44 protein-coding genes and 4 pseudogenes (1 of these 48 cut by a window edge) are annotated in these 57,671 nt (G+C 70.1%); 36 read left to right on the top strand and 12 right to left on the bottom strand.

Annotation, left to right across the window (positions count from 1 at the left end; translation table 11 throughout):
• Nucleotides 1–163: 163 nt before the first annotated feature.
• A complete protein-coding gene (locus ACFYWY_RS14265; protein ID WP_389184900.1) occupies nucleotides 164–1,000 on the bottom strand; it encodes an aldo/keto reductase in 837 nt (278 codons plus the stop codon).
• Nucleotides 1,001–1,275: 275 nt separating this feature from the next.
• On the opposite strand from ACFYWY_RS14265, the gene pqqA reads away from it, so the two are divergent.
• From pqqA to ACFYWY_RS14300, 7 genes are read left to right on the top strand one after another with little or no spacing between them, the layout of a single operon-like run.
• Complete coding sequence (pqqA, locus tag ACFYWY_RS14270; RefSeq protein ID WP_389184902.1) at nucleotides 1,276–1,386, top strand: pyrroloquinoline quinone precursor peptide PqqA; 111 nt, start codon at nucleotides 1,276–1,278, stop codon at nucleotides 1,384–1,386.
• A gap of 11 nt (nucleotides 1,387–1,397) precedes the next feature.
• A complete protein-coding gene (gene pqqB, locus ACFYWY_RS14275) occupies nucleotides 1,398–2,294 on the top strand; it encodes a pyrroloquinoline quinone biosynthesis protein PqqB (protein ID WP_389184905.1) in 897 nt (298 codons plus the stop codon).
• The gene (pqqC, locus tag ACFYWY_RS14280) at nucleotides 2,291–2,989 is read left to right on the top strand and encodes a pyrroloquinoline-quinone synthase PqqC (RefSeq protein WP_389184908.1); all 699 of its coding nucleotides are present in this window, start codon (nucleotides 2,291–2,293) and stop codon (nucleotides 2,987–2,989) included. Before pqqB ends, pqqC begins: the two co-directional genes overlap by 4 nt.
• A complete protein-coding gene (gene pqqD / locus ACFYWY_RS14285; protein ID WP_389184910.1) occupies nucleotides 2,986–3,240 on the top strand; it encodes a pyrroloquinoline quinone biosynthesis peptide chaperone PqqD in 255 nt (84 codons plus the stop codon). The genes pqqC and pqqD overlap by 4 nt, the downstream gene beginning before the upstream one ends.
• A complete protein-coding gene (pqqE, locus tag ACFYWY_RS14290) occupies nucleotides 3,237–4,385 on the top strand; it encodes a pyrroloquinoline quinone biosynthesis protein PqqE (protein WP_389184913.1) in 1,149 nt (382 codons plus the stop codon). The genes pqqD and pqqE overlap by 4 nt, the downstream gene beginning before the upstream one ends.
• Nucleotides 4,382–5,926 carry a glycoside hydrolase family 88 protein gene (locus ACFYWY_RS14295; protein WP_389184915.1) on the top strand — a complete coding sequence of 515 codons (1,545 nt, stop codon included), beginning with the start codon at nucleotides 4,382–4,384 and terminating at the stop codon, nucleotides 5,924–5,926. The genes pqqE and ACFYWY_RS14295 overlap by 4 nt, the downstream gene beginning before the upstream one ends.
• Before the next feature lie 6 nt (nucleotides 5,927–5,932).
• Nucleotides 5,933–6,715, top strand: coding sequence for a Tat pathway signal sequence domain protein (locus ACFYWY_RS14300; protein WP_389184918.1), 783 nt, complete (start codon nucleotides 5,933–5,935; stop codon nucleotides 6,713–6,715).
• Nucleotides 6,716–6,856: 141 nt separating this feature from the next.
• On the opposite strand, the gene ACFYWY_RS14305 is transcribed toward ACFYWY_RS14300, so the two are convergent.
• Both ACFYWY_RS14305 and ACFYWY_RS14310 read right to left on the bottom strand, forming a co-directional pair.
• Nucleotides 6,857–8,656: an AMP-dependent synthetase/ligase gene (locus ACFYWY_RS14305; protein ID WP_389184921.1), complete on the bottom strand. Its 1,800-nt coding sequence runs from the start codon at nucleotides 8,654–8,656 to the stop codon at nucleotides 6,857–6,859.
• 307 nt (nucleotides 8,657–8,963) lie between these two features.
• Nucleotides 8,964–9,836 (bottom strand): LysR substrate-binding domain-containing protein, encoded by an 873-nt coding sequence (locus ACFYWY_RS14310; RefSeq protein ID WP_389184924.1) that lies wholly within the window; start codon nucleotides 9,834–9,836, stop codon nucleotides 8,964–8,966.
• A 124-nt stretch (nucleotides 9,837–9,960) separates the two neighbouring features.
• On the opposite strand from ACFYWY_RS14310, the gene ACFYWY_RS14315 reads away from it, so the two are divergent.
• The 4 genes from ACFYWY_RS14315 (at nucleotide 9,961) to ACFYWY_RS14330 (ending at nucleotide 15,444) form a co-directional block, all read left to right on the top strand.
• Nucleotides 9,961–11,055: a bile acid:sodium symporter family protein gene (locus ACFYWY_RS14315; protein ID WP_389184927.1), complete on the top strand. Its 1,095-nt coding sequence runs from the start codon at nucleotides 9,961–9,963 to the stop codon at nucleotides 11,053–11,055.
• Nucleotides 11,056–11,180: 125 nt separating this feature from the next.
• Nucleotides 11,181–11,588 (top strand): (2Fe-2S) ferredoxin domain-containing protein, encoded by a 408-nt coding sequence (locus ACFYWY_RS14320; RefSeq protein WP_389184930.1) that lies wholly within the window; start codon nucleotides 11,181–11,183, stop codon nucleotides 11,586–11,588.
• Between the two features lie 233 nt (nucleotides 11,589–11,821).
• Entirely contained in the window at nucleotides 11,822–13,729 is a 1,908-nt protein-coding gene (locus ACFYWY_RS14325) for a LamG-like jellyroll fold domain-containing protein (RefSeq protein ID WP_389184933.1), read from the top strand.
• Between the two features lie 35 nt (nucleotides 13,730–13,764).
• Entirely contained in the window at nucleotides 13,765–15,444 is a 1,680-nt protein-coding gene (locus ACFYWY_RS14330; protein ID WP_389184936.1) for a PHP domain-containing protein, read from the top strand.
• A gap of 96 nt (nucleotides 15,445–15,540) precedes the next feature.
• Here the strand turns inward: ACFYWY_RS14330 and fdhD are convergent, their stop codons facing one another.
• Nucleotides 15,541–16,380, bottom strand: a complete 840-nt coding sequence (gene fdhD, locus ACFYWY_RS14335; RefSeq protein WP_389185111.1) for a formate dehydrogenase accessory sulfurtransferase FdhD — start codon at nucleotides 16,378–16,380, stop codon at nucleotides 15,541–15,543.
• Between the two features lie 76 nt (nucleotides 16,381–16,456).
• Nucleotides 16,457–17,707 (bottom strand): 2-dehydropantoate 2-reductase, encoded by a 1,251-nt coding sequence (locus ACFYWY_RS14340; RefSeq protein ID WP_389184939.1) that lies wholly within the window; start codon nucleotides 17,705–17,707, stop codon nucleotides 16,457–16,459.
• On the opposite strand from ACFYWY_RS14340, the gene ACFYWY_RS14345 reads away from it, so the two are divergent.
• The 3 genes from ACFYWY_RS14345 to ACFYWY_RS14355 all read left to right on the top strand — a co-directional run bounded on the left by ACFYWY_RS14345 (nucleotide 17,691) and on the right by ACFYWY_RS14355 (nucleotide 19,931).
• Complete coding sequence (locus ACFYWY_RS14345) at nucleotides 17,691–18,638, top strand: beta-ketoacyl-ACP synthase III (protein ID WP_389184942.1); 948 nt, start codon at nucleotides 17,691–17,693, stop codon at nucleotides 18,636–18,638. The two genes, ACFYWY_RS14340 and ACFYWY_RS14345, sit on opposite strands and share 17 nt — an antisense overlap.
• Nucleotides 18,639–18,690: 52 nt before the next feature.
• Nucleotides 18,691–19,167 (top strand): NUDIX domain-containing protein, encoded by a 477-nt coding sequence (locus ACFYWY_RS14350; RefSeq protein ID WP_389184945.1) that lies wholly within the window; start codon nucleotides 18,691–18,693, stop codon nucleotides 19,165–19,167.
• Between the two features lie 89 nt (nucleotides 19,168–19,256).
• Nucleotides 19,257–19,931, top strand: coding sequence for a GntR family transcriptional regulator (locus tag ACFYWY_RS14355; protein WP_389184948.1), 675 nt, complete (start codon nucleotides 19,257–19,259; stop codon nucleotides 19,929–19,931).
• Between the two features lie 19 nt (nucleotides 19,932–19,950).
• Here ACFYWY_RS14355 and ACFYWY_RS14360 read toward each other — a convergent pair whose 3' ends face one another.
• Nucleotides 19,951–22,704 (bottom strand): LuxR C-terminal-related transcriptional regulator, encoded by a 2,754-nt coding sequence (locus ACFYWY_RS14360; protein WP_389184951.1) that lies wholly within the window; start codon nucleotides 22,702–22,704, stop codon nucleotides 19,951–19,953.
• Nucleotides 22,705–22,792: 88 nt separating this feature from the next.
• On the bottom strand, nucleotides 22,793–23,341 hold the full coding sequence (locus ACFYWY_RS14365; protein WP_389184954.1) for a TetR/AcrR family transcriptional regulator: 549 nt from the start codon (nucleotides 23,339–23,341) through the stop codon (nucleotides 22,793–22,795).
• Nucleotides 23,342–23,765: 424 nt separating this feature from the next.
• Here ACFYWY_RS14365 and ACFYWY_RS14370 point away from each other — a divergent pair, with 424 nt between their 5' ends.
• The 3 genes from ACFYWY_RS14370 to ACFYWY_RS14380 are packed head-to-tail and all read left to right on the top strand — an operon-like array spanning nucleotide 23,766 to nucleotide 28,536.
• Nucleotides 23,766–26,351, top strand: coding sequence for a molybdopterin-dependent oxidoreductase (locus ACFYWY_RS14370; RefSeq protein WP_389184957.1), 2,586 nt, complete (start codon nucleotides 23,766–23,768; stop codon nucleotides 26,349–26,351).
• Nucleotides 26,348–27,304 carry an FAD binding domain-containing protein gene (locus tag ACFYWY_RS14375; RefSeq protein ID WP_389184960.1) on the top strand — a complete coding sequence of 319 codons (957 nt, stop codon included), beginning with the start codon at nucleotides 26,348–26,350 and terminating at the stop codon, nucleotides 27,302–27,304. Before ACFYWY_RS14370 ends, ACFYWY_RS14375 begins: the two co-directional genes overlap by 4 nt.
• A gap of 53 nt (nucleotides 27,305–27,357) precedes the next feature.
• The gene (locus ACFYWY_RS14380) at nucleotides 27,358–28,536 is read left to right on the top strand and encodes an XdhC family protein (protein WP_389184963.1); all 1,179 of its coding nucleotides are present in this window, start codon (nucleotides 27,358–27,360) and stop codon (nucleotides 28,534–28,536) included.
• An 86-nt stretch (nucleotides 28,537–28,622) separates the two neighbouring features.
• Here ACFYWY_RS14380 and ACFYWY_RS14385 read toward each other — a convergent pair whose 3' ends face one another.
• Entirely contained in the window at nucleotides 28,623–29,453 is an 831-nt protein-coding gene (locus tag ACFYWY_RS14385) for an NAD(P)H-binding protein (protein WP_389184966.1), read from the bottom strand.
• Between the two features lie 209 nt (nucleotides 29,454–29,662).
• Between ACFYWY_RS14385 and ACFYWY_RS14390 the strand changes: the two genes are divergently transcribed.
• The 16 genes from ACFYWY_RS14390 to ACFYWY_RS14465 all read left to right on the top strand — a co-directional run bounded on the left by ACFYWY_RS14390 (nucleotide 29,663) and on the right by ACFYWY_RS14465 (nucleotide 50,691).
• Nucleotides 29,663–30,844, top strand: a complete 1,182-nt coding sequence (locus tag ACFYWY_RS14390) for an ROK family protein (protein ID WP_389184969.1) — start codon at nucleotides 29,663–29,665, stop codon at nucleotides 30,842–30,844.
• A 249-nt stretch (nucleotides 30,845–31,093) separates the two neighbouring features.
• The gene (locus ACFYWY_RS14395; RefSeq protein ID WP_389184972.1) at nucleotides 31,094–32,617 is read left to right on the top strand and encodes a sugar ABC transporter ATP-binding protein; all 1,524 of its coding nucleotides are present in this window, start codon (nucleotides 31,094–31,096) and stop codon (nucleotides 32,615–32,617) included.
• Complete coding sequence (locus tag ACFYWY_RS14400; RefSeq protein WP_389184975.1) at nucleotides 32,614–33,648, top strand: ABC transporter permease; 1,035 nt, start codon at nucleotides 32,614–32,616, stop codon at nucleotides 33,646–33,648. The genes ACFYWY_RS14395 and ACFYWY_RS14400 overlap by 4 nt, the downstream gene beginning before the upstream one ends.
• A gap of 81 nt (nucleotides 33,649–33,729) precedes the next feature.
• The gene (locus tag ACFYWY_RS14405) at nucleotides 33,730–34,776 is read left to right on the top strand and encodes a substrate-binding domain-containing protein (RefSeq protein WP_389184978.1); all 1,047 of its coding nucleotides are present in this window, start codon (nucleotides 33,730–33,732) and stop codon (nucleotides 34,774–34,776) included.
• 236 nt (nucleotides 34,777–35,012) lie between these two features.
• Nucleotides 35,013–36,299 carry a Gfo/Idh/MocA family protein gene (locus tag ACFYWY_RS14410; protein WP_389184981.1) on the top strand — a complete coding sequence of 429 codons (1,287 nt, stop codon included), beginning with the start codon at nucleotides 35,013–35,015 and terminating at the stop codon, nucleotides 36,297–36,299.
• A gap of 9 nt (nucleotides 36,300–36,308) precedes the next feature.
• Nucleotides 36,309–37,313: a sugar phosphate isomerase/epimerase family protein gene (locus tag ACFYWY_RS14415; RefSeq protein WP_389184984.1), complete on the top strand. Its 1,005-nt coding sequence runs from the start codon at nucleotides 36,309–36,311 to the stop codon at nucleotides 37,311–37,313.
• A 342-nt stretch (nucleotides 37,314–37,655) separates the two neighbouring features.
• Nucleotides 37,656–41,354 carry a ThuA domain-containing protein gene (locus ACFYWY_RS14420; protein WP_389184987.1) on the top strand — a complete coding sequence of 1,233 codons (3,699 nt, stop codon included), beginning with the start codon at nucleotides 37,656–37,658 and terminating at the stop codon, nucleotides 41,352–41,354.
• 69 nt (nucleotides 41,355–41,423) lie between these two features.
• On the top strand, nucleotides 41,424–42,593 hold the full coding sequence (locus ACFYWY_RS14425; RefSeq protein WP_389184990.1) for an inositol-3-phosphate synthase: 1,170 nt from the start codon (nucleotides 41,424–41,426) through the stop codon (nucleotides 42,591–42,593).
• 29 nt (nucleotides 42,594–42,622) lie between these two features.
• Complete coding sequence (locus ACFYWY_RS14430; protein ID WP_389185114.1) at nucleotides 42,623–43,837, top strand: SCO3242 family prenyltransferase; 1,215 nt, start codon at nucleotides 42,623–42,625, stop codon at nucleotides 43,835–43,837.
• Nucleotides 43,834–44,703, top strand: coding sequence for a sugar phosphate isomerase/epimerase family protein (locus ACFYWY_RS14435; protein WP_389184993.1), 870 nt, complete (start codon nucleotides 43,834–43,836; stop codon nucleotides 44,701–44,703). The genes ACFYWY_RS14430 and ACFYWY_RS14435 overlap by 4 nt, the downstream gene beginning before the upstream one ends.
• Entirely contained in the window at nucleotides 44,700–45,329 is a 630-nt protein-coding gene (locus ACFYWY_RS14440) for an EboA domain-containing protein (protein ID WP_389184996.1), read from the top strand. The genes ACFYWY_RS14435 and ACFYWY_RS14440 overlap by 4 nt, the downstream gene beginning before the upstream one ends.
• Complete coding sequence (locus tag ACFYWY_RS14445; protein ID WP_389184999.1) at nucleotides 45,329–46,177, top strand: TatD family hydrolase; 849 nt, start codon at nucleotides 45,329–45,331, stop codon at nucleotides 46,175–46,177. The genes ACFYWY_RS14440 and ACFYWY_RS14445 overlap by 1 nt, the downstream gene beginning before the upstream one ends.
• 12 nt (nucleotides 46,178–46,189) lie before the next feature.
• Nucleotides 46,190–47,407 carry a metabolite traffic protein EboE gene (gene eboE / locus ACFYWY_RS14450; protein ID WP_389185002.1) on the top strand — a complete coding sequence of 406 codons (1,218 nt, stop codon included), beginning with the start codon at nucleotides 46,190–46,192 and terminating at the stop codon, nucleotides 47,405–47,407.
• On the top strand, nucleotides 47,404–48,804 hold the full coding sequence (locus ACFYWY_RS14455) for an alkaline phosphatase family protein (RefSeq protein ID WP_389185005.1): 1,401 nt from the start codon (nucleotides 47,404–47,406) through the stop codon (nucleotides 48,802–48,804). The genes eboE and ACFYWY_RS14455 overlap by 4 nt, the downstream gene beginning before the upstream one ends.
• Before the next feature lie 33 nt (nucleotides 48,805–48,837).
• Nucleotides 48,838–49,884 carry a sugar phosphate isomerase/epimerase family protein gene (locus ACFYWY_RS14460; protein WP_389185008.1) on the top strand — a complete coding sequence of 349 codons (1,047 nt, stop codon included), beginning with the start codon at nucleotides 48,838–48,840 and terminating at the stop codon, nucleotides 49,882–49,884.
• Between the two features lie 144 nt (nucleotides 49,885–50,028).
• Nucleotides 50,029–50,691, top strand: coding sequence for an HAD family acid phosphatase (locus ACFYWY_RS14465; protein ID WP_389185011.1), 663 nt, complete (start codon nucleotides 50,029–50,031; stop codon nucleotides 50,689–50,691).
• An 84-nt stretch (nucleotides 50,692–50,775) separates the two neighbouring features.
• Here the strand turns inward: ACFYWY_RS14465 and ACFYWY_RS14470 are convergent.
• The 4 genes and pseudogenes from ACFYWY_RS14470 to ACFYWY_RS14485 all read right to left on the bottom strand — a co-directional run.
• Nucleotides 50,776–51,882, bottom strand: a pseudogene (locus ACFYWY_RS14470) (OFA family MFS transporter); the annotation flags it as partial.
• A 4-nt stretch (nucleotides 51,883–51,886) separates the two neighbouring features.
• Nucleotides 51,887–52,438 (bottom strand): annotated as a pseudogene (locus ACFYWY_RS14475) (acetate--CoA ligase family protein); the annotation flags it as partial.
• Nucleotides 52,438–53,667 carry a formyl-CoA transferase gene (frc, locus tag ACFYWY_RS14480; RefSeq protein WP_389185014.1) on the bottom strand — a complete coding sequence of 410 codons (1,230 nt, stop codon included), beginning with the start codon at nucleotides 53,665–53,667 and terminating at the stop codon, nucleotides 52,438–52,440. The pseudogene ACFYWY_RS14475 and the gene frc, both read right to left, overlap by 1 nt.
• 12 nt (nucleotides 53,668–53,679) lie before the next feature.
• Nucleotides 53,680–54,682: pseudogene (locus ACFYWY_RS14485) on the bottom strand (thiamine pyrophosphate-binding protein); the annotation flags it as partial.
• Nucleotides 54,683–54,684: 2 nt separating this feature from the next.
• On the opposite strand from ACFYWY_RS14485, the pseudogene ACFYWY_RS14490 reads away from it, so the two are divergent.
• From ACFYWY_RS14490 to ACFYWY_RS14500, 3 genes and pseudogenes are all read left to right on the top strand, one after another.
• Nucleotides 54,685–55,425: pseudogene (locus ACFYWY_RS14490) on the top strand (ATP-grasp domain-containing protein); the annotation flags it as partial.
• 14 nt (nucleotides 55,426–55,439) lie between these two features.
• Nucleotides 55,440–56,366, top strand: coding sequence for a succinate--CoA ligase subunit alpha (gene sucD, locus ACFYWY_RS14495; RefSeq protein ID WP_389185017.1), 927 nt, complete (start codon nucleotides 55,440–55,442; stop codon nucleotides 56,364–56,366).
• Nucleotides 56,367–56,439: 73 nt separating this feature from the next.
• Nucleotides 56,440–57,671, top strand: the 5' portion of a protein-coding gene (locus tag ACFYWY_RS14500; RefSeq protein WP_389185020.1) for an aldehyde dehydrogenase family protein. Its footprint extends 325 nt past the window's final position; the window shows 1,232 of its 1,557 coding nt (coding positions 1–1,232); the start codon lies at nucleotides 56,440–56,442; the stop codon falls past the right edge of the window.

The raw sequence follows: 57,671 nt of genomic DNA on the forward strand, positions 1-57,671 counted from the left end.
AATGTGACGAATCGACGCGCTCGGCTCGAAACGGCCTTTGGTTCGACGAGCCCTACCGTCTGGTTTCGCCACCGGCACGCAGGAGTGTGCCCGCGAGAACGACATCGCCGCCCGGCGTGAACCGGGCGGCGACGGGGTCGTTCAGGCAGCGATCAGGCGTCGATCAGGCGTCGTAGGCGAACGTCGCCGGGTCGGGGCCAAGACGCTTGCCCTCGTCCAGCGCGGCGAACGCCGCCAGATCGTCGGCGTCCAGCTCGAAGCCGAACACGTCGAGGTTCTCCTTGATCCGGGACGGGGTCACGGACTTGGGAATCACGACATTGCCGATCTGCAGATGCCAGCGCAGCACCACCTGGGCGGGGGTGCGGCCGTGCTTCTGCGCGACGGCGACGACCGTCGGGACCTCCAGGAGGCCCCTGCCCTGGCCCAGCGGGGACCAGGCCTCGGTCTTGATGCCGTGCCTGTCGTGGAACGCGCGCGGCTCGCCCTGCTGGAGCTGTGGGTGCAGCTCGATCTGGTTCACGGCCGGGACGACCGAGGTCTCGGCGATCAGCCGCTCAAGGTGCTCCGGAAGGAAGTTGGAGACGCCGATGGCCGTGGCGCGGCCGTCCGCATGGATCTTCTCGAAGGCCTTGTACGTGTCCACGTAGGCGTCCTTGGAGGGCAGCGGCCAGTGGATCAGGTACAGGTCGATGTAGTCGAGGCCCAGCTTGTCCAGCGAGGCGTCGAAGGCGCGCATGGTCGAGTCGTAACCCTGGTCGCTGTTCCAGAGCTTCGTGGTGATGAAGAGTTCCTCGCGGGGGACGCCGGAGGCGGCCACGCCGCGGCCGGTGCCCTCTTCGTTCGCGTAGATGGCCGCAGTGTCGATGCTGCGGTAGCCGGACTCCAGGGCCGTGGCAACCGCCTTCGCCGCCTCGTCATCCGCTACCTGCCAGACACCGAAGCCGAGCTGCGGCATGGCGACGCCATTGTTGAGGGAGATGGAGGGGACCTTGCTCACGAGCGGTCGATCCTTACGTTGTCGATTGGTGCTGCTCCCAGGATCAACGATCATCCCTGCGGACGCATTCCCGACTCCGAAGTTGGCCTGATACAGCTCCGACCTTATCGGTCCGGACCATTGACCGCGTCTCATCAAGACGCAACTCTATGGCACATAACTGAACGCCGGACACTCATGTGAACAGGCGTACAGTCCTGCTCGACCATGCGTCACAGAGCAATGACTCCTGAATCACTCCTGACCCCCACATCTCAGGAAGGCAGGTACAGCTCATGCAGGACAGCAAGGAAACATCGGAGGAGACCATCAACTGGCAGACTCCCGAGTTCGAGGTCGTCGAGACCGCGCTCGAAGTCACCGCCTACGCGCTCACCGACCGGTAGACCCCGCCGCCATGCTGCTGCAGGTGCTCGGCACCGCGGCGGGCGGCGGGCTGCCCCAGTGGAACTGCGCGTGTCCCGGCTGTGCCGGGGCACGCGCACACCCGCACCGGCGCCGTCGTCATGCCTCACTCGCCCTGCGCGCGGACGAGGGCCGCTGGTATCTCGTCAACGCCACCCCCGACATCGGCGACCAGATCGAGGACAGCCACGCGCTACGGCCCGGGCCCGGGCCGCGCGAATCCCCCGTGGCAGGAGTGATCCTCACCGACGCCGAGCTCGACCACACCCTCGGCATCGCCCGGCTGCGTGAGGCCGACGGCTTCGACATCCTCGCCACCCTGCCGGTACGGGACGCCCTGCTCGGCCGGCTGCGGCTGGGCGAGGTGCTCGCCCCGTACACCCGTATCGAATGGCGCGAGTTGGGCCGCGAAGCGGAACCGCTCGTCAAGAACGGCACCGTGGAAATAGATGCCGTACCCGTCTCGGCCAAAAGGCCGCGGTACGCCGTCGGCACCGGAGCCGACGAGCGCACCTGGGTGGTCGCGCTGCGGCTGCGCGAGACCACGACGGGCCGCAGCCTGCTCTACGCGCCCGCCCTCGCCCGCTGGACCGACGAGTTCGAGGAAGCGGCAGAGGAAGCCGACTGCGTCATCCTCGACGGCACCTTCTGGGACGACGACGAGCCGGTACGGACGTCGATCTCGGCCAAGTCCGCGACCGGAATGGGACATCTGCCGATCGCAGGTCCGAACGGCACCGCACGACGGCTGTCCGGGCTGAACGCCCGCTGCCTCTATACGCACCTGAACAACACCAACCCCCTCGCCTACCCGGACGCCCCGCAGCACGCGCTGCTGGGCGAATGGGGACTCGAGGTCGCCGCCGACCGAATGGTGATCGAGCTGTGAGCACCACGATCTGGAGCCGGGAGGAGTTCACGGCGCGGCTGCGCGCCGTGGCCGCCGAGCGCTACCACGACCGTCACCCCTTCAACGTACGGATGCACGAAGGCGCCCTGACCCCAGCCGAGTTGCGCCGCTGGATTCTCAACCGCTTCCACTACCAGCGTCACATCCCCATCAAGGACGCCCTGATCCTCGCCAAGTTCGACGACTCCGAGCTGCGCCGCTCCTGGCTGCGCAGGATCCAGGACCACGACGGGGAGAAGGACGGCGACGGCGGTATCGAGCGCTGGCTGCGGCTCGGCGAGGCCGCCGGAATCGAGCGCGCGCGGCTCGAATCGGGAGACGAAGTACTGCCCGGCGTACGGCTCGCGGTCGATGGCTACGTCAACTTCTGCCGGCTCCACGGCCCGCTGGAGGCCGTCGCCGCCTCGCTCACCGAGCTTTCCGCGCCCGGCATCATGCGTACGAGGATCGCCGCGTTCGAGGAGCACTACCGCTGGATCGACGCCGACGGCCTCACCTACTTCCGCAACCGGATCGGGCAGGGCAGTCGGGACAGCGAAGAGGCGCTCGCGCTGGTCCTTCGGTGGGCTCGCACCCCGGATCAGCAGGAGGCGGCCGTCGCGGCGCTCGCCTTCAAGTGCGACGTGCTGTGGTCGCTGCTCGACGCCGTCGAGTGCGCCCGGGAGCTGTCATGACCTGGAAGCCCGTGCTCTCGCGGTCGGTGGTGTTCCGGCACGACCGGGTACGCGGCGCCGATCTGCTCGTACTGCCGGAGCGGGTGGTCGTGCTCCAGGGCAACGCCGGATCCATTGTTCGGCTCTGCGACGGCGTACGCGACGTCGACGCGATTGTCGCGGAGCTCGCCGAACAGCATCCGGGAGCGCCCGTGGCCGAGGAAGTCCCGTTGTTTCTGGGGCAGTTGCGCAAGGAGGGCTGGCTGAAATGACCGAGGCCACCGGAGCCACGGGAGTCACCAGAGCCACGGGAGTCACCAGAGCTACCGGAGTCCAGCCGCCGTGGGCGCTGCTCGCCGAACTCAGCCACGGCTGTCCCTTGCACTGCGCCTACTGCTCCAACCCCGTCGAACTGGTCGGTCGGTCAGAGGAGTTGACCACGGCACAGTGGGGCGAGGTGTTCCGGCAGGCCGCTGACCTGGGCGTCGTACAGTCCCATCTGTCCGGCGGAGAGCCACTGTTGCGCCGCGATCTGACCGAGATCGTCGCAGCCGCTGACGGCGCGGGCATCCACACCCAGCTCGTCACCAGCGGTGTCGGGCTGCACGAGAAGCGGCTCGCGGCCTTGACGGCGGCCGGTCTGCGCAGCGTGCAGCTCTCCGTCCAGCACGCCGACCCCGGCGCCTCGGAGCTCATCGCCGGAGCCCGCTCCTTCACCGCGAAGGAGCGAGCGGCCCGGCTCGTGCGGGAGGCGGACCTGCCGCTGGGCCTCAACGTCGTACTCCACCGGGCCAATCTCGACGCGCTCGACGAACTGGTCGAACTCGGGCTCGCCTGGGGCGCGGAACGGATCGAGCTGGCCAACACGCAGTTCTACGGCTGGGCCCTGCGCAACCGGGACGCCCTGCTGCCGGACCGCGAACAGATCGCGCGGGCACGCGAAGCCGTCGAGCGGTGGCGGGGACGGCTGGCCGGCCGGATGGAGCTGGTGTGGGTCGTGCCCGACTACGTCGACGGCACCGCCAAACCCTGCATGGGCGGCTGGGGCGCGCTCTCGCTCACCGTCGCGCCCGACGGCACGGTCTACCCCTGCCCGGCAGCCGCCGCGCTGCCCGGACTGGACGCGCCGAACGTCAAGATCCACTCCCTGGAGTGGATCTGGCGCGCGTCGAAGACCTTCAACCTCTACCGCGGCGAGGAGTGGATGCGGGACCCGTGCCGCGGCTGCGAGCTGCGCGCCAAGGACTTCGGCGGCTGCCGCTGCCAGGCGTACGCCCTCACCGGCGACGCCACCCGCACGGACCCGGCCTGCCGCCTCTCGCCGGACCACGCTCTCGTACGCGACCTCGTCGACCGCCCGCGGCTCCCCGAGCCGGTGGCCGCGCCCGCGTACGCCTACCGGAAGGAAGGACCATGAAGCGATTAGCCACCCTGCTGCTGGCGGCCGCGCTCGCCGGCAGCACGCTGCCCGCCGTGCCCGCGGCGGCGGAGCCCGCCGCCTCGGCAGCCGTACGCTACGAAGCCGAGGACGCCGTCGTCCACCAGGGCGTCGTGGAGAGCAACCACACCGGCTTCACCGGATCCGGATTCGTCAACTACGCGAACACGGCCGGGAGTCACGTCGAATTCACCGTCGAATCCGACCGGGCCGGCTCGACCGCGCTGGGCCTGAGATTCGCCAACGGAACGTCGGCGGACCGCCCCCTCGACATCACGGTCAACGGCCAACTGGTCGCAGCCGGCGTGGCCTTCGGCTCCACCGGCAGCTGGACCGGCTGGCAGACCAGGAACGTCACCGCCACTCTGAAGGCCGGGACCAATACCGTACGAGCAACCTCCGCCGGTGCGACCGGCGGCCCCAACCTCGACTCGCTCACCGTCGGCGACGGGGCGTCCGTCACCGACTGGTCGGTCGCGATGGTCGAGTCCACGATGGCGCGCTACTCACCCAGCTCCATCGGCGGCTGGTCCTATCCGGTCGGGCTGTATCTCTACGGCCAGTACCTCGTCTATCAGCGCACCCACGACGCCCGCCATCTCGCCTACATCAAGAGCTATGTCGACCGCTTCGTCGACAGCGGCGGAAACATCGGGCAGAGCTTCAACGATCTCGACAGCATGCAGGCGGGACGGCTGCTGAACATCCTCCACCACGAGACGGGCCAGTCGCGCTACCAGAAAGCGGCGAAGAAGATCCGGGACCGGCTCAGCAGCTATCCGCGCACCTCGGAAGGCGGCTTCTGGCATTCGACGTCGGATTCCCGGCGCAGCCAGCTGTGGGCCGACGGCGTCTACATGGTGAATCCGTTCCTCGTCGAGTACGGAAGGGAATTCGGCGACTCCGCCTACGCGAGCAATGAGGCGACCAAGCAACTCGCCGTCTATGGAAGCCGTCTGCAGGTCGCGAACGGGCTGCTGAAGCACGCCTGGGACGAGTCGCGCGACGCGAGCTGGTCCGACCCGAAGACGGGTCTCGCGCCCGAGCACTGGTGCCGCGCCATCGGCTGGTACTCCATGGCGATCGTCAACGTTCTGGACGCCGTGCCTGCCGACAATCCGCGCCGCGCCCAGCTCCTCACCCTGCTGCGGAATCTCGCAGCCGGCATCGAGAAGTACCAGGACCCGGCCACCGGCCGCTGGTTCCAGGTCGTCGACAAAGGCTCGCAGGCCGACAACTGGACCGAGACCTCCTGCTCCTCCATGTTCACCTTCGCCCTGTCCCGCTCGGTGCAGCAGGGATATGTCGACGCGCACTACGCACAGGTGGCGCAGCGCGGATATCAGGGAGTGCTGGGAAAGATCTCGGTCGGCGGCGACGGCCGCACCAATCTCACCGACATCTCCATCGGAACGAATGTCGGGAGTTACAGCTACTACATCGAGCGCGACCGGAAGACCAATGATTTCCACGGTCTCGGGGCCTTTCTCATCATGAACGAACAACTCCGGGCGAAGTGAGGGAAAATGACCGCATCACGCAGAGCCGTGCTGGGCGCAGCCATCGGCGGCGCAGTCGCGGCGGGACTGCCGCAGTCGGCGACCCCGGCGAGTGCCGCCTCCTGGCAGCTGCGCTGGTCGCCGACCGCGAGCGGTGACAAGCTCAGGGCCTTCGAGACCATCGAGGACGACCGGGCCGACTCCCACCCTGCCGCGTCGCCGCACATCTTCGCCGAGGGCGACAACTTCCGGTTCAACATGCACACCCAGGACCGGGACACCAGCACCGACCGGCAGCGCCACGAGGTCACCGGCTGCCGCACCGGCAGCTCCTACCTCAAGTGGCTGTCCGGCCAGACCTGGCGGATCACGTACTCCATGTACATCCCGAGCACGCTGAAGGCGACCACCAGCTTCACCCACATCATGCAGATGAAGCAGCCGGGCGCCGGCTCGTCGCCGATCGTCGTGCAGTCACTGCGCCGGGTGGACGGGGCCCAGACCATCGAGCTGAAGCTGTTCGACTCGAACATCCTCGTCGGGCGTACGGCCCTGGAACCGCTGCACAACAAGTGGACCGACGTCGACTTCCAGATCAAGATCGGCAACGGCACGTCCGGCTCCGTCCGCTGGATCCTCAAGAGCGGCGGCACCACGGTGATCGACAAGTCCAGGTCGGGCGTCGACACCTTCCTCGCGGACCGGGTGCGCCCCAAGTGGGGCATCTACCGCTCCCTCGGCGACAGTTCGGGCTCCCTGCAGAACTGCCACCTGCTCCTCACCAATCTGCGCGGCTACCAGCTCGTCTGAGGAGGACGACATGACCAGCTCACGGAGAACAGCCGCTACCGCCGGCAGCGCCGTCCAGGCCGGGGTACGCGTCGAGGACCCTCGGGTCGGCGTCGCGTGCCCCGGCCGCCGCGCCCTTGATGAGCAGCCTGTCAGACATGCTCAGTGGTAGAGCGCGTCCACCTCGACCGCGTACGCCGTTTCGATCGCCTTCCGCTTGAGCTTCAGGGACGGGGTGAGCAGTCCGAGCTCCTCGCTGAAGGGGTGCGCCAGTATCCGGAACGTACGGATCGACTCGGTCTTCGACACCAGGGTGTTGGCGGCCACCACCGCCCGGCGGATCTCCATCTCCAGATCCGGGTCCCGCACCAGCTCGGCCGGTGGAAGCGGCGGCTTGTTCTGCATGGCCAGCCAGTGCTCGACGGCCTCCTGGTCCACGGTGACCAGAGCCGCGATGTACGGACGGTCATTGCCCACGACGATGCACTGGGCGACCAGCGGATGGTTGCGCACCCGCTCCTCCAGGCCCACGGGCGAGACGCTCTTGCCGCCCGAGGTCACCAGGATCTCCTTCTTGCGCCCGGTGATGGTCAGATAGCCGTCCTCGTCGAGCGCCCCGAGATCGCCGGTGGCCAGCCAGCCGTCGTGCAGGACGGCGTCGGTGGACTTCGGGTCGCCCAGATATCCGGAGAAGATGTTGGCGCCGTGCAGCCACACCTCGCCGTCCGCCGCGATGTGCACCGTGGTGCCGGGGATCGGCTGGCCGACCGTGCCGTACCGCGTGCGCTCGGGCGGGTTGGCCGTCGCCGCCGCGGTCGACTCGGTGAGTCCGTATCCCTCGAAGACGGTGACGCCCGCACCCTCGAAGAAGAGGCCGAGCTGCCGGTTCATGCCGGAGCCGCCGGACATCGCGTGCCGGACGCGGCCGCCCATCGCGTCGCGGACCTTGCCGTACACGAGCTTCTCGAAGAGCTGGTGCTGCATCCGCAGTGCGGCGGACGGTCCGGGGCCGAGCCCGAAGGCCCGGTGCTCCATCGCCTCCGCGTACTTCACCGCCACATCGACGGCCTTGTCGAAGGGGCCCGTCTTGCCCGCGGCCTCGGCCTTGCGGCGGGCGGCGTTGAAGACCTTCTCGAAGATGTACGGGACGGCCAGGATGAACGTCGGCCGGAAGGCCGCCAGATCCGGCAGCAGCGCGCTCGCCTGGAGCACCGGCTGATGGCCGAGCTTGACCCGGCCGCGCAGGGCCGCGACCTCGACCATCCGCCCGAAGACATGCGCGAGCGGCAGAAAGAGCAGCGTGGACGCCTCGTCGCCGGGCTTGGAGTGGAAGACCGGCTCCCAGCGGTCGATCAGGGTGTCGGTCTCGAACATGAAGTTGGCGTGGGTGATCACACAGCCCTTGGGGCGGCCGGTGGTGCCGGAGGTGTAGATCACGGTGGCGATCGAGTCGGGGGTCACGGCCCGCCGGTGCCGGTGCACCACCTCGTCGTCGATGTGGACGCCCGCCTGGAACAGTTCCTCGATGGCCCCGGCGTCCAGCTGCCAGAGCCGCTTCAACTGCGGCAGCCGGTCTATCACCGAGCCGATGGTCATGGCGTGGTCCTCGTGCTCCACCATGCACGCGGACACCTCGGCGTCGTGCAGCATCCAGAAGACCTGCTCGGCGGACGATGTGGGGTAGACCGGGATGGACTGGGCGCCGACCGTCCAGAGCGCGAAGTCGAAGAGCGTCCACTCGTAGCGCGTAGGGCACATCAGCGCGACGCGGTCCCCGAACCGCACGCCGTGCGCGAGTAGACCCTTGGCCAGCGCCAGCACTTCGTCGCGGAACTGCGCGGAGCTCACGGTCTGCCAGTTGCCCGCCGCGTCCTTGCGGCCGAGCGCGACCCGGTCCGGATCGTCCGCGGCGTGGTCGAAGACCACGTCCGCAAGTCCGCCGACCTGAGGCGCCGCGGCCATGGGTGGGACAGTGAACTCGCGCAATGGCTGCTCCTTGTGGCGCTCCCCGCACAGCGCCGTGACGCTACCCCACCCGGCGGCCGGGCGGGAGAGCCTTCCAGAACTGTGGACGAATGGCATCACCACAGGTCAGGGGCGCATATCCGGCCACATGGGGAAGGCTCGGGCCAGGTTCTGACCGTAGGGTAAGTAAGCTGCGCCAGAATCTCCACCGAATCTGTACGGTGCGATCACCGTCGCTCTACCGGGGGCCGGGTCCTGGTCCGTACCTGCATGGGGCAACTGGGGCAAGTGGGGCGGACGGTGGTCAGCGGCCGACCGGTCCGTGCAGCCGGTCGCCGCTCGCCAGGATCACGGAGGCCAGCGCGTCCGCGGCCTCCTGCGCCGCGTTCCGGCGGCGGCCGTGCAGCAGTACGAAGTCCACCGTGCCCAACTCCGGCAGCCCGGCGCGGTCGGGGACCGGCACCAGGCCCGGCGGGACCAGTCCGCGGGTGTGGGCCATCACGCCGAGACCCGCGCGCGCCGCGGCGACCAGGCCGCTGAGGCTGCCACTCGTACACGCGATGCGCCACGGCCGGCCGTGCCGCTCCAGGACGTCGAGCGCACGGGCCCGGGTCACGGCCGGCGGCGGGAAGAGGATCAGCGGGACCGGGCGATCCGGATCGATGCGTACGCCGTCGGCCGCGATCCAGATCATGCGATCGCGCCAGACCAGCTCGCCGTGCGATTCGCCCGCCCGGCGCTTGGCGAGCACCAGATCCAGCCGGCCTGCCGCCAACCGCTCGTGCAGGGTGCCGGACAGCTCGACGGTGAGCTCCAGATCGACCTCGGGGTGATCGCGCCGGAACGACTCCAGGATCTCCGGGAGCCGGGTCAGCACGAAGTCCTCGGACGCCCCGAAACGCAGCCGTCCGCGCAGCCGCGTACCCGTGAAGAACGCGGCCGCGCGCTCGTGTGCCTGCAGGATCGTCCGGGCGAAGCCGAGCATCGCCTCGCCGTCCTCGGTGAGCTCCACGCTGTGCGTGTCCCGGGTGAACAACTGCCGCCCCGTCGCGTCCTCCAGCCGCCGCACATGCTGGCTCACCGTCGACTGCCGCAGCCCGAGCCGGCGGGCGGCCTGGGTGAAGCTCAGGGTCTGGGCGACCGCGAGGAAGGTACGGAGCTGGACCGGGTCGTACATACTCCGAGGTTAACGCGCCATCGCGATTAGTGATGACAGTCAGAGTGGTATGCGGGATTCCCGATCGCTGTCACCCGGAGGAGCATGGGGAGGGCATGATCTGAACCGAGAGCAAGTGGAGCGCATGAGCCGCCGCACGTTGCAGTTCCCGTCCTGGCTGCCGATCGATCCGTACATCACGGCGCTGCTCGGGACCGTGGTCCTCGCGGCTCTCCTCCCGGCGTCGGGCGTGGCGGCCGACGTGGCGGGCGGGGCGTCGACCGGCGCGGTGTCGCTGCTGTTCTTCCTGTACGGGGCGCGGCTGTCGACGCGAGCGGCGCTCGACGGGCTCAGGCACTGGCGGCTCCATCTGACGGTGCTGGCGGCGACGTTCCTGCTCTTCCCGCTGCTGGGCCTCGCGGCGCGGGGCCTCGAACCGCTGGTGCTCACCCCGCAGCTCTACAGCGGTCTGCTGTTCCTCTGTCTGGTCCCGTCGACCATCCAGTCGTCGATCGCCTTCACTTCGATGGCTCGCGGCAACGTCCCGGCGGCGATCTGCGCGGGCTCCTTCTCCAGTCTCGCCGGCATCGTGGTGACACCGCTGCTCGCGGCCCTGCTGCTGGGCGGCGGCGCGGGCGGCTTCTCGGCGGACTCGCTGCTGAAGATCGTGCTTCAGCTGCTGGTGCCGTTCCTGGCGGGGCAGTTGGTGAGGCGGTGGATCGGCGGCTTCCTGACCCGCCACAGGAAGGCGCTCGGGTATGTCGACCGCGGCTCGATCCTGCTGGTCGTCTACACGGCCTTCAGCGAAGGCATGATCGCGGGCGTCTGGCACCAGGTGACGCCGCTGCGGCTGGGGGCGCTGCTGCTGGTCGAGGCGGTTCTGCTGGCGGCGATGCTGGGGCTGACGTGGTACGGCTCGAAGCGGCTCGGCTTCGGTCGGGCGGACCGGATCGCGATCCAGTTCGCGGGCTCGAAGAAGAGCCTGGCGGCGGGGCTGCCGATGGCGAGCGTGCTGTTCGGGGCGCAGGCGAGCCTGGCCGTGCTGCCGTTGATGCTGTTTCACCAGATGCAGCTGATGGTGTGCGCGGTGATTGCGAAACGGCGGGCGCGGGATACGGAGGCAGCGTCGCTCCCCTCCGCTGCACCCTCGTCGCCACTTCACGCTGTGCCGGCTGTACGGCTGAGCCGCGTGGTGGGCGAGGCCCCGGACCCCGAGAGGCACGCGGACCCTGAGAAGTAGGCGGGTGCCGAGAGGCACGCGGACTCCGAGAGGTACGCGGACGCGGACGCCCCTGTGTGCCGGTGAGCGCCGCCGCCCGCACACCCGTGCAGCCCGGGCGGCCCCTCGTCTGACAAGATCGTTCGGTGACGACGACGTACGCCATACGCCCCTTCCATGCCCGCCCCTGCACTCTGGTCGTCTGCCGCGGATGCTGCTGCGGCGACGGCCGCAAGAACCCCGGCACCGACCACGAAGGGCAGTTGGCCAGGCTGCGCGCCGCCGCCGCGGGCTCCGGCGGGCGGCTTGCCGTCCGGACCAGTGACTGCCTCGGACCCTGCGGGCAGGCCAATGTGATCGTGGTCCAGCCATCGAGCGAGGGCCGGCGCCGAGGGGCCCGCGCGGCCTGGGTCGGCTGGGCGCTCGACGACGACGCGACGGACGACGTCCTCGCGTGGGCCATCGCCGGCGGCCCCGGACTCGCCGCCCCCCCGGCCACCCTGGCGCTCCAGCTGATCCCGCCGCCCTCCGACGCGCGCCGTCGGGCCCGCTGAGCCACCGTCACCCGGCCCCGCCCGGCCCCGCCCGGCCCCGCCCGGCCCCGCCCGGCCCCGCCCCGCCCAGCCCCGTCGCCGCATGAGTCATGCCTGGACCGCCCTCGCCCCCGTCGCCGCCTGAGTCATTCATGGACTCTTCGCCGGGGCGTCGCCGACCTGGCCCCGTCGGGCCCCGGACCTTCGCCTACCTTGCAGACGTTCACCCCGACGAACGCACCGCGGAGACGTCCATGTGCAGTCCGCTCCACCAGCCCGACGGCCCCATCCCGCCCGCCGCCAGCCGTCGTACGTTCCTGCGTGCCACCGGACTCACTGGTGCCGCCACCGCTGCCGCGGCCGCCGCCGGGGGGCTGGCCGCCGCAGCGCCCGCCGCTGCCCTGCCGCAGCAGAAGTCCGCTGACAACGTTGCCAGTTGGCGTCCCGACACCGACAGCCCCAGATTCACGCTCGTCGTCATGCCGGACACCCAGTACCTCTTCGACGGCGCAAGCATCAACTCCGCCCCCGTCGAGGCATCCCTGCGCTACATACTCGACCACGGCCGCGACGAGAACATCGTCTTCCTGTCCCATCTGGGCGATCTCACCGAGAACGGCCAGCCGCGCGAATTCGGACCGCTGAGCGAGGCCTTCGAGCTCCTGGACCGGCGGCGCGTCGGCTACAGCGTCGTCGCGGGCAACCACGACATCAAGTCCTCGACCGACGACCAGCGCGGCCGCACCCCCTACCTGGACGCCTTCGGCCCGCAGCGGATGCGCCGGCTGCCCACCTTCGGCGGGGCCACGCCCGACGGCTACAACACGTACCACCTCTTCCGCGCGGCCGGCCGCGAATGGCTGGTCCTCGCCCTCGACTGGCGGCCGTCGGCGGCCTCTCTCGCCTGGGCCCGAGACGTCATCGCCAAGCACCCGAAGACGCCGGTCGTCCTGACCACGCACGAACTCGTGTACGCGGACCGGTACGGCGACGAGGCCGAATTCTCCGCCCACGGCAAGCACCTGTGGGACGAGCTGATAGCCGACCACGACCAGATCTTCCTCACGCTCAACGGCCACTACTGGCCCGCGGCCCGCACCAACCGCACGAACGCCGCCGGCCACGACGTGCATCTGCACATCACCAACTACCAGAACCGCTACTACGGCGGCAGCGCGATGATCCGCCTCTACCGTTTCGACCTCGCCCGGAACACCATCGACGTGGAAACGATCTCCCCGTGGATCCTCGGCCGCGCGGGAGAAGGGCTCAACGAACTGGAGCGCCGCGAGATCGAAATGACCGGCCCCCAGGACAGCTTCTCCGTCCCCATCGACTTCGAGAAGCGGTTCGCCGGCTTCGCACCCGTCCCCGCCCGGGGGCCCCGCCCCGCGGCGAAGATGCTCCTTCCCGGCACCGTCGCCTACTGGCGCTTCGACGGCCCGCACCCAAGCGGCTCCCCGGCCGACGCCGCGCTCCGCGTCCCCGACCTGTCGGGCAACCGCAACGACCTGACGCGGGAGACCGTCCCCGGCACCCCGGGCGACGCCCTGCGCTGGTCGAGAAGCCACCACCCCGACCAGCCGGGCCACGGCAGCCTCTACTTCGACGGCGGCAAGCCCCCGCTGCGCGGCTCGTATCTGCGTACGGCGGGCAACGCCCCGCTCAACGCCAAGACGTTCCGCTCCGGCTACACCATCGAGGCGTTCATCAAGCTCCCCGCCGACTGGGACGCAGGCCACCACGCCTGGGGTTCGATCCTCAGCCGCCGCGGCACACTCGGCGCCGCCGGAAAGACCGAAGGCGACCCGGAAGAGCCCGTCGCCACCCTCTCCCTGTCCGACGGACCCGGCCCGCAGTGGGCGGCCGCGCCGCTCGACCAGCCCGGAGCCGTCACCAACTGGGGCCACGAGCTGGAGCGCGAGGTCTGGTGGCATCTCGCCGTCGTCAACGACTCGAAGCACACCACGATGTACGTCGACGGCTGCCCTGTCGCCCGTAACCCCGCCACCCGCACCAGCGGCCTCGCCACCCTCGGCCTGCCCTGGCTGGTGGGCGGCTACGAGTACGGCGGCATCCTCGACCAGCTGCTGCACGGCTGGCTCGGCGATGTGCGGATCGTCGAACGCGCCCTGCCCGTACGCGACTTCATGATCGCCTGACCTGCCGAGCAGCGCCACCGAAGGAGAAGCACCTCATGCCGAGTCAGAGACCCATTCAGCCCCTGCCCCGCTGGGCGGACCCCGACGTACCCGCCGACTCGCTCGACCCGCAGGGACTCTCGCGCCGCGGACTGCTGCGCAGCGCGGGCCTGTTCGGGGCCGCGTTCGCAGGCGGTGCCCTGCTCGCGCCGACCGCCGCCGAGGCGCACACCCCGGCCCTGGGCGACCCCGCCCTCTCCTATCTCGTCGGCGACCACCATGTGCACTCCGTCTACAGCCATGACGCGAAGTACACCTTCTCCCAGCTCGCGGCCGCGGCTTCCCAGTACGGCCTGGACTGGATGGTCCTCACCGAGCACAGCAACATAGGCCACCACAAGGCGGGCGGCGCCCAGGCCGAGCACGAGGAGATCCTCAAGGCCCGCGCCGACAACCGGCGCATGCTGATCTTCCAGGGCCTGGAGTGGTACATCCCCGGCGCTGAGCACGCCACCGTCTTCTCCCCGCCCGGCCGCCACGAGGTCGAGCTGCTCACCCGCTTCGAGCAGGCCTACGACGGCAAGCTCCTCGGCTACACCGCCGGCAGCCCCGGCCACCCGGACACCCCGCGCAACGAGGCCCACGCCGTCAAGGCGCTCCAGTGGCTCGACCAGCAGCGCCGCTGCGGCTACGTCGACGACGTCCTGGTCCTCGCCAACCACCCGCTGCGCCTCGGCATCGACTCCCCGCACGAGATGCGCGCCTGGCGCGACGCCGCCCCCGGCATCATGATCGGCATGGAGGGCGCGCCCGGCGCCCAGGCCGCGGCATCGCCCGGCCGCAACGCCCCGAACAGTATCCGCGGCGACTACGAGAACTCTCCCTCCGAGAACTCCTTTCCCGGCTATCCGCGTGAGGCCTATCTGACTCACGGCGGTTTCGACTGGGCGACCGCGACCGTCGGCGGACTGTGGGACGCCATGCTCGCCGAGGGCAGGCTCTTCTCGGTCACGTCCAACTCGGACGTACACCGGGTCACCTTCGACACCTGGAAGAACGGCGACTGGCTGCCGGGCCAGAACTTCGACAACACCGGCCGCCTCCCGGACCCCGTCAACACCACCGAGCCGCAGCCCGGCAGCGACTTCTGGCCGGGCCAGTTCAGCCGTACGCATGTGGGTGTGACCCGCTACGGCTATCGCCATGTGATGGCCGGCCTCAGGGCGGGCCGGGTCTGGGTCGACCACGGTCAGCTGATCGACGGCCTCGACGTACGCGTGAACAGGGAGCACGGCATCGGCCGTGGCGTGACGCTGGGCGGCCGACTGCGCGTACGCCGCGGCGAGAAGATCGTCCTCAACGTCACCGTCACCACCGCGTCCCGCCCCAACCATCACGGTGAAGTGCCGCGCCTCGCCCACCTCGACGTGATCCGCGGCGCGGTGTGCGGCCCGGCCGCCGACCGTGACGAGTGGCGGGCACCCGACACCAAGGTCGTGCACACGGCCGACGTCGAGGGTCGCACGGGCCGGTACACGCTGCGCATCCCGCTCGGGAAGGCCGAGGAGTCCTGCTACGTCCGGCTGCGTGGCAGCGACGGCAGGCGCAACGGCCCGGGCTTCCTGGGCGAGGCGATCGACCCGCACGGGCCGATTCCGCACGAGCCGGGCAACGGCGACGCGTGGCTGGACACCTGGTGCTACACCAACCCGGTCTTCGTCGATGTCGTGAACTGACCTCTCGTACGAACCGACCTCTCACACGGAGAGGCCCGGCCGGCGCAGGGGGCGCTCCCCGCCGGCCGGGCCCGTATCCCGTGCAGCGGGGGCGCTTCAGACCCCGGTGCCCAGGGCGATGCGCTCGTCGCCCGCGTACACGTTCATGTTGGCGCCGCGCAGAAAGCCGACCAGGGTCAGACCCGTCTCGGCAGCCAGGTCCACGGCGAGCGAGGACGGCGCGGAAACCGCGGCCAGCACCGGGATCCCGGCCATCACCGCCTTCTGTGCCAGCTCGAACGACGCCCGTCCCGAGACCAGCAGGATCATCCGGGACAGCGGCAGCCGGCCGTCCTGCAGCGCCCGGCCGACCAGCTTGTCGACCGCGTTGTGCCGGCCGACGTCCTCCCGGATGTCGAGCAGTTCACCCTCCTCGGAGAACAGCGCGGCCGCGTGCAGACCCCCGGTCCGGTCGAAGACCCGCTGTGCCGCCCGCAGCCGGTCGGGGAGGCAGGCGAGCAGCGCGGGCTCGACGCGGACCGGGGGAGTGTCGGCGATCGGGAAGCGGGTGTTGGTGCGTACGGCGTCGAGGCTGGCCTTGCCGCACAGTCCGCACGAGGACGTGGTGTAGACGTTGCGCTCGAGGGTGATGTCGGGGACGGGCACGCCGGGCGCCAGCTGCACGTCCACCACGTTGTAGGTGTTCGCCCCGTCGTCCGTGGCCCCGGCGCAGTACACGATGTTCCGCACCTCGGCGGCCGCCCCGATCACCCCCTCGCTGACCAGGAAGCCCGCCGCGAGCGCGAAGTCGTCGCCCGGGGTGCGCATGGTGATGGCGAGCGGCTTGCCGTTGAGGCGGATCTCGAGCGGTTCCTCGGCCACAAGGGTGTCGGGACGGGTCGACACCGCCCCGTCCCTGATGCGGATGGTGCGGCGGCGCTCGGTGACCCGTCCCATGGCGATCAATTCCGATTCTGTACGTGTTGGAAGCCGAAGCGACCCTTGACGACTTCATTCTCCTGCACAGACACACTCATGCCGCGGTCCCCGGCGAGGAGGCCGGGGCGGTGGTCGTCGCGAGCAGATCGGCGAGCGCGTGCACGGCGCACAGCTTGGGGACGGGAGTCCTGGTCAGAGCGGCCAGTTCGACGACGGCCGCGAGCAGCACGTCCAGTTCGAGCGGCTTGCCCTTCTCCAGGTCCTGGAGGGTGGAGGTCTTGTGGTCGCCGACGCGCTCGGCGCCGGCGATGCGCCGCTCCACGGAGATCTTGGGGTGAGCGCCGACCGCGGCCGCGACCGCGAGCGTCTCGCGCATCATCGTCTCGACCAGCGCCTTGGTGTCCGGGTGGCGGCAGATCTGCGCCATCGTGGCCCGAGAGAGCGCGCTGATCGGGTTGAAGGAGATATTGCCGAGCAGCTTGATCCAGATGTCGTTGCGCAGATCGGGCTCGACGGGGCACTTGAGCCCGCCCGCCACCATTGCCTCGCTGAAGTCGAGACACCGCCGCGAGACGGTCAGATCCGGCTCGCCGATGGAGAACCGGGTGCCTTCCAAGTGGCGTACGACGCCTGGGGATTCGAGCTCGGTGGCGGCGTAGACGACACACCCGACGGCGCGCTCGGGCGGCAGTGTCGCGCTGACCGCGCCGCCCGGGTCGACGCTCTCGATGCGGCGTCCGGTGTACGGCCCGGGCAGGCCGTGGAAGTACCACCAGGGGATGCCGTTCTGCGCGGCGATGACGGCCGTACGTGCGTGCAGCAGCGGATGCACCAACGGGCCCGACGCCGCATAGGAATTGGCCTTGAGGCCGAGGAAGACATAGTCGACGGGCCCGACCGAGGCCGGGTCGTCGGTGGCGGCCGGACGCGCGGTGAAGTCGCCGCGCGGGCTGAGCACCCGCACGCCGTCACGGCGCATGGCCGCCAGGTGCGGGCCGCGGGCGATGAGATGGACCTCGGCGCCGGCGCGGTGGAGCGCGGCGCCGACATATGCGCCGATGGCACCGGCGCCGACAACTGCGACTTTCACGGGGCTCTCCGTTCGGTTGAGCGACCGAGCGAGGGCGGAAGCGGTGGTAGTTTGACACCGGGGTTGAGTCGACAGAATATTGTCTACAGTATGCCTTTCGGGGCGGTCAAGAGTCGTCACATCCTTCGGGAAGCTCCAAAGTCCGGGCCCTGAACCTGTGGGATCACATGCCGTCGTACCGGGTGGTAGCAGCCAAGACTGGGTAATTCCACTGTCCGCATCGAGGGGGACCCCGCATATGACCGGCTCACGCATCGTCGCGCTCGGGCACTACCAGCCCGCCAGGGTGCTCACCAATGACGACCTGGCCGCCATGGTGGACACCAGCGACGAGTGGATTCGCAGCCGCGTCGGGATCGAGACCCGGCATGTGGCCGGACCCGACGAGCCGGTCGACGAGCTGGCCGCGCACGCCGGCGCGAAGGCGCTCGCCTCCGCCGGACTCGCGCCCGACGACATCGATCTCGTCCTGGTCGCGACCTCCACCGCGATCGACCGTTCGCCCAACATGGCGGCGCGCGTCGCGGCCCGTCTCGGCATGGGCTCGCCCGCCGTGATGGACCTCAATGTCGTCTGCGCGGGCTTCACGCACGCGCTCGCCACGGCGGACCACGCCGTACGGGCCGGAGCCGCGGCCCGTGCCCTGGTCATCGGCGCCGACAAGATGGCCGAGGTCGCCGACTGGACCGACCGCACCACCTGTGTGCTCGTCGGCGACGGGGCGGGAGCCGCGGTCATCGAGGCGACCGGCCCCGGCACGGACGGAGAGATCGGCCCCGTCCTGTGGGGCTCGGTCCCGGAGATGGGCCATGCCGTGCGGATCGAAGGCACCCCGCCCCGCTTCGCGCAGGAGGGCCAGTCCGTCTACCGGTGGGCCACCACCCAGCTGCCGCCCATCGCCCGCAAGGTCTGCGAGCGCGCGGGCGTCACCCCCGAGGAACTCGCCGCGGTCGTCCTGCACCAGGCGAATCTGCGGATCATCGAGCCCGTGGCCCAGAAGATCGGCGCGGTGAACGCCGTGATCGCCCGCGATGTGGTGCAGTCCGGCAACACCTCGGCCGCCTCGATTCCGATGGCGCTCTCCAAGCTGGTCGAGCGCGGCGAGATCGAGTCGGGCGACCCGGTGCTGCTCTTCGGCTTCGGCGGCAATCTCTCGTACGCGGGTCAGGTCGTCCGCTGCCCCTGAGGCTGTCCCTGAGTACGGGCGGCGGGGCCGCCCGCGGGGCAGACTGAACCGCATGGCAGCCAAGCGAAGCGCGGGCCTGTTGCTGTTCCGCAGGCGTGGCGCGGACACCGAGGTGCTCATCGGGCACATGGGAGGGCCGTTCTGGCAGTCCCGCGACGACGGGTCCTGGTCCGTGCCGAAGGGTGAGTACACCCCGGACGAGGAGCCGGTGGCCGCCGCCCGGCGGGAGTTCGTGGAGGAGCTCGGCGTCCCGCCGCCCGACGGGGAGTGGCTGCCGCTCGGCGAGGCACGGCAGGCCGGCGGCAAGGTCGTCACAGTCTGGGCAGTCGACGGCGACCTCGACACGGGCCTGGTGGTGCCGGGCACCTTCACCATGGAGTGGCCGAGGGGCTCGGGCCGGATGCAGGAGTTCCCCGAGATCGACCGGGCCGAGTGGATCTCCGTGGCGGGGGCGAGGGAGAAGCTGGTGACGGGGCAGCGGATCTTCCTCGACCGGCTGGAGGAGCTGCTCGATTCCGGCCGAAGGTGACGCGGATCTCGGCCCGCCAGGGATTGCGCTCGGTAGACTGTAGACGATAGCCAATTGTTGCTCACCGTTGCCGGCCGAGGGGGACCGTGATGTTGTCCGCAGGACTGCCGCAGGGAACCGTGCCCAAGCTGGAACGCCCCGGTCCGCTGCGTGAGCGGGTCTACGAGGCGCTGCTCGAACTGATCACGACCCGCGCACTGCGCCCCGGCCAGCACCTGGTCGAGAGCGAACTCGCCGGCCATCTCGGGGTTTCCCGCCAGCCCGTGCGCGAGGCGCTGCAGCGGCTGAACACCGAGGGATGGGTCGACCTGCGCCCGGCGCAGGGCGCGTTCGTCCATGAGCCGACCGAGGCGGAGGCGGACCAGCTGCTCTCGGTCCGTACGCTGCTCGAGGCCGAGGCCGCCCGGCTCGCCGCGGCGAACTCCGGCTCCGCGGGCATCGCCGCGCTCGAAGAGCTGTGCGCACAGGGCGAACAGGCCGTCGCGGACGACGACGTCGATCTGACCGTGGCCACCAACGCCGCCTTCCACGCCAAGGTGATGGAGCTCGCCGGGAACCTCGTACTCGCCGAGCTGGCGGCACAGGTGGACCGCCGCGTGCGCTGGTACTACACGCCCGTCGCGCGACAGCGCGGCCGCCAGTCCTGGATCGAGCACCGGGAGCTGATCGCGGCGATCTCGGCCCGTGACGAGCAGCGGGCGACAGAGGTCATGCGGGCGCACACGGAGCACACCCGCAAGTCCTACCACCAGCGCGAGCACTAGGGCGGCCCGCGCCCTCGGCTCAGCCGGGCGATCCGCTCGCGGTGAACTGGGCCCGGGCGCCCGGGCGTTCACCTCGGAGATCCGGCAACAGGTCGCCGCCGTGGCGGACGAGGCGGGGTGCGGGTCCGTGCTGTGGTTCGGATCGTTCCAGGACGGCGGCCAGTTCGCGGCGTGTGGTGACACCGAGCTTGGCGTAGGCGTGCTGGAGATGGTTGTTGACGGTGCGCACCGACAGGTGCAGGGCGCCGGCGATGTCCTTGCTACGGGTGCCGGTGGCGGCGAGCAGGGCGACTTCGCGTTCACGGTCGGTGAGCCGGGCGGTGGGAGCGATGGTGGTCAGCAGGGCGGTGCGGGCGTCCTCGCAGCGGCCGGCGATGGCGGTGGCCAGGCTGGTGGCCGCGGTGGCGCGGCGGCCGTGACCGGCGCGTTGCCATGCGGCGGCGGCCGCGGACGCGGCTTCGGCGGCCAGCAGGTCGGCGCCGGCCTGCTCGAATGCGGTGGCGACGGCGAGGAGTTGGTCGGGGGCGTCGGCGGCCAGGGCCGCGGCCAGACGGGCGCCGGCGCCGGTGAGCGTGCCGTCGCTCCGGCGGGCGAGTTCGGCCAGCCGCCCTGACACCTTCTTGGCGCCGCCGAGGCGGGCGATATCGGTGAGCAACTGCGCCTCGGGGGTGACCAGGCCGGCGGTGCGGGCGCACCGGGCGGCGTCGGTGAGGACCGTACGGGCCTGGGCGAGGTGGCCCCGGGCGGCATACAGCCAGGCTCGTCCCAGATACTCCTCGGCCGCGAAGACGTCCGGCCACAGGTAGTTCCGGGCTTCGGCGCAGGCAAGTTCGGCCGCTTCGAGGTCGCCGAGTACCGCTGCGCAGGCGGCCAGGCCGCTCAGCGCCGGGCCGAGGGGCCTGATGTGGTGGTATGCGCGGGCCAGGGCGGCGGCTTCGGCGTACCAACGACGGGCACTGGCCGGGTGCCCGGCCAGCCACTCGGTGCGGCCCAGACCGAAGGCCAGCCAGATCTGGGGGACGGGAGTGGAGGTGACCCGGGCGAGCTCTGCGTAGCCGCGCAGGCCGACCTCGCGGGCTTCGGCCAGCCGTCCGTGGCTGCTCAGAGCGTGGTTCACCGAGATCAGCTGGACTGCCGGGTGGGGATAGAGGGTGTGATGGCCGACCGTGAGGTGGGCGGCGTAGGCGCGTTCTGCCCAGTCCACCGCGTCGCCGGTGCGGCCGACCAGTTCCAGCCCGAGTGGCTTCATCAGGGCGCCGGTGAGCCAGGCCACCGGGTTGGGAGCGAGGCGGATGTCTTCTTCCATGTCCTCCAGCAGGGCCAGCCCGCGTACCGCCTCGCCCGAGGCGATCCGCATGGACCCCTCGCAGTACTGCAGCATCCGCCGGGCGTCAGCGCTGGTGACCAGGGTGCGGGCGGCGTCGTTGACCGCCAGCGCCTCGTCCGCCTCCGCGGCCCCCCAGAACAGATTGAAGGTGCGCGCCAGCGTGACCGCCAGCCTGTCCTGCTCGCTCTCGGCACCTGCGACGGCCGCGGCCAGCACCGTCTCGGCCTGCTGCGGTTCGCCCAGCTCGAACAGCGCCTCGCCCAGCATCAGGCGGGTGGCGGTGGTGTGGTGTTCCTCGGGCAGAGCCTGCAGCAGCGTGCGGGCCTGACCGTAGTCGTGGGAGTACCGGGCCAGCGCCGCCGCCTCCGCCAGTGCCGCCGGATCCGCCGTGCCGGTCGCCGTGAACCGCCAGGACGCGACGTTCAGCGCGTCGGCGCGACGCCTCATGCCCACCTCCTCGACCCTTGCGGCTTGCCGCAACAGCAGCGCCCGCCGGCGCGTCACCGGGAGCCCGGCCCGCAGCACCTCCCCGTACAGCGGGTGCGCCAGCGCGACCGACGTGCGCCGTCCGTCCTGTCCCACCCGCACCAGCCCGGCGTACTCCAGCCCGGTCACCGCCTCGGGCGACGCGACCTGCTCCGCTTCTGTCAGGGACAGCGGTTCACACAGCGCCAGCAACTCAAGTACCGGACGGGCCTCTGCGCCGGCCGCGGCCAGCCGCGCACTGATCAGCTCCACGAGCCGGGTCGTGCCGCGAACCGGACCCGTCGCCAGCTCCCAGATCTCCCCGTCGCTGACCAGGGCGCCCCGGTCCAGCGCCCCGGTGACCAGTTCCCGCAGATACAGCACATTGCCACGGCAGGCCGCATACAGCTCCCGCAGCGTCCTTTGCGCCACCGGCCCGCCCAGCACCGCCTGCAACAGCTCCTCGACCTCGCCACGGTCCAGCTCCGCCAGATCCACCCGCCACACTGCGTCGCCGCGGCACAGCGCCTCCACCGCGTCACCCACCGGCGCACCGGAGCAGATCGTCCCGAGCAGTCGCACCACACCCGCATCCATCAACTGCCGCAGGAGTACCGCCGAGACGGCGTCCAGCAGGTGTACGTCATCAATGAGCAGTACCAGCGCACGCCCGTCCCCACAGGCCAACCGCCGCGCCACGGTGGCGAAGCCGGTCACCGGATCGGACAAATCAACCCCCGCCGGCACCAGATGAGCGATCGCGCCCAACGGAACCGACCCGCCCGCCGCGGTTGCTGTCGCCCGCGCAACCCGGAAACCCATGCCCGCCGCCCGCGTCAGACACTCCTCGACCAGCCGCGACTTGCCCACGCCCGCCGAACCGGACACGACGAATCCCTGGCACCGTTGATCCGCCAGCCCCTGGGTGAACAATCCCAACTGTTCGTCCCGGCCCACGAACACATCCGCAAAACCAGGCATTGTCGCAGTCACAGCACCCCTCAAGGTCCGTGACGCTCTGCGGCGTCATGGGGTGGCGCATCAGGTGTGACCGGCCCGGGCAAGGGGTTCATGGGGTGTCTCTCTCGGTGAGTCCGACGATGAGGGCTTCGGCGGCGGGGCGTAGCAACGCGGCGCCGTCCGGCGTCAATTCCAGGCCGCGAACAAGGGCGATGGCGATGTCAGCGGCCTGCGCCGGGGTCACGGTCGTGGTGCCGGCCGCGGCGAAGGCTTCGGCGAGCAGGTCGTGCAGGTCGGTGGTGAACTGCTCAACGGTCGGCCCGCAGAGCCGGTCGGTGGTGTCGATCAGCTCCGAGGCGTGCGGGGAGTCCTCGACGACTTTCTGGAAGAGGTCGAGCTTGGCGCCGAGGATCCCGCGGACGCGTTCGTGTGGCGTGGCCTCGGCGACCGAGGCCTCTTTGGCCTGGGCCAGCGCCTGGTCGTGCAGGCGCTCGGCGAGCCGCAGGAAGGCGTCGTCCTTGTTACGTACGTACTGGTAGACGGCGGCGCGGGACATGCCCGCCGCCCGTGCGATGTCTTCCATGGTGGTGCGGCGCACGCCGTGCTTGGTGAACGTCGCGTACGCCGCGTCGAGCACCTGGTCGAGTCGGGAGTTCATGGCTCCATTGTGCTGGGCATCAGATCGGCTACAGGGCCGGACGAAGCCGGGTTCTGACAGGTGAACAGGTTCCGGTCGGCCTCGCTGTGCGGCACTCGCGACGTTCCCGTCGTCGACTTGTCATGCTGACATTCTATGCATGAAACGTCAGATTGCACAACGGGGGTCGCTCGCCTTCTCTGCGGCGTGCCGGAAACCCTCTGCGGCAGCAGACTGACACTCAAGGGCAAGTGGCACTCGAAGCTGATGCGGCTGATCGGGTGCCGTATGCGGGACCCGGAAATGAGCAGTTTTTACTCATCCCGTCGCCCTCTTGATCCATCAGGGTTGTCTCCACTGCAGCAAGCGGGCAAGCAAGCGGGCTGCGCGGCAGCGACAAGCGGCAGGTACCCGGGCTTCTCTCCTCTTCCAAGGAATTTCGCACATGGATGTAACGGTCAACGGATCTGCGCGTCAGGTCGGGAGCGAACCAGACGCCACCGCGGTCCAGCTCTTGCGTGAGACGTTGGGCCTGACGGGGACGAAACTGGTCTGCGGGGCGGGTGTCTGCGGGGCGTGCACGGTCCACGTCGACGGTGTCCCGAAGGTGGCCTGCCTGACCCCGGTGGCAGCCCTGGAAGGCAAGTCAGTCACCACTGTGGAGGGTCTGCAGGGCAAGCACCCGGTCCAACGGGCGTTCGCCGCCCATGACGCACTGCAGTGCGGCTACTGCACGCCCGGGTTCGTCATGGAAGCCTCGAGTTTCGTGGACCAGTGGCGGGCCGGGCACGGCGACACCGCCCCTTCGCGGGCCGAGATCGCCGCCGCCCTGGCTGGCCATCTGTGTCGCTGCGGTGCGTACGAGGGAATCTACGCGGCTGTCGCCGCGGCGTGCACGGGCGCACACGACACGGATGAGGCTCCGCCGCCTCGCGTGGAAGCGATGCAGAAGATCACCGGCCAGGCCCAGTACACGACGGACGTCCAGCCGGACGGCCTCCTCGACGGGGTCATCATCCGCTCCCGGCACGCCCATGCCCGCGTCAGGTCAGTGACCGGCGGCAACAAGTTGGTCGACATGCTGCCCGAAGACCGTACGGTCCGATACGTAGGCCAGCCGATAGCCGCCGTCGCGGCGGAGACCCTCGCCGCGGCCGAGACTGCCGCCGAGCGGGTCCAGGTGGACTACGAGGTTCTGCCGGCCGCCGTCGATCTGGGCGAGGCCCAGCTCCCGGACAGCCCGGTGGTCTATCCCACCAAGGAAGAGCGGAAGCAGGCCCCCGCCTCTGCCGAGGGGCTTGTGATGCCCGCCAAGTGGAACGGGAACGTACGAGGCCCGGTGCGGATGAACTGGCGCGGCTCTCTCGCCCTCAAGCGGGTCGAGCAGGCCCGCGCGCACGGCGAGGACCGGCGGCTGGTCGAGGCCACATTCACGGCCGAACCCCAGGTGCACACCGCGCTTGAGCCGCACGCGTGCCTGGCGTCGTGGGACAGCGACGGCGACCTTCACCTCTGGGTGTCCACCCAGGCTCTCGCCGAGGTTGCCGAGCGCGCCGCCGAGCGATTGGGTCTGCGGCCCGGGCAGGTGCATGCCTCCGCGGTGCACGTCGGAGGCGGATTCGGTTCGAAACTCACCTTGACCAGCGACATCGTCGCCGCGGCGGAACTGGCCAGGCTGCACGCGGCCCCGGTGCGGGTCGTCCTGAACCGGGCCGAGGAACTCACCGACGGCGGCCACCGGCCCGGTGCCCGGGCCGATATCGCCATGCTCACCGACGACGACGGGAATCTGGCCGCGCTGACCCTCGACGTGCACGGAGACGGTGGCACATCCGTCGGATCGGGCGTGGCCGCGCTTGCACGGTTCATCTACGGAAACGCTCCGCGGCGGCTGCGCGACTTCGACGTCGTCACCAACCGGCCTCCTGCCACCCCCTTCCGCGGACCCGGCGGACCGCCCCTGGCCTGGGCGCTGGAGCAGGCCGTCGACGAAACGGCCCACCGCCGAGGGGAAGACCCCATCGCGCTGCGCCGCCGCTGGGACGGCAACTCCAAGCGGCGAGCCCTCTACGACGTGGCAGCGGCTCTGCCGTTGTGGACCGGCCGGCCCGCCGTCGGCTCCCAGACCGGCCGCTTCCGGCGCGGTGTGGGCATCGCCGCCGCCAACTGGATGTACTTCCTCGACCCGGGAACGCAGGTCGAACTCACCGTCGAAGAGGGCATCGTGGTCGCCCGCACGGCCACCCAGGACATGGGGCAGGGCTCCCGGTCCGTCATCGCCGAAGCGATCGCCGCCGAACTGGGTCTGCCTCCGGAGCGGGTGCGCGTCGACATCGGCCGTACGGGAACCGTCCACGGACCCACCTCGGGCGGCAGCCGGACCACCCCCTCGATCGCGCCCGCCGCCCGCGACGCCGCCGCTCGCCTGCGCTCCGCGCTCGCCGCCAAGGCTTCGGGGCGGGGCGCCGGCGGCACCGTGGAACAGCTTCTCGCCGAGGGCGAGGGCCTTCGAGTGGTCGGCAAACGCCGACGGGACCGCCTCGGCTACGCCACTCCCGTACAGGTCGGCGGCGTGACCATCGGCAGGGGCTTCACCGGCGCTGTTCATGTCACCGAGGTCGAGGTCGACACCCGCCTCGGCCAGACGCGCGTAACGCGCGTGTGGGGCGGGATCGCCGCCGGTCGCCTGTACTCGCCGGCTCTGGCCCTCAGCCAGTGCCAGGGGGGCATCGTCCAGGGCATCGGTTACGCCCTGTACGAGGAGCGCGTCACCGACCCACGGACCGGTGTCGTGCTGAGCGACAACCTTGAGGACTACCGCATCCCCGGGATCGGCGACATTCCCGAGATCGACATCCACTTCCACGAGGAGGGTTTCGATCACGTCGACGGCGGCGGGGTCGGCCTGGGAGAGGTCTGCACGATGCCGGTTGCCGCGTCCGTCGGCAACGCCGTCCACGCCGCCACCGGGTGGCGCCCCCATCACCTGCCGATCCGCCCGGACCGGCTCCTGGAAGGACTGCGCGCGTGAACCAGCCCCTCACCCTCGACGAGGCCGCGGCCGCCGTTCTCGACAACGGCGCGGAATTGCGCGCCGGGGGCACCGACACCACAGCCCGCCGACGCGGCGGAGTCACGCGCAGCGCCGCCGTCCAGATCCCCCTGCTCCCCGCCATGCACGGCATCACCCGCCAGGCCGACGGGACCACGCGGATAGGAGCGCTGACCGGTGTCGCAGAGCTGTCCGCCGACCCCGGGCTGCAGGCGGACTATCCCGCCCTGGCCCACACGGCGGGCGCACTGGCCACGCCGCAGATCCGAACCGCCGGCACCCTGGGCGGCAACCTTCTCCAGCACAACCGCTGCTGGTACTACCGCAATCCCCACTTCAGTTGCTACCGCGACGGAGGCGAGGGCTGTCCCGCCCGCACCGGGATCCACGTGCACGCCGCAGTGATCGACCAAGGGCCCTGCATCGCCCCGCATCCCTCGTCGATCGCGATCGCCCTGCTCAGCTATGACGCACGGATCGACGTACATGAAGCGGGGACCTTGAGCGTCGCCGACCTGTACGGCGACGGATCCGACCCCACGCGTGACCATCTGCTCGCCCCGCAGCACATCCTCACCGCCGTCACCCTGCCGCCCCCGCTGCCCGGCGAACGGGCCTCCTACAACCGGGCCATCAGCCGCGCCATGGCGGAATGGCCGCTGGTCGAAGCGGTGGCCCGGGTGACCGTCTCCGACGACATCGTCACCGCGGTCGCGGTCGCTGCCGGCGGCATCGCCCATACCCCACTGCGGCTGCCGGAAGTCGAGGACGCCCTGCTCGGGCGTGAGCCGACACCCGAGAACCTGTTCACCGCCGCGACCGCGGCCACCGGACGCTGCTCGCCCCTGCCCCAGACCCGCTACAAGGTGGAGCTGCTCCGCGACACCGTTCTCGACGTGCTCGAAAAGGCGATCGGGACCGAGACCGACTGACAACGGCCACCTGACAACCACTCAGAACTGATCCGGAGAGCCAGAGTTCGCCGATGCACGACATCGCCCAGCAATTGCACGCCTGGCGAGCCGCGGGCCGCGGCTTCGCGGTGGCCACCGTGGTGGCGGTCTCGGGCAGCGCCCCCCGCCCGCCCGGTGCCGCGCTGGCGGTGAGCACGGACGGCCAGACCGTGGGCAGCGTCTCCGGAGGATGTGTGGAGGCGGCCGTCTACGAGCTGTGTCTCGAAGCGCTCCGCACCGGACAGCCGGTGCTGCAGCGCTTCGGATACAGCGAAGAGGACGCCTTCGCGGCCGCCTTGACCTGCGGCGGGATCATCGACATCTTCGTCCAGCCGGTGCCGCCGGGCCCGGAGCCGGCCTTTGACACCGTGCTGGACTCCATCTCCGGGGACGAGCCCGTAGCTCTGGTGCGTGTCATCGAGGGTCCGGCCAGCCTGCTGGGGGCCGCGCTCGGGGTTCAGCCCAACCTCCACCTCGGGAGTCTCCCCGACGGCCTCGACCCGGCGGGGCAACGCAGCGCTCTCGAGCTCGCTGCCGTCACGCAGGCCCGCGCCCTCCTCGAGGCGGGAAAGACAGGGACATTCGAGCTTGCCCCGGACGGCCGGTCCTGCGACCCGCACACGCAACAGACCGTCACGTTCTTCGTCGAGTCCCATGTGCCCGCGCCCCGGATGCTGATCTTCGGCGCCATCGACTTCGCCGGGGCCGTCGCACGCCTGGGCGGTTTCCTGGGCTACCGGGTGACGATCTGCGACGCCCGGGAAGTGTTCGCCACCGAGGCGCGTTTCCCTTACGCCGACGAGGTCGTGGTCGGCTGGCCGCATCTCTACCTCGACCGCGAGGCCGCCGCGGGCAGGCTGGACGGCCGCACCGTGGTCTGCGTCCTCACGCACGACCCCAAGTTCGACATCCCGCTCCTGGAGCGGGCCCTGCGGATACCGCTCGGCTACATCGGAGCCATGGGCTCCCGACGCACCCACCACGACCGCCTCGCCCAGCTGTGCGAGGCCGGGCTCACCGAATCCGAGATCGGCAGACTTCACTCGCCCATCGGCCTGGACCTCGGTGCCCGTACCCCTGAGGAAACCGCCGTCGCCATCGCGGCGGAGATCGTCGCGGGCAACCGCGGCGGAGGCTGTCTGCCGCTCACCGGCGGCGTCGGCCCCATCCACCGAGCACGGCACGTCCCCACATTTGCCGAAGTCCCTTGAGCCGAAGCCTTGAACCGAAGCTGTGAGCCGAAGCCGCCGGGACCGGTCCGCAGACGGTGTACACAGCGGTTCGCTGAAACCGGAACCTAGGCGAACGCGCCCGCGTTGGCCTGCGCCCACTGCCGGAACGTACGCGGCTCCCTGCCCGTAACCTCCTCCACCGTCGGCAGCACTCGCGACTCGTCGATCGTGCCGTCGGAGTAGAAACTGAAGAAGGCGTCGACGTACTCGGCCGGCATCTGCGTGCTCATCTCCGCCCGCGCCTCCTCGTCGGACTGCCCCTCGAAGCGCAGTTCGCGGCCGAGTACTTCGCCCAGGATCCGCACCCGGTCCGCCGGGAGCAGCGATTCCGGTCCGGACAGGGCGTAGACGCGGCCCTCGTGCTCCACGGTACGCAGCGCCGCCGCCGCGACCGCCGCGATGTCCCACGGGTCGATGTTCGCGATCCGTACGCCCGCCCACGGCGCGCGCACCACGTCGCCCGTGCGCAACTGGTCCGCCCACTGCAAGGTGTTGGTCATGAAGCCGCCCGGCCGCAGGAAGGTCCAGGGCAGGCCGGACTCCCGTACCGCCGTCTCGGACTCGATCATGTAGCGGGATATGACGTTACCGAGGTCGCCGCCGCCGGCGGAGCTCCCCGACAGGAGCACCACGCGTGCCGCGCCCGCCCGGCGGATCTCCGCCAGGGTCACGGGCATGTTCTCGTACCCCGGGAGCAGAAAGACCGCGCTCACGCCCGTGAGCGCGGGGATCAGAGACTCGGGGCTGTTGAGATCGCCCGCCGCGGCTTCGGCGCCCGGCGGGAGCCGGGAAGCGTCCCCGCCGCGGCTCAGCCCGCGGACCGGCTCGCCCGCCTCGGCCAGCTGCTTGACCAGCGCCGATCCCACGTTCCCCGTGGCACCTGTCACCAGGATCATGCGAATTCCCCTCTCGAAGCCCCGCGGTGTCCCTGAGTTCAGTCTGTGGTCCTTCGGTCTCCATCGGCGAGCAGAGCTTTGTCCCGGGTGTGGAGAAAGTTGTACCGGAACACTGCTCAAGTTCTTCCCACTCAGGGAAAGCGCTGCTACGTTCCCCTCGAAAGCACGACGGAGAGGCCTGGAACGGCGGGGAGGGGCACGTGAGACGCATGACCGCTCGACCCGCGAACGCGCACCAGGCGCGACTGCTCAGGCTGTTGCGCGACGGTGGGCCCAACTCCCGAGCCCAGCTGGGCGATCAGGTGGACCTGTCCCGTTCCAAGCTCGCCGTGGAGGTCGACCGGCTCCTTGAGACCGGGCTCGTGGTCGCGGACGGCCTTGCCGCCTCGCGCGGCGGGCGGCGCTCCCACAACATCCGGCTCGCACCCGCACTGCGCTTCCTCGGCGTCGACATCGGCGCCACCTCGATCGATGTGGCCGTCACCAACGCCGAGCTGGAAGTGCTCGGCCACCTCAACCACCCCATGGACGTACGCGAGGGCCCGGTCGCCGTCTTCGAGCAGGTGCTGTCGATGGCGGCCAAGCTCAGGGCCTCCGGACTCGCCGAAGGCTTCGACGGCGCCGGCATCGGCGTCCCCGGCCCGGTCCGCTACCCCGAAGGCGTGCCGGTCGCGCCGCCGATCATGCCCGGCTGGGACGGCTTCCCGGTGCGTGAGGCGCTCAGCCAGGACCTGGGCTGCCCGGTCATGGTCGACAACGATGTGAACCTGATGGCGATGGGGGAGCAGCACGCGGGCGTCGCCCGCTCCGTCGGCGACTTCCTCTGCATCAAGATCGGTACGGGCATCGGCTGCGGCATCGTCGTCGGCGGTGAGGTCTACCGCGGTACGACGGGCAGCGCCGGCGACATCGGCCATATCCAGGTCGAACCGGACGGCCGCGCCTGCGCCTGCGGCAACAAGGGCTGCCTGGAAGCCCACTTCAGCGGCGCCGCGCTGGCCCGCGACGCCGAGGACGCGGCCCGCACCGGCCGGTCGGAGGAGCTCGCCGCCCGGCTGGAGGCGGCGGGACGGCTCACGGCCGTGGATGTCGCGGCCGCCGCGGCCGCGGGCGACGCCACCTCGCTCGACCTCATCCGCGAGGGCGGCAACCGCGTCGGCCAGGTCATCGCGGGACTGGTCAGCTTCTTCAACCCCGGTCTTGTGGTGATCGGCGGCGGGGTGACCGGCCTCGGCCACACGCTGCTGGCGAGCGTACGGACCCAGGTCTACCGCCAGTCGCTGCCGCTGGCGACCGGCAATCTCCCCATCGTGCTGGGCGAGTTGGGGCCGACCGCCGGAGTGATCGGCGCGGCCAGGCTCATCAGCGACCACCTGTTCTCGCCGGCCTGACACGACCGGGCCGGACGATCGCACCACGCCAGGTGCGCCGCAAGGCGCGAGCACCACCGGCAACAGAGCCACCCGCAAGAGAAGTACCGGCAACAGAGCCACCCGCAGGAAAGCACCGGCAGCAGAGCCACCCGCAGGAAAGACCGCCAACAGAGCTCCCCGCAACACAAGAGCCACCCGCAACGGAACCACCCGCACCAGCACAGCGCCCTGCCCGCTCACCGGCCGCACCCGCCGAGGGGATTCGTCATGGCACCAGAACCACCCCTGCTCACGATGTCCGGCATCACCAAGTCGTTCCCGGGCGTCCGCGCCCTCGACGGTGTGGACCTGGACGTCCAGGCCGGCGAGGTCCACTGCCTCCTCGGCCAGAACGGCGCCGGCAAATCCACCCTGATCAAGGTGCTCGCCGGAGCCCATCAGCCCGACACCGGCGAGATCACCTGGCGCGGCGACGCGGTAGCCCTCAAATCGCCCATCGCCGCCATGCGCCTCGGCATCGCCACCATCTACCAGGAACTCGACCTGGTCGAAGGACTGTCCGTCGCCGAGAACGTCTTCCTCGGGCACGAGCCCACCTCGGCCGGTTTCGTCGTACGCGGCAGGGAAGCCAGGTCGGCAACCGCCACGATTCTGGGGCGACTTGGGCACCCGGAGATCGACCCGGCCCGCCACGTCGGCGATCTCTCCGCCGCACAGCAGCAAATCGTCTCCATGGCCCGCGCGCTCTCCCACGAAGTACGGCTCATCGTGATGGACGAGCCCTCCGCCGCCCTCGACCCCGACGAGGTCGACAACCTCTTCCGTATCGTCGGCAGTCTGACCGCCGACGGCGTGGCCGTCGTCTACATCTCCCACCGGCTCGAAGAGATCCGCCGCATCGGCGACCGGGTGACCGTGCTCAAGGACGGCCGGGCGGTCGCCGTCGGCCTGCCCGCACGCGACACTCCCACCCGCGACATCGTTGCCATGATGACCGGACGGAACGTCGAGTACGTCTTCCCCGAGCGGCCCGACCCGGCCCGCGCGGCTGACCGGCAGCCGGTGCTGCGGGTCGAAGGGCTCGCCAGGGAAGGGGAGTTCGCGCCCGTCGACCTGGAGCTGCGCCCCGGTGAGATCGTCGGGCTCGCCGGACTCGTCGGCTCCGGACGCTCCGAGATCCTGGAGACGATCTACGGCGCACGCAAACCCAGCGCCGGACGCGTCCTCGTCGACGGCAGCCCGCTGCGCCCCGGCAGCGTCCGCTCGGCCGTCCGCGCCGGAGTCGGACTCGCCCCCGAGGAGCGCAAGGCGCAGGGGCTGCTGATGCTGGAGTCCGTCACCCGCAATGTCTCCGTCTCCTCCCTCTCCCGCTTCTCCCGCGGCGGCTGGCTCGACCGCAGCCGGGAGCGCGCCGCCGCACAGCAGGCGACCAGGGAACTCTCACTGCGGCCCGACAACCCCGACGCCCGCATCCGCACCCTCTCCGGCGGCAATCAGCAAAAGGCCGTGCTCGCCCGCTGGCTGCTGCGCGGCTGCCGGGTGCTGCTCCTCGACGAGCCCACCCGCGGCGTCGACGTCGGCGCCCGCGCCGAGCTGTACGCCGTGATCCGCCGGCTGGCCGACGAAGGCCTCGCCGTACTTCTCGTATCCAGCGAAGTGCCCGAAGTCCTGGGCCTCGCCGACCGGGTGCTGGTGCTCCGCGAGGGCAGCGTCGTGCACACGGCCGACGCCCGGGAGCTCGACGAGCACCGCGTACTCGACCTTGTGATGGAAGGGAGCCCGACGGCATGACGCAGCCAGCCTCTCCGGCGCGGCAGGACGCGCCGATACCCACCGCCAAGTCCGCACCGGCAGGCGGAGGTTGGCGTCGCCCGCTCGGACTGCGCGCCGATGTCCGCAATCTCTCGCTGCTCGGCGTCCTCGCCGTACTGATCGCGGTCGGCGGCATCACCAAGCCCGATGAATTCCTCGATGTCAGCAACCTTCAGCTCGTCCTCACGCAGGCCTCCATCATCGGCGTCGTCACCGTCGGCATGACCTTCGTGATCACCAGCGGCGGCATCGACCTGTCGGTCGGCGCGATCGTGGCGCTGGCCTCGGTGTGGGCCACTACGGTGGCCACACAGGAGTACGGCTTCGCGGGCATCCTCTTCACCGCGGTGATCGTCGGACTCGGCTGCGGTCTGGTGAACGGACTGCTCATCGCGTACGGCGGGATGGTGCCGTTCATCGCGACGCTCGCCATGCTGGCATCCGCCCGAGGACTCGCCCTCCAGATCACGGACGGCAAGACCCAGATGGTCACCGTGAACTCCGTACTGGATCTGGGCATCAAGGACGCGTACATCCTCGGCATCCCGCCGCTGGTGCTGGTCTTCGCGGCCGTCACGGTCATCGGCTGGCTGCTGCTGAACCGTACGACCTTCGGGCGGCGGACCGTCGCGGTCGGCGGCAACGCGGAAGCCGCCCGCCTCGCCGGCATCGACGTACGGCGCCAGCGGCTCTATCTGTATCTGCTCTCCGGACTGTGCTGCGGAATCGCCGCCTTCATGCTCATCGTGCTGGCCGGCTCGGGACAGAACACCAACGGCAATCTCTACGAACTCGACGCCATCGCCGCGGCGATCATCGGCGGCACCCTGCTCAGCGGCGGCCGGGGCACCATCGTCGGCTCGGTCCTCGGCGTCCTCGTGTTCACCACCATCACCAACATCTTCGCCCTCAACAACCTTGAGAGCGCCGTCCAGCAGATCGCCAAGGGCGCGATCATCGTCGCCGCCGTCCTGATCCAGCACCGAACGTTGCGCGGCAGCGAGACCTGACCCCCGCCTCACCCCGACCCCTCCACTTCCCCCGTCTGTCGAACCGTCCAGCGAACCGCCCAGCTGAAGGGTTGATCCGTCATGCCAGAAATCCCAGCCACCAGCCGCAGAGGCCTGCTCTTCGGGACCGCCGCCGTCTCCGCCGGAGCACTGCTGACCGCCTGCACCAGCAACGAGCCCAAGAAGTCGGAGGCAGCCACCGACAATGCGCCGGCCGCCGACGACAAGCCGGGCAAGGCCGTCACCATCGGCTTCGCCGGGCCCCAGGCCGACCACGGCTGGCTCAACGCGATCAACGAGAACGCCAAGTCGCGGGCGAAGAAGTACTCCGAGGTGACCCTGGAGATCACCGAGGGCTCGAACGACACCGCCGCCCAGATCGGCCAGGTCCAGACGCTGATCAACAAGAAGGTCGACGTACTCGTCATCCTGCCCGCCGACGGCAAGGCGCTGACCCAGGTCGGCCTGCAGGCCATGAAGGCGGGCATCCCCGTCATCAACCTGGACCGGATCTTCGCCTCCCCGCAGGCGTACCGCTGCTGGATCGGCGGCGACAACTACGGCATGGGCCTCAACGCCGGCAACTACATCGGCGAGAAGCTCAAGGACAAGCCGAACGCCAAGGTCATCGAGCTGGCCGGGCTCGACAATCTGGAGCTCACCAAGCAGCGCACCCAGGGCTTCGACGATGCCTTGAAGAACTACCCCAACATCAGGAAAGCGGCCCGCCAGGCCGCCGACTTCACCGTCGAGTCCGGTCAGGCGAAGATGGCCCAACTCCTGCAGGCGCAGAGCCAGTTCGATGCTCTGTGGAACCACGACGACGACCAGGGCGTGGGCGCGCTGCGCGCCATCGCACAGGCCGGCCGCAAGGACTTCCTGATGGTCGGCGGCGCCGGAGCCAAGTCCGCGATGGACGCCATCAAGGCAGACAACAGCGTCCTGAAGGCCACCGTTCTCTACCCGCCCACCATGGCCGCCTCCGCCATCGATCTCGCCCGCGCGCTCGGGCAGGGCAAGGGCGTCACCGGCATGTCGGAGCTGGAGATCCCTGCCTCGATCACCCTCTACTCGGCCGTCGTGACCAAGGAGAACGTCGACGAGTACCTGCCCACCGGCTTCAGCTGACCGGTCCCGGCAGCGTGTCCCAAATGCCCCACCGAACAAGCGACGAGGAGGAACCCGTGTGACTCCTCCACCCGTAAACGGGGTGGCTTCTCACTCGGCCTGTAGAGCCTCATGACGGCCAAGCCCTGACCGCTGCCCGAAGGCAGGGTCAAAGCGTACTACGCCGCTTCGTGGCTCCGAGGGCGAAGACTGAGTTTCCCTCCCGCCTGGAGGCCGGATCCTACGCAAGGAGAGAGATGGAACAGACGGACAGTGAGGCCACCCCGCCGACCATCGGCGTCGGCATGGTCGGATACGCGTTCATGGGCGGCGCCCACTCACAGGGGTGGCGCACCGTCGGACGCGTCTTCGACCTGCCGTTGCGGCCGGTCCTCGCCGCGATCGGCGGCCGTGACGAGGCAGCCGTGCGGGCCGCGGCCGACAGACACGGCTGGGCTGCGGCGGAGACCGACTGGCGCGACCTCGTGACCCGCGACGACGTGCAGCTCGTCGACATCTGCACACCGGGTGACAGCCATGCGGAGATCGCGATCGCGGCGCTGGAGGCGGGCAAGCACGTTCTGTGCGAGAAGCCGCTGGCCAACTCCGTCGCCGAGGCCGAGGCGATGGTCACGGCGGCCGAACGCGCCCGGGAGCGCGGGCAGTTGGCGATGGTCGGCTTCAACTACCGGCGCGTGCCGGCGATCGCTTACGCGCGCCGGCTGATCGCAGAGGGCAGGCTCGGCACATTGCGGCATGTGCGCTTCACCTATCTCCAGGACTGGCTGGTCGACCCTCAGTTCCCGCTCACCTGGCGGCTCAGGCGCGAGCATGCCGGCTCGGGCGCGCTGGGCGATCTGGGCGCGCACATCGTGGACCTGGCGCAGTATCTGGCGGGGGAGCCGCTGGTCGGGGTCTCGGCACTGTCGGAGACGTTCGTACGGGAGCGTCCACTGCTCGCCGGCGCTTCGGCCGGTCTCTCCGCTTCGGGCGGCGCCGAGCGGGGGCCGGTCACCGTAGACGACGCGGCCGTGTTCACCGGGCGGCTCGCGTCGGGGGCGCTCGCCTCCTTCGAGGTCACCCGGATGGCCTCGGGCCGCAAGAACGCCCTGCGGCTCGAAATCAACGGCGAGCTGGGGTCGTTGGCCTTCGACCTGGAGCGGCTCAACGAGCTGTCCTTCCACGACCACACCGAGCCCGCCGCCTCATCCGGCTTCCGGCGGATCCTGGTCACCGAGTCGGAGCATCCGTATCTGGAGGCGTGGTGGCCGCCCGGCCACGCGCTGGGCTACGAGCACACCTTCGCCCACCAGGCGCGCGATCTGGTCGAGGCGATCGCCACGGGCACCGACCCGACGCCGTCGTTCGCGGACGGACTGCAGGTGCAGCGGGTGCTCGCCGCGGTGGAGGAGAGCGCGGAGAGGAGCGCCGTCTACACCCCCGTACCCACATCCGCGCAGCCATCCGTACCGACAACCGCACAGACAACCGCACAGACACCCGCACAGACACCCGCGCAGACATCCGTACAGGCACAGGTCTAGGAGGTCGCAATGCCACGTCCGTTCACGCTCTTCACCGGCCAGTGGGCCGATCTGCCGCTGGAGGAGGTCTGCCGGCTGGCCCGCGACTTCGGCTACGACGGCCTGGAACTCGCCTGCTGGGGAGATCACTTCGAGGTCGACAAGGCGCTCGCCGATCCCTCGTACCTCGACGGCCGGCACGCCCTGCTCGACAAGTACGGCCTGAAATGCTGGGCGATCTCCAACCATCTGGTCGGACAGGCCGTCTGCGACAGCATCATCGACGAACGCCACGAGGCGATCCTGCCCGCCCGCATCTGGGGGGACGGCGAGGGCGAGGGCGTACGGCAGCGGGCCGCGGCCGAGATCCAGGACACCGCTCGTGCGGCGGCCGCCTTCGGGGTGCGTACCGTCATCGGCTTCACCGGCTCCTCGATCTGGCATCTGCTGGCGATGTTCCCGCCGGTGCCCGAGCGGATGATCGAGCACGGATACGAGGACTTCGCCGAGCGCTGGAACCCGATCCTCGACGTCTTCGACGCGGAGGGCGTGCGCTTCGCCCACGAAGTGCATCCCAGCGAGATCGCGTACGACTACTGGACCACCAAGCGCGCGCTGGAGGCGGTCGGCAACCGGCCGGCCTTCGGACTCAACTTCGACCCGAGCCACTTCGTCTGGCAGGACCTCGACCCGGTCGGATTCCTCTACGACTTCCGGAACCGGATCTACCACGTGGACTGCAAGGAGGCGCGCAAGCGCCTCGACGGCCGCAACGGCCGGCTCGGTTCGCATCTGCCGTGGGGGGATCCGCGGCGCGGCTGGGACTTCGTCTCTGCCGGACACGGTGACGTGCCGTGGGAGGACGTCTTCCGGATGCTGCATTCGATCGGCTACGACGGCCCGATCTCGGTGGAATGGGAGGACGCGGGCATGGACCGCCTCATGGGTGCCCCACAAGCGCTTGCCGATCTGAAGCGATTCGATTTCGACCCGCCCACGGCCTCCTTCGACGCGGCCTTCGGAGGCGGCGACTAGGACATAGGGCCAGCTCCGAGCCCGGCGGTGCGTCCGCCGCCGGGCAGGTCCGGGCTGCCCGACGACGGCTTTGTCCTGCCGTAGGAAAAAGTTGAACTTCCCTGCTGCACAAGGGCTTTCCGACGTGGACGAACCCCGATACGGTCCATGAGGTGTACAGGACATAGGTGGTCCCCGGCGTGACGGCGCACTCCGGTTCCCACGGCGATCAGCCCGGTGCGCGGTGCAGGACGAGCACCGCGCCGCGAGCGCGGAACGTACGCGCTCCACCCCCAGCCCGCCCGGCGATTGAGGGCAGAACACCGCCCCGCCCGTTCGACCGGCCCATCCCGGAGGACATTCGTGCACAGGAAAAGGCTCAGAGTCCGCAAGGCACTCGCACTGATCACCGGCAGCCTTCTCGCCGCCACATCGCTGGCTCTCACCGCGCCGCAGACGGCGCTCGCCGCGGATCCCGAACCGGCCCCGGCCGCCGAGGAGTTCCAGCAGGTCACCCTCGCCAAGGGCGGTGAGGAGACCGGCGAACCGATGTCGCTGGCCGTACTGCCCGACCGCAGCGTGCTGCACACCTCCCGCAACGGCGAGCTGCGGATGACCGACAGCGCGGGCAACACCCGTGTGGTGGGCGCCATCCCCGTCTACTCGCACGACGAGGAAGGCCTTCAGGGCATCGGCCTCGACCCCGAGTTCGGCGAGAACCGCTTCATTTACCTGTACTACGCGCCCCCGCTGAGCACCCCCGCCGACGACGCCCCGAACGACGGCACCGCCGAGGACTTCGCGAAGTTCGACGGCGTCAACCGACTCTCCCGCTTCGTGCTCAAGGCCGACGGCACCCTCGACAACGCCAGCGAGAAGAAGATCATCGACATCCCGGCGACCCGCGGCATCTGCTGCCACGTCGGCGGCGACATCGACTTCGACGCGCAGGGCAATCTCTACCTGTCGACCGGCGACGACTCCAACCCCTTCGCCTCCGACGGATACACCCCCATCGACGAGCGGCCGGGCCGCAACCCCGCGTACGACGCCCGCCGCACCTCCGGCAACACCAACGACCTGCGCGGCAAGATCCTGCGGATCAAGGTCAACGACGATGCGAGCTACTCCGTCCCCGACGGCAACCTCTTCGCGCCCGGGACGGCCAAGACCCGGCCCGAGATCTACGCCATGGGATTCCGCAACCCCTTCAGGTTCAGCGTCGACAAGAAGACCGGGATCGTCTACGTCGGCGACTACGGCCCAGACGCGGGCGCGGCCGACCCCAAGCGCGGCCCGGGCGGCCAGGTCGAGTTCGCCAGGATCACCAAGCCCGGCAACTTCGGCTGGCCCTTCTGCACCGGCAACAACAACGCCTACGTCGACTACGACTTCGCGACCAAGACGTCCGGAGCCACCTTCGACTGCGCGGCTCCCAAGAACGAATCGCCGTACAACACCGGCCTGGTCGACCTCCCGCCTTCGCAGCCGGCCTGGATCCCCTACGACGGTGGTTCGCTGCCCGAGTTCGGCACCGGCTCCGAGTCCCCGATGGGCGGACCCGTCTATCGCTACGACGCGGCCTCCACGTCCCCGGTGAAGTTCCCGGAGGCGTACGACGGAGACTTCTTCGCCGGTGAGTTCGGCCGACGCTGGATCAAGCGGATCGAGCAGGGCGCGGACGGCGCGGTCCAGTCCATCAACCCTGTCCCGTGGACCGGCACCCAGATCATGGACATGGCCTTCGGACCCGATGGCGCGCTGTACGTACTCGACTACGGCACCGCCTGGTTCGGCGGCGACGAGAACTCCGGCCTCTACCGCATCGAGAACGCCACCGGCGGACGCTCCCCGGTGGCCGAGGCAGCCGCGAACAAGACCTCCGGCAAGGCGCCGCTGCGGGTCGCGTTCTCCTCGGCGGGCACTGCCGACGGCGACGGAGACGCCCTGACCTACGCCTGGGACTTCGGCGACGGCGGCAAGTCCACCGCGGCCAACCCCACGTACACGTACCGGAAGAACGGCACCTACACGGCGACCGTCACCGCCAAGGACCCCACCGGCCGTACCGGCTCGGCGAGCGTCCGCGTCGTCGTCGGCAACACCGCACCCACGGTGACCCTGGAACTGCCCGGCGAGGGAACGCTGTTCAGCTTCGGCGACGAGATCCCCTTCAAGGTCAAGGTCACCGATCCCGAAGACGGCGCCGCCGGGCCGATCGACTGCGCAAAGGTGAAGGTGACCTACATCCTCGGCCATGACAGCCACGGCCACCCGGTCACCTCGGCCAACGGCTGCACCGGCACCATCAAGACCTCGGCCGACGGCGGCCACGACCCCAACGCCAATATCTTCGGAGTCTTCGACGCCGAGTACACCGACGGCGGGGGCGGCGGCCAGGCCGCGCTCACCAGCCACGACCAGGCGCAGCTCCAGCCGCGCCACCGGCAGGCCGAGCACTACAACAACTCCTCGGGCGTCACGCTCCAGAACAAGGGCAGCGCCCACGGCGGCAAGACGGTCGGCGACATCCACAACAACGACTGGATCTCCTTCAAGCCCTACAACCTGACCGGGTCCACCAAGCTCACCGCCCGTATCTCCTCCGGCGGCGTCGGCGGCTTCCTCGAGGTGCGCACCGGATCTGCGGACGGCCCGATCCTCGGTTCCGCACCGGTGCCGGTCACCGGCAGCTGGGACACCTTCCAGGACGTCGGCGTACCGCTGCGGGCGGTGCCGAAGAAGACCACCGAACTGTTCCTGGTCTTCAAGGGCGGCGACGGAGCGCTCTACGACGTCGACGACTTCGAGCTCTCCAACAGCGCACCCGACCGGACCGCCAAGCGGGTCCTGGTCTTCTCCAAGACCGCCGGCTTCCGCCACGACTCCATCCCGGCCGGCGTCGCGGCACTCAAGGAACTCGGCAAGGCCGGCAACATCACGGTCGACGCGACCGAGGAGGCCGGCCAGTTCACCACCAGCAACCTCGCCCGGTACGACGCGGTCGTGTTCCTGTCCACCACCGGTGACGTACTGGGCGCAGAGCAGCAGAAGGCGTTCGAGAACTACGTCGCCACCGGCGGCGGCTACATGGGCGTGCACGCCGCGGCCGACACCGAGTACGACTGGAAGTTCTACGGCGGCCTCGTCGGCGCGTACTTCGACTCCCACCCGCAGATCCAGCCCGCCACCGTGCGGGTCGAGGACCACACCCATCCGTCGACCACCCACCTGGACGACGCCTGGGAGCGCACCGACGAGTGGTACAACTACCGCACCAACCCGCGCACGCAGGCCCGTGTGCTGGCGACCCTGGACGAAACCACCTACCAGGGCGGCACCATGAAGGGCGACCACCCGATCGCCTGGTGCCAGACCTACGAGGGCGGCCGCGCCTTCTACACCGGTGGTGGCCACACCAAGGAGTCGTACGCCGAGCCGGCCTTCCGCCAGCATCTGCTGGGCGGCCTGCGCTATGCGTCCGGCCAGGTCAAGGCCGACTGCAAGCCGAAGACCGGATACCGGCCGATCTTCAACGGCAAGACCCTGGACGGCTGGAAGCAGGCCGGGCCCGGAAAGTTCAACGTCGTCGACGGCGAACTGCGCACCGAGGGCGGCATGGGCATGCTCTGGTACCAGGCCAAGGAGCTGAAGTCGTACTCGCTCAAGCTCGACTGGAAGATGGCGGGCGACGACAACTCCGGCGTCTTCGTGGGCTTCCCGGCCTCCGACGACCCGTGGTCGGCGGTGAACAACGGCTATGAGGTGCAGATCGACGCGACGGACGCTGCCGACCGCACCACCGGCGCCGTCTATGGCTTCAAGTCGGCCGACATCGAGGCCCGCGACCGCGTCCTGCGGCCGCCCGGCCAGTGGAACAGCTACGAAATCCGTGTGCAGGGTGAACGGCTCCAGATCTTCCTCAACGGCGTGAAGATCAACGATTTCACCAACACCGACCCGGTACGCAGCCTGAAGGACGGCCACATCGGCATCCAGAACCACGGTGCCGACGACCAGGTGTCCTTCCGGAACATCCAACTCAGGGAGCTGCCCACCTAGGCGCGCCCGTCAGACGACGGCGGGCGGGGAGGCGCCGTACCCCCCGCCCGCCGTCTTCCACCACACCGAATGGCAGGGAGGCAGCCCGTGTCCGCTGAGTCCGCTGAGCCCGCTTCGTTCGCGAAGCCCGCTCAAGGAAGTACCGGTGTCTGGTTCGTCGGAGCCCGCGGCTCCGTCGCCACCACCGCGGTGGCCGGATGTGCGGCGGTCACCGCCGGGCTGCATTCCCCGACCGGCATGGTCACAGAAACGCCTCCTTTCGCCGACGCCGGTCTGCCGGCTCTGTCGTCCCTCGTCTTCGGTGGGCACGACACCGCGCACTGTCCGCTGCCCAAGCGGGCGGAGGAACTGACGGCGGCCGGGGTGCTGCCGCACGGCCTCGCGGCGGCGGTACGCGGTGAACTGACCGCCGCGGACAGCGAGATACGCCCCGGCGGGCCGCAGTCCGGCGACACCCGGAGCGACGAAGACCTCATCGTCGCCTTCGCCGCGGACCTGGTCGACTTCCGGGTGCGAAGGGGGCTGGCCCGGGTGGTCGTCGTCAACGTCTCCTCCACCGAACCGCAGCCCGGGCCGGACGCCGTACGGCTGCCGCCGAGTTCCCTGTACGCGGCCGCGGCACTGCGGGCCGGCTGCCCCTTCGTCAACTTCACCCCCTCCACCGGGCTGCGCACCGCGGCCCTCACGGACGCCGCCGCGGCAAGTGGACTTCCCCACGCGGGCCGCGACGGCAAAACAGGCCAGACGCTGCTCCGTTCCGTACTCGCCCCGATGTTCGTGCAACGCGCCCTGTCCGTACGGGCATGGTCGGGCACCAATCTGCTGGGCGGCGGGGACGGAGCGGCGCTGGCCGACCCGGCTGCGGCGGCCGCGAAGAACGCCGGCAAGGAACGCGTCCTGGCCGACACGCTGGGCCACACCCCGGAGGGCGAGGTCCACATCGACGATGTACCGGCGCTGGGTGACTGGAAGACCGCGTGGGACCACATCGCGTTCGAGGGCTTCCTCGGTTCGCGGATGATCCTGCAGACGATCTGGCAGGGCTGCGACTCGGCGCTCGCGGCGCCGCTGGTCCTGGACCTGGCTCGACTGACCGCCCGCGCCCATGAGGCAGGTCTGTCGGGGCCGCTGCCGGAACTCGGCTTCTACTTCAAGGACCCGGACGGCGGCCCTGCGGGCCTCCCGGAACAGTTCGATCAACTGCTGTCGTTCGCCGCCCGGCTGCGGGAGGCCAGGTGACACGGGCACTGCGGGCGTGGGCGGAACTGCTGCGCGCGCCGTTTTTGATGTGCCTCTCGCGCGGTTCGGCGCTGGGGCGCCTTCCTGGCTTCGAGCCACTGCGACGGACTCCGCCCGTCGGCGGGGACGGGGGCGTGATGCTGCAGGCATGGGCGGAGCTGCTGCGCGTCTCCGCCCTGTTCACCGTCCCGGGCGACGCCCTGGCCGGTGCGGCGACCCTGGGCACCCGCCCCAACCGCGGCACGGCGCTCGCGGTGGGCGCATCTCTGTGCCTGTACGAGGCGGGCATGGCCCTCAACGACTGGGCGGACCGCGAGGAGGACGCGGTGGACCGTCCGCACCGCCCGATCCCCTCGGGCCGCATCACGCCGGCGGCCGCGCTCACGGCGGCCGGTGCGCTGACGGCGGCGGGCCTGGCCCTCGCGTCCCGCGCGGGCCGCCCGGCTCTGGCGGTGGCGACAGCGTTGTCAGCAACGGTCTGGTCGTACGACCTGCACTTCAAACACACGCCCGGGGGACCGGCGGCGATGGCTGCGGCGCGGGGGCTGGATTTGGTACTGGGCGCGGTGGCGACGGGCACGTCACCCGGGCGCGGAAGCCTGGGGCGCGGGCCCTTGCGGGAGCCGGCCGGCGGCGCGGGCGTGCGCGGGGCAGCGCTTGTCGCGTTGCCGTCCGCCGCCGTGCTCGCGGCGCATACCTACGCCGTCACCACCGTCTCGCGACGCGAGGCGCAGGGAGGCTCGACCATCGCACCGCTCGCCGCGCTCGCGGCGACCCTCGGGCTCGGCGTACTCGCGGCACGCGAGCGGCGCGCTGTGGGGAGGCCCGGGGTGGGGCAGAGCCCCCAAGGGCTACCCGGAACACCTGCGCGCGCACCCGGAGCGCCCGCACCGTCGACCGCGCCCACACCGGCACCCGCACCGACACCCGCACCGTCGACCGCACCCGCACCCGCACCCGCACCGGCACCCGCACCCCCGCCCGCACGCTCACCCGCACTCGCGCTCACCCCCGCCCGCCTCCTCGCCGCCACCTACATCCGCACCGCCGCCACGCCACTCCTCCACGCCGCCCTCAATCCCTCCCCGCCGCTCACCCAGCGCGCCGTCGGCGGCGGCATCCGCGCCATGATCCCGCTCCAGGCCGCCCTCGCCGCCCGCGCCGGCGCCGACGCCACCGCCCTGGCGGTGATGGGACTCGTCCCGCTCGCCCGCAAGCTCGCACGGAAGGTGAGCCCGACATGAGCCCCGCCACCCCCCTGCGCCTCGGCTACGGCACCAACGGCCTCACGGACCTCCGCCTCACCGACGCCCTCGCACTCCTCGCCGACCTCGGTTACGACGGTGTCGGACTGACCCTCGACCACATGCACCTCGACCCGCTCGCCCCCGGCCTCCCCGGCCGGACCCGTCAAGTGGCCGACAAACTCTGCGAGTTGGACCTCGGGGTCACCATCGAGACCGGCGCACGCTATGTCCTCGACCCCCGCCGCAAACACGGCCCCTCCCTCCTCGATCCGGACCCCGACGGCCGAGCCGCCCGCACCGCCCTGCTGACGACGGCCGTCCAGGTCGCCGCCGACCTCGGCGCCCACGCCGTGCACTGCTTCAGCGGCATCACCCCCGCGGACACCGACCCGGACACCGCCTGGAAGCGGCTCGAAGAGTCACTCACCCCCGTCCTGGATGCCGCGGCCGACGCCCGAGTCCCCCTCGCCATCGAACCCGAGCCGGGCCACCTCCTCGCCACCCTCGCCGACTTCCACCACCTCCGCAGGGTCCTCGACGACCCCGAACCCCTCGGGCTCACTCTCGACATCGGCCACTGCCAGTGCCTTGAACCGGCACCGCCCGCCGACTGCATACGCGACGCCGCACCCTGGCTGCGCCATGTCCAGATCGAGGACATGCGCCGCGGCGTCCATGAACACCTTCCGTTCGGGGACGGGGAGATCGACTTCCCGCCCGTACTCGAAGCCCTCGCCGCCACCGGCTACCAGGGCCTGACCGTCGTGGAACTGCCCCGCCACTCCCACGCGGGCCCCGAACTCGCCCGCGCCTCCATCGAGTTCCTCCGTGCGCAGACGCCACTGAAGGGAGCACCGGCATGACGACGCCGACCCGCGGGGAACTCGACGCACAGCTCCCCGACGCCGCTCGCGCCTGGCTCGACGACGCCCTCGCCGAGGCCGGTCGTCACGCCACAGAGACGCCCCCGGCCGCCCCGCCCCCGTACGCCGCACCCCTCTGGGAGCTCCGGTTCGCCGCCGCGGGCCGCCACTGCGGCCGGGACCACGCCGACGCCGTACGCACCCTGCTCCTTGCCGAGGCCTGCGCGGACACCGCCACCCTCACCCGCCTCTACCACCAGGGCACCGCCGCCGAACGCCGCGCCGTGCTCCTCGCCCTGCACCCGCTCCTCCAGAGCCCCGCAGCCCTGCCGCTCGTCGAGGACGCACTGCGCACCAACGACACCCGGCTCGTCGCCGCGGCCGTCGGACCGTACGCCGCGGCCCACCTCGATTCGCACTCCTGGCGGCATGCCGTCCTCAAGTGTCTGTTCACCGGTGTGCCCGTCGACGCCGTCGCCGGACTTCGCAGCCGCGCCGCGGGCGACACCGAGCTGGCCAGGATGCTCGCCGACTACGCCGCAGAACGCACCGCCGCCGGCCGCGACGTCCCCCCAGATCTCAATCGCGTGCTGACCCTGACCGGCGAGCAGTCCGAGGAGTCCTGATGCGCATCTTCGACCCCCACATCCATATGACCTCCCGCACCACCGACGACTATCAGGCGATGTACGCCGCCGGCGTCCGCGCCCTGGTCGAACCGTCCTTCTGGCTCGGCCAGCCCCGCACCTCGCCCGCCAGCTTCTTCGACTACTTCGACGCGCTGCTCGGCTGGGAGCCCTTTCGCGCGGCGCAGTACGGCATTGCTCACCACTGCACGATCGCGCTGAACCCCAAAGAGGCGAACGACCCCCGCTGCACCCCCGTCCTCGCCGCCCTGCCCCGCTATCTCGAAAAAGACTCCGTCGTCGCCGTCGGCGAGATCGGCTACGACTCGATGACCCCCGCCGAGGACACCGCGCTCGCCGCCCAGCTCCAGCTCGCCGCCGACCACGGACTGCCCGCCCTCGTCCACACCCCGCACCGCGACAAGCTGGCCGGGCTGCACCGCACCGTCGACGTCATCCGCGAATCCGCCCTCCCCCCGGAACGCGTCCTGCTCGACCACCTCAATGAGACGACCGTGAAGCACGCCACTGACAGCGGCTGCTGGCTCGGCTTCTCCATCTACCCCGACACCAAGATGGACGAAGAGCGCATGGTCGCGATCCTGAAGACGTACGGAACCGAGAAGGTACTGGTCAACTCGGCCGCGGACTGGGGCAAGAGCGACCCCCTCAAGACCCGTAAGGTCGCCGACGCCATGCTCGCCGCCGGATTCACCGCGGACGACGTCGACCAGGTCCTGTGGCGCAACCCCGTCGCCTTCTACGGCCTCAGCGGCCGCCTCCAGCTCGACATCGCCGAACCGGAGTCCCTGCACGAGGGCAACTCCATCCTCCGCGGCGGGGAATGAGGAGGCAGACGCATGCGCTTCCGGCATCCCGACGGCACCACCGTCCACCTTTCGTACTGCACCAACGTCCACCCCGCGGAGACACTCGACGGAGTCCTCGCCCAACTGCGCGACCACTGCGAGCCGGTACGCAGACGACTCGGCCGCGACCGCCTCGGCATCGGCCTCTGGCTCGCCAAGGACGCCGCCCACGCGCTGATCACCAACCCGGCGGCGCTGCGCGGACTGCGCGCCGAACTCGACCGCCGCGGGCTGGAGGTCGTCACCCTAAACGGCTTCCCCTATGAGGGATTCGGCGCCGAAGAGGTCAAGTACCGCGTCTACAAGCCGGACTGGGCCGACCCCGAACGCCTCGCCCACACCACCGACCTGGCCCGGCTGCTCGCCGCCCTCCTTCCCGACGACGCCACCGAGGGCTCCATCTCCACCCTCCCGCTGGCCTGGCGCACCCCCTTCGACAGCGACCCGGACGCGGTCGCCACCGCTCACACCGCGCTGACCACCCTCGCCGAGCGTCTCGACGCCCTTGAGGAACTCACCGGCAAATCGATCCGGATCGCCCTCGAACCCGAGCCCGGCTGCACCGTCGAGACCACCGCCGACGCGATCGCCCCACTCACCTACGTCGCCGCGGCAACTGCCGGAAACCGCATCGGTATCTGCATCGACACCTGCCATCTCGCCACCTCCTTCGAAGACCCGCACACCGCCCTCGCCGCCCTCGCGGCGGCGGGCGTCACCATCCCCAAAGTGCAGCTGTCCGCCGCACTCCACGCCGAGGAACCCCACCTCCCCGAGGTACGCGCCGCGCTCGCCGCCTTCGCCGAGCCCCGCTTTCTCCACCAGACCCGCACCCTTCCCCGGGCTCTTCGAGCAGGGGAGACCCCATCCGCCGCGGGACTGCGCGGCACCGACGACCTCGGCGAAGCCCTCGCCGGCGACGCGCTGCCCGACGGCGCGCCCTGGCGTTCCCACTTCCACGTCCCCCTTCACTCCCCGCCCGCCCCGCCGCTCACCTCCACCCTCCCCGTACTCCAGGACACGCTGACCCGGCTCGTCGGCGGACCCACCCCCCGCACCCGCCATCTCGAGGTCGAGACCTACACCTGGCAGGCCCTGCCGCCCGAGCTGCGACCCCGCAACCGCACCCAGCTCGCCGACGGCATCGCCGCCGAACTCACCCTCGCCCGCGACCTGCTGGTCGACCTCGGCCTCAAGGAGCTGCCATGACCGGCGCCACTCACTCCACGCCCACCCCCCTGCTGGTCCTGGACGTCGTCGGCCTCACCCCCCAGCTCCTCGACCACATGCCGCACCTCAAGTCCCTGGCCCGGTCCGGCTCCCAGGCCTCCTTGTCCACCGTGCTGCCCGCAGTGACCTGCACAGCCCAGTCCACCTTCCTCACCGGCACGCTGCCCGCCGAGCACGGCATCGTCGGCAACGGCTGGTACTTCCGCGAACTCGGCGACGTCCTGCTGTGGCGCCAGCACAACGGCCTCGTCTCCGGCGACAAGATCTGGGACGCCGCCCGCCGCGCGCACCCCGGTTACACGGTCGCCAACATCTGCTGGTGGTACGCCATGGGCGCGGACACCGACATCACGGTCACCCCCCGTCCCGTCTACTACGCCGACGGCCGCAAGGAGCCCGACTGCTACACCCGGCCCCCCGCCCTGCACGACGAACTCACCGAGAAATTCGGCACCTTCCCCCTGTTCCACTTCTGGGGCCCGGGCGCGGACATCGTCTCCAGCCAGTGGATCGCCGACGCGACCCGCCACATCATGCGCACCCGCAGCCCCGACCTGACCCTGTGCTACCTCCCGCATCTCGACTACGACCTGCAGCGCTACGGCCCCGACGACCCCCGCTCCTACCGGGCAGCCGCCGAGCTCGACGCCGTCATGGCCCCGCTGCTCCACGACGCCAGGCAGGATGGCCGCACGGTCGTCGCCCTCTCCGAGTACGGCATCACCCGCGTCAGCCGCGCCGTAGACATCAACCGCGCCCTGCGCCGCGCCGGTCTCCTGGAGGTCCACACCCAGGACGGCATGGAGTACCTCGACCCGATGACCTCCCGCGCCTTCGCCGTCGCCGACCACCAGCTCGCCCATGTCTACGTGCGCCGACCGGAGGATCTCGAGGCCACCCGCGAAGCGCTTGCGGACCTCCCTGGCATCGAGCAGCTCCTGGACGACGAGGGCAAGAAGAGCCACGGCCTCGACCACCCACGCTCCGGCGAACTCGTCGCCGTCGCCGAACCCGACGCCTGGTTCACGTACTACTACTGGCTCGACGACGCCCGGGCTCCGGACTTCGCCCAGCTCGTGGAGATCCACCGCAAGCCCGGCTACGACCCCGTCGAGCTCTTCATGGATCCCCACGATCCGTACGTACGCGTCAAGGCGGCCAAGGCGATCGCCCGCAAGAAGCTCGGCATGCGCTACCGCCTCGCGGTCGTGCCCCTCGACCCCTCACCTATTCGCGGCAGCCATGGCCGCCTCCCCGCGAGCGACGACTGTGACAACGGTCCGCTCATCCTGTGCTCCACCCCCCGCGCTGTAAGCGGCCGCGTCGCGGCCACCGATGTGAAGTCCCTGCTGCTTCAACTCGCCGGCATCCACTGAACCAGACGCCACTGACAACGAGGAGTCCTCCACATGAGCCGCACGAGCAAGAACAGTGACCCCGAACTCACCCACAGGCTCAGCAGACGCGGCATGCTCGGCGTCGCAGCCGGCGCCACCGCCGCCGCGCTGCTGGCCGCGGCCGCTCCCGCCTCCGCCGCCCCCACGGCGGCCGCCCGGAGCAAGGGCCGTGGCCGCCCCGTACTGCCCCCCGGCCGCCTCGGCACCCAGCTCTACTCCCTGCGCGACAAGGTCTCCACCCTCGGCTTCGCGCCCGTGTTCGCGGAACTTGCGAAGTACGGTTACGACGAGGTCGAGTTCGCTGGCTACACCCAGGGCTCCGCGGGCCCCATCACGCTCGCCCAGCTCAAGCGGCTGGCCCGGGACCACGGCCTGAACGCCATCGGCAGTCACGTCAACTACTACGACGACAACAACCCGGGCGCGTACAGCTTCGCGCAGAACCTGGAGAAGGTGCTCGACGACGCCCAGGCCCTCGGGCTCAAGCACATCGGCACCGCGTCCGGCCCCTGGCGCTACGGGGCAACCGTCGACGGCTGGAAGCGGGCCGCGGAGGACTTCAACACCTACGGAGCGGCGGCGCGGAAGCGCGGCATGAAGTTCTACCAGCACAACCACGCCGAGGAGTTCTCCTTCGCCACCGACAAGCCCGACGTCCGCCTCTACGACGTCCTGCTCGCCGAGACCGACCCCGACCTGGTCTATCTGGAGATGGACGTCTACTGGGCGTACGCCGGCCAGTTCCGCTTCTCCAAGCGCGTCGACGGCACCCCCGCGCCCTTCGACCCGCTGCGCTACGTACTCAAGCAACCCCACCGCTATCCGCTTTTCCACGTCAAGGACGGCGTCCACGACGAGGCCGCCCGCGACGGCTACCGGATGGTGGACGTCGGGGACGGGGACATCGACTACAAGCGCTTCATCTCCTCGGTGAACAAGACACCCGGCGGTTACCGCGACCACCACTGGCAGGCCGAACACGACAACCCTGTCGAGTCCTTCGCCTTCGCCCGCAAGTCCAGCGCCCACCTCCACTCGCTCCGGGAGAAGGACTGCTGAGAGCGCGTCGAAAATCCTGCTACCGGCCAGTAGAGGGAACGTAAGGTTCCGTCCATCATGGGACGCGAGCATGCCAAAGGCCCTCCGCCCGTACGGGACGGAGGGCTTTCCCTGAGCTGTTCCGGGACCCAGGAGAACCCCCCCATGCATGCAGGCAAGTGGAGAATCCGGTCAGTGGCGGGCGTCGCCGCACTGGCGTTCACCATGGCCACCCCGGTGGCAACCGCGGCGGACCCGGCCGCGTCGGACCGGCCGTCGGCCCAGACCGCTACCACCGCGCAGCAGTCGAGCGGATCCGCGCTGCTTGCCGATGCCGACTACGAGACCTGGCAGCGCGACGTCGCGGCCGTCATCGATGTCGCCCGCCCCTACATCGAGCAGCGCACCGCGAACACCGGTGGCAAGAAGCAGGCCATCGTCCTCGACATCGACAACACGTCGCTGGAGACGGACTTCCACTACTTCTGGGAGCTGCCGACCCCGGCGGTGAAGCCGGTGCTCGACCTCACCCGCTTCGCGGAGTCCCGCGGCGTGGACATCTTCTTCGTCACCGCCCGTCCGGGCATCATCTACTCCCTGACCGAGTACAACCTGAAGAAGGTCGGCTACCCGGTCGACGGTCTGTACGTACGCGACCTGCCCGACCTCTTCCATGAGGTCAGCAAGTACAAGACCGCCAAGCGCGCCGAGATCGAGGCCAAGGGCTACACGATCATCGCCAACATCGGCAACAGGACCACCGACCTGGTGGGCGGTCACGCCGAGAAGACGTTCAAGCTGCCCGACTACGAGGGCGACCTCTCGTAGGTTCTCCTTCGCGCACAGCGGCCTAGGGGCCGCCGCGACCGGCTGGTCCGGTCGTGGCGGCCCCCTTCGGCGTGCGTGATCAGCTCAGTCGCCATCCCGGCTGATCGGCATCGGATTGGCCTTCAGACTCTTTGGTTTCGGGCCGGCCCGGCGGGGTCAGGAACAGCGCGATGAACGCGGCGAACAGCGAAATCGAGCCGGCCAGGGTGAATGCCCCGCTGTGGCCCCAGTTGTGCACCACGACGGCTCCCATGCCGGATCCAAGCAGGCCGGACACCAGCTTGGAGCTGTAGACCAGGCCGTAGTTGGATGCGTTGTTGTTCTCGCCGAAGTAGTCCGCCGTCATCGCCGCGAACATCGGGAAGATGGCGCCTCCGCCGAATCCGGAGATGCTGGAGAAGAGCAGGAAAAGCGGGAGGTTCTCGATGTCGGCGGACCACAGGATGCCGTACTGCGAAAGGCCGAGGACGATGCAGACGAAGATCAGACACCGCTTGCGCCCGTAACGGTCGGACAGCCAGCCGATCACACCTCGGCCGGTGCCGTTGACGATGGCCTTCAGCGACATGGCCGTTGCGACGATTCCGCCCTCGAAACCGGCCTCCTTGCCGAGTCGACCTGGAAGGCGATGCCGAAGATGTTCACGCCCGAGGTGCACAGCAGGCAGAACCACATCAGCGCGACCCGCCCGGTCTGCCAGGCCTCCTTCGGGGTGTACTGCCGTACGGCCGGCGGGTTCATCGCCAGTGCTCGGCGGGCGCGGGGGTCGTCCGGCGGCCGCAGCGGGTCGACCTCGGCGGGCCACCAGTTCTTCGGCGGGTCCGGGAAGAAGTAGCCGGCCACGGCCACGGTCGCGGCCAGGAAGAGACCGACCGCGACAAGCACCCAGCGGAAGTTCGTCAGATCCATGCAGCCGGTGAAGAGGAAGACGAACGGTACGGAACCGTAGGCGAATCCGCCGTTGACGAAGCCGGTCTTGCCTCCCTTGCGTTCCGGGTACCACTTGCCGACCATGTTCACGCAGGTCGCGTAGACCATGCCGGCGCCCATACCGCTGAACATGCCGAACCCGATGTACGCGACGATCACATGCGGCGCGTACGCGAGGGACAGATATCCCAGCAGTGTGCCGAGTGCGCCGAACATCATCGCCCAGCGGGCGGGCAGTTTGCCGCTCTCCCTGAGCTTTCCCGGCACCCCGCACCCCGCGCAGGATCTCAGCGGCACGGATCCCGTCCAGCATCGACAGCGCGTCGTCCTTGGAGGCGGGCGCCAGGCGGAAGGTGACGTCCTTGAGGACCTCCACCAGCACCCCGCCCAGCCCGAACTCCACCACCTTTCCGAAGGTGGGGTCGGTGACCGTGCCGATGAGAACCTCGGTCCCGGCCGGCACCATCTGCTGCACCTGGACGCCGAGAATGCGCGCATCGGGGTCGTACGCCTTCGCGTTGGTGACGATCGCCGTGAACGCCCCCCGCGCCTCGGCCGCCGAGCCGACCCCGATGCGCACGCCTCCCGCGTCCGTCTTGTGCAGGATGTCCGGCGACACGATCTTCATGGCCACCGGGAACCCGATCCGGTCGGCGAGCGCCACCGCCTCGTCCGCCGACTCCGCGAGCGACTCTGCCGGGGTCGGGATGCCATAGGCGTCCGTGATGACCTTGCCCTCGGGGGCGGTCAGCGCCGTACGGCCCTCGGCGAGCGCTGCGTTCAGCACTCCGCGTACAGCTGCGCTGTCGTACGCCACTAGATGACTCCGTTCGTCTTGAGCAGCCGCAGTTCCTCGTCGCCGAGCCCCAGCTCACCGACGTACAGCTCTTCGTTGTGCTCGCCGAGCAGCGGCGATGAGACCACCTCCACCGGGGAGTCCGAGAGCTTCAGCGGACTGCCGACCGTGGTGAAGGAACCGCGCCTGGGATGCGCCACCTCGACGACCATCTCGTTCGCGACCAGCGACCGGTCCTCGATGATCTCCTTGGTGGAAAGAATCGGCCCGCACGGGATGTTGTGGGCGTTGAGCTGCTCCAGCACCTGCCACTTGGGCAGCGTCGAGGACCACTCCTCGATCAGCTGGAACATCTTCGACAGCTTCGGCAGCCGTGCCTCCGGCGTCGCCCACTCGGGGTCGTCCGCCAGCTCCGGCCGGCCGATCAGCTCCGACAGCGGCTGCCAGCCCACCGGCTGCACAATGACGTAGACGTAGTCGTTGGGGCCGCCGGGCGCGCACTTCACCGCCCAGCCGGGCTGTCCGCCGCGTGACGCGTTGCCGCCGCGCGGCACCTCGTCGCCGAAGTCCTCGTTGGGATACTCCGCGAGCGGACCGTGCGCCAGACGCTGCTGGTCGCGCAGCTTCACCCGGCACAGGTTCAGCACCGCGTGCTGCATCGCCACATTGACGCGCTGGCCGCGCCCGGTGTTCTCGCGCTGGAACAGCGCGGCGAGAATCCCCGCCACCGCGTGGACGCCGGTACCGGAATCGCCGATCTGCGCGCCGGTGGCGAGCGGCGGCCCGTCCTCGAAGCCGGTCGTCGACATCGAGCCGCCCATGGCCTGCGCCACGACCTCGTACGCCTTGAAGTTGGTGTACGGCCCCTCGCCGAAGCCCTTGATCGAGGCGTACACGATCCGCGGATTGATCTCCTGGATCTTCTCCCAGGTGAACCCCATCCGGTCCACGGCGCCCGGGCCGAAGTTCTCGACCATGACATCGCTGCGCCTGATCAGCTCGGTGAGGATCTCCTTGCCGCGCTCCGTCTTGGTGTTGAGCGTGATGCTCCGCTTGTTGCAGTTGAGCATCGTGAAGTAGAGCGAGTCGACGTCCGGCAGATCGCGCAGCTGCCTGCGGGTGATGTCGCCGCTCGGAGCCTCCAGCTTCACCACATCGGCGCCGAGCCAGCCGAGCAGCTGGGTCGCGGAGGGCCCCGACTGCACATGGGTCATGTCGAGGACGCGCACGCCCTCAAGAGCCTTGGTCATGAGAGGGCTCCTCTACTTGTACATGGTCTGGTTCATGGTTCCGGGGGCGTACGCGTCGGGGTCCACCCAGACGTTTATCAGCGAAGGCAGCCCGGACTCACGGGCGCGGCGCAGCGCTGGCGCGATATCGGCGGGGTCGCGCACCTCCTCGCCGTAACCGCCCAGCATCTGGGCGAACTTGTCGTAGTGGACGTCGCCGAGGGTGTTGCCGATCCGCTCGCGCTCCAGGCCGTACTTCTGTGCCTGGCCGTAACGGATCTGGTTCATCGAGGAGTTGTTGCCGACGATCCCGACGAAGGGGAGGTTGTAGCGGACGGAGCGTCTCGAAGTCCCAGCCGGTCAGCGAGAACGCGCCGTCGCCGAAGAGCGCGACGACCTCCTTGTCGGGCCGCGCCTGCTTGGCGGCGAGGACGAAGGGGATGCCGACGCCGAGCGTGCCGAGCGGGCCCGGGTCCATCCAGTGGCCGGGCGACTTGGGCTGGACGACCTGTCCGGAGAAGGTGACGAAGTCGCCGCCGTCGCCGATGTAGATGGAGTCCTCTGTCAGGAAGTCGTTGATCTCGCTGACCAGTCGGTACGGGTGGATGGGGGAGGCGTCCGAGCGCAGCTGAGGCAGGCGCTTGTCGAGGGCGGCCTGCTCGGCGGCGCGGAGCTCTTCGAGCCAGGCCTTGCGCTTGACCGCACCGCCGTTGAGACGGCCTGACACTGATTGACTGACAGATTTCAGAATCTGTCCGGCGTCACCCACCATCCCGAGATCGATGTCCCGGTTCTTGCCCACCGTCCGGTAGTCGAGGTCGATCTGCACGACCGTCGCGTCCGGCGAAAGGCGCTTGCCGTACCCCAAACGGAAGTCGAAGGGAGTGCCGACGATGACGATGACGTCGGCGTTGGAGAACGCGTACCGCCGCGAGAGCTGGAAGTGGTGCGGGTCTCCGGGCGGCAGCGTTCCGCGCCCTGCCCCGTTCATGTAGGCGGGCACATTGAGCGTCCGTACGAACTCGACCGCCGCGTCGCGCCAGCCGCCCGGAGGCCGTGGCCCGTATCCATGTCGACCCCTCGGAAGGCGTCACCGCGGCCAAAGCCGCAGAGATCGCGGCCGCCGCGGGGCTGCCGCCAGAAACCGCGCCCGTCATCCAGTCCCTGTGGCAGGTCCTCGTCCGCGAGGACGCCCTCCTCGTCGAGGTCAATCCGCTCGTACGGACCGCCGGCGGCGAGATCCTCGCACTCGACGGCAAGGTCACTCTCGACGACAACGCCCGCTTCCGGCAGGCCGGTTGGGGATCGGACGAGACGGACCTGCACGGCGACCCGCTGGGGGCCGCGGCTGCCGCCAAGGGCCTCAACTACGTCAAGCTCGACGGCGAGGTCGGCATCATCGGCAACGGCGCGGGCCTGGTCATGTCCACCCTCGACGTGGTCGCCGGCTGCGGCGCGCGCCCCGCCAACTTCCTCGACATCGGGGGAGGCGCCTCCGCCGAGGTGATGGCCGACGGGCTGTCCGTCATCCTCTCCGACCCCGCCGTGAAGTCCGTGTTCGTCAATGTCTTCGGCGGAATCACCGCCTGCGACGCGGTCGCCGACGGCATCGTCCGGGCGCTGGAATCCGTACGTCTCACCAAGCCGCTGGTCGTACGGCTCGACGGCAACAACGCCGCCCGGGGCCGCGCCATTCTCGACGGCCGCGCCCACCCCCTTGTCCAGCAGGCCACCACGATGGACGACGCCGCCCGCCAGGCAGCGGACCTCGCCAACTGAAGGGATCGGGAACCATGGCCATCTTCCTCACCAAAGAGAGCAAGGTCCTCGTCCAGGGCATGACCGGCTCCCAGGGCATGGCGCACACCCGCCGGATGCTCGCGTCCGGCACCGACATCGTCGCCGGAGTCAACCCCCGCAAGGCGGGCAAGGTCATCGACTTCGACGTCCCCCAGGGACCTTCGGGCCTGGGAAGTACCCCCATTGCCGTCCCCGTCCCCGTCTTCGGCACGGTGCGCGAGGCTGTCGACGCCACCGTCGTTTTCGTGCCGCCGCCGTTCGCCAAGGCCGCGGTGATCGAAGCCGCGGACGCCGGTATCGGCCTTGCCGTCGTCATCACAGAGGGCATTCCCGTTCATGACGCCGTGACCTTCCAGGCATACGCTGCGACGCGTGGCACCCGCGTCATCGGCCCCAATTGCCCCGGTCTCATCAGTCCGGGACAGGCCAATGCCGGCATCATCCCCGCCGACATCGCAGCCAAGCCGGGCCGCATCGGACTCGTGTCCAAGTCCGGCACGCTCACCTATCAACTCATGTACGAGCTACGGGAGACAGGGTTCTCGTCCGCGGTCGGCATCGGCGGCGACCCGGTCGTCGGCACCACCCACATCGACTGCCTCGCCGCCTTCGAAAAGGACCCGGACACCGAACTCATAGTGCTCATCGGGGAGATCGGAGGAGACGCAGAGGAGCGCGCCGCGGCGTACATCGCCTGCCACGTCACCAAGCCTGTCGTCGGATACATCGCAGGCTTCACCGCCCCCGAGGGCAAGACGATGGGCCATGCGGGCGCCATCGTCTCCGGATCGTCCGGAACCGCGCACGCCAAGAAGCAGGCCCTCGAAGCGGCAGGTGTGCGCGTCGGAGCGACCCCCACCGAGACATCGCGGCTCGTCCTCTCCCGCCTCGCGCAGCCCCGTGACGTCGCCGATCATTGACGCCGAGTGCGTGCCACCCACTCACGCCCACCGTCCGGCCCCTCCCGCCCCCTTCCGAGCGGAGACCACCCTCATGGCACCCACCCTCACCGCACCCACCCCCCTCACCCTGAAGCCCGGAACGGCCTGGTCCGACGCCTGGCAGCGCTGTCTCGCCGTGGCTCCCGAGGCCTTCAGGGACGACCGCGTCCTGAACCTCTGGTCCGCCCAGTGGCTGGCCGACGGCAGGGCACTGCCCGCCACCAGCCCGGTCGACGGCAGTCCCATCGCGGGCCCGCCGCGGCTGGACGCGCACGCGGCCAAGCAGGCCGTACGCGCCGCGCTCGACCAGCACCGCGCCTGGCGGCACGTGCCACTCGCGGAGCGCCGGGCCCGTGTGGGGGCCGCCCTCGACGCCCTCACCGAGCACCGCGAACTGCTCGCGCTGCTGCTGGTCTGGGAGATCGGCAAGCCGTGGCGGCTCGCCCAGGCCGACGTCGACCGTGCGATCGACGGAGTGCGCTGGTACGTCGACGGAATCGAGCCGATGATCGACGGCCGCACCGCCCTGACCGGCCCGGTCTCCAACATCGCCAGCTGGAACTACCCGATGTCGGCCCTCGTCCACGCCATGCTCGTACAGGCGCTGGCGGGCAACGCGGTGATCGCCAAGACCCCGACCGACGGCGGTGTCGCCTGCCTCACCCTGGCCAGTGCCCTCGCCGCCCGTGAGGGCATCCCGATCACCCTGGTCAGCGGCAGCGGCGGCGAGCTCTCCGAGGCCCTCGTCCGCTCCCCGGAGATCGGCTGCGTCTCCTTCGTCGGCGGCCGCGACACCGGGGCCCGTATCGCCACCGCGGTCGCCGACCTCGGCAAGCGCCACATCCTGGAGCAGGAGGGCCTGAACACCTGGGGCCTTTGGAACTACAGCGACTGGGACTCCCTCACCGCCGTGATCCCCAAGCTCTTCGACTACGGAAAGCAGCGGTGCACGGCGTACCCGCGGTTCGTGGTGCAGCGCGAGCTGTTCGCCGACTTCCTGGCGGCCTACCTCCCCGCCGTACGCTCCATCCGTACGGGCCACCCCCTGGCCGTCGAGCACCCGTACGACCCCCTGCCCACCCTCGACTTCGGGCCGCTGATCAACGCGGCGAAGGCCAAGGAGCTGGCGGATCATGTCGCCGAGGCGATCGACCGCGGGGCGGTTCCGCTGTACCGGGGCACGCTGTCGGACGGCTTCCTGCCCGGCCAGGACACCAGCGCGTACCTGCCGCCCGTCACTCTTCTGGGCCCGCCGCCGAGTTCCCCCCTCCATCATGCGGAACC

Origin of the sequence: Streptomyces sp. NPDC002870, from assembly GCF_042888505.1 — a bacterium.
Classification (GTDB): Bacteria; Actinomycetota; Actinomycetes; order Streptomycetales; family Streptomycetaceae; genus Streptomyces.

Excerpts from the sequence above, each read along its gene's own strand:
- ACFYWY_RS14370 (WP_389184957.1), top strand. The coding sequence starts at position 23,766 with ATGGATGTAACGGTCAACGGATCTGCGCGTCAGGTCGGGAGCGAACCA.
- ACFYWY_RS14415 (WP_389184984.1), top strand. The coding sequence starts at position 36,309 with ATGCCACGTCCGTTCACGCTCTTCACCGGCCAGTGGGCCGATCTGCCG.
- ACFYWY_RS14465 (WP_389185011.1), top strand. The coding sequence starts at position 50,029 with ATGCATGCAGGCAAGTGGAGAATCCGGTCAGTGGCGGGCGTCGCCGCA.
- ACFYWY_RS14350 (WP_389184945.1), top strand. The coding sequence starts at position 18,691 with ATGGCAGCCAAGCGAAGCGCGGGCCTGTTGCTGTTCCGCAGGCGTGGC.
- ACFYWY_RS14330 (WP_389184936.1), top strand. The coding sequence starts at position 13,765 with ATGCCGAGTCAGAGACCCATTCAGCCCCTGCCCCGCTGGGCGGACCCC.
- ACFYWY_RS14440 (WP_389184996.1), top strand. The coding sequence starts at position 44,700 with ATGACGACGCCGACCCGCGGGGAACTCGACGCACAGCTCCCCGACGCC.
- pqqA (WP_389184902.1), top strand. The coding sequence starts at position 1,276 with ATGCAGGACAGCAAGGAAACATCGGAGGAGACCATCAACTGGCAGACT.
- ACFYWY_RS14395 (WP_389184972.1), top strand. The coding sequence starts at position 31,094 with ATGGCACCAGAACCACCCCTGCTCACGATGTCCGGCATCACCAAGTCG.
- ACFYWY_RS14385 (WP_389184966.1), bottom strand. The coding sequence starts at position 29,453 with ATGATCCTGGTGACAGGTGCCACGGGGAACGTGGGATCGGCGCTGGTC.
- ACFYWY_RS14310 (WP_389184924.1), bottom strand. The coding sequence starts at position 9,836 with ATGTACGACCCGGTCCAGCTCCGTACCTTCCTCGCGGTCGCCCAGACC.
- eboE (WP_389185002.1), top strand. The coding sequence starts at position 46,190 with ATGCGCTTCCGGCATCCCGACGGCACCACCGTCCACCTTTCGTACTGC.
- ACFYWY_RS14405 (WP_389184978.1), top strand. The coding sequence starts at position 33,730 with ATGCCAGAAATCCCAGCCACCAGCCGCAGAGGCCTGCTCTTCGGGACC.
- ACFYWY_RS14340 (WP_389184939.1), bottom strand. The coding sequence starts at position 17,707 with ATGCGTGAGCCGGTCATATGCGGGGTCCCCCTCGATGCGGACAGTGGA.
- ACFYWY_RS14400 (WP_389184975.1), top strand. The coding sequence starts at position 32,614 with ATGACGCAGCCAGCCTCTCCGGCGCGGCAGGACGCGCCGATACCCACC.
- ACFYWY_RS14460 (WP_389185008.1), top strand. The coding sequence starts at position 48,838 with ATGAGCCGCACGAGCAAGAACAGTGACCCCGAACTCACCCACAGGCTC.
- ACFYWY_RS14380 (WP_389184963.1), top strand. The coding sequence starts at position 27,358 with ATGCACGACATCGCCCAGCAATTGCACGCCTGGCGAGCCGCGGGCCGC.
- fdhD (WP_389185111.1), bottom strand. The coding sequence starts at position 16,380 with ATGGGACGGGTCACCGAGCGCCGCCGCACCATCCGCATCAGGGACGGG.
- ACFYWY_RS14365 (WP_389184954.1), bottom strand. The coding sequence starts at position 23,341 with ATGAACTCCCGACTCGACCAGGTGCTCGACGCGGCGTACGCGACGTTC.
- pqqB (WP_389184905.1), top strand. The coding sequence starts at position 1,398 with ATGCTGCTGCAGGTGCTCGGCACCGCGGCGGGCGGCGGGCTGCCCCAG.
- ACFYWY_RS14455 (WP_389185005.1), top strand. The coding sequence starts at position 47,404 with ATGACCGGCGCCACTCACTCCACGCCCACCCCCCTGCTGGTCCTGGAC.
- sucD (WP_389185017.1), top strand. The coding sequence starts at position 55,440 with ATGGCCATCTTCCTCACCAAAGAGAGCAAGGTCCTCGTCCAGGGCATG.
- ACFYWY_RS14435 (WP_389184993.1), top strand. The coding sequence starts at position 43,834 with ATGAGCCCCGCCACCCCCCTGCGCCTCGGCTACGGCACCAACGGCCTC.
- pqqD (WP_389184910.1), top strand. The coding sequence starts at position 2,986 with ATGACCTGGAAGCCCGTGCTCTCGCGGTCGGTGGTGTTCCGGCACGAC.
- ACFYWY_RS14425 (WP_389184990.1), top strand. The coding sequence starts at position 41,424 with ATGGCAGGGAGGCAGCCCGTGTCCGCTGAGTCCGCTGAGCCCGCTTCG.
- ACFYWY_RS14325 (WP_389184933.1), top strand. The coding sequence starts at position 11,822 with ATGTGCAGTCCGCTCCACCAGCCCGACGGCCCCATCCCGCCCGCCGCC.
- frc (WP_389185014.1), bottom strand. The coding sequence starts at position 53,667 with ATGACCAAGGCTCTTGAGGGCGTGCGCGTCCTCGACATGACCCATGTG.
- ACFYWY_RS14445 (WP_389184999.1), top strand. The coding sequence starts at position 45,329 with ATGCGCATCTTCGACCCCCACATCCATATGACCTCCCGCACCACCGAC.
- ACFYWY_RS14390 (WP_389184969.1), top strand. The coding sequence starts at position 29,663 with ATGACCGCTCGACCCGCGAACGCGCACCAGGCGCGACTGCTCAGGCTG.
- ACFYWY_RS14295 (WP_389184915.1), top strand. The coding sequence starts at position 4,382 with ATGAAGCGATTAGCCACCCTGCTGCTGGCGGCCGCGCTCGCCGGCAGC.
- ACFYWY_RS14410 (WP_389184981.1), top strand. The coding sequence starts at position 35,013 with ATGGAACAGACGGACAGTGAGGCCACCCCGCCGACCATCGGCGTCGGC.
- ACFYWY_RS14300 (WP_389184918.1), top strand. The coding sequence starts at position 5,933 with ATGACCGCATCACGCAGAGCCGTGCTGGGCGCAGCCATCGGCGGCGCA.
- ACFYWY_RS14345 (WP_389184942.1), top strand. The coding sequence starts at position 17,691 with ATGACCGGCTCACGCATCGTCGCGCTCGGGCACTACCAGCCCGCCAGG.
- pqqE (WP_389184913.1), top strand. The coding sequence starts at position 3,237 with ATGACCGAGGCCACCGGAGCCACGGGAGTCACCAGAGCCACGGGAGTC.
- ACFYWY_RS14360 (WP_389184951.1), bottom strand. The coding sequence starts at position 22,704 with ATGCCTGGTTTTGCGGATGTGTTCGTGGGCCGGGACGAACAGTTGGGA.
- ACFYWY_RS14305 (WP_389184921.1), bottom strand. The coding sequence starts at position 8,656 with ATGGCCGCGGCGCCTCAGGTCGGCGGACTTGCGGACGTGGTCTTCGAC.
- ACFYWY_RS14355 (WP_389184948.1), top strand. The coding sequence starts at position 19,257 with ATGTTGTCCGCAGGACTGCCGCAGGGAACCGTGCCCAAGCTGGAACGC.
- ACFYWY_RS14315 (WP_389184927.1), top strand. The coding sequence starts at position 9,961 with ATGAGCCGCCGCACGTTGCAGTTCCCGTCCTGGCTGCCGATCGATCCG.